The 57,671-nt window shown below is 62.1% G+C and carries 43 protein-coding genes (2 of these 43 running past the window's edge); 32 read left to right on the top strand and 11 right to left on the bottom strand.

Annotated features, from left to right (window positions below; genetic code table 11):
• The 7 genes from HS122_15905 to HS122_15935 all read left to right on the top strand — a co-directional run.
• Nucleotides 1–978: the 3' portion of a VCBS repeat-containing protein gene (locus tag HS122_15905; protein ID MBE7539880.1), read on the top strand. 1,011 nt of this gene lie to the left of the window's left edge; 978 of the gene's 1,989 nt are visible here — the last part of the coding sequence; the start codon falls outside the window, past its left edge; the stop codon is at nucleotides 976–978.
• Between the two features lie 70 nt (nucleotides 979–1,048).
• Nucleotides 1,049–1,963: a dihydrodipicolinate synthase family protein gene (locus HS122_15910; protein MBE7539881.1), complete on the top strand. Its 915-nt coding sequence runs from the start codon at nucleotides 1,049–1,051 to the stop codon at nucleotides 1,961–1,963.
• Between the two features lie 191 nt (nucleotides 1,964–2,154).
• Nucleotides 2,155–3,183 carry a zinc-binding dehydrogenase gene (locus tag HS122_15915; protein ID MBE7539882.1) on the top strand — a complete coding sequence of 343 codons (1,029 nt, stop codon included), beginning with the start codon at nucleotides 2,155–2,157 and terminating at the stop codon, nucleotides 3,181–3,183.
• A 14-nt stretch (nucleotides 3,184–3,197) separates the two neighbouring features.
• A complete protein-coding gene (locus HS122_15920; GenBank protein MBE7539883.1) occupies nucleotides 3,198–3,968 on the top strand; it encodes an SDR family oxidoreductase in 771 nt (256 codons plus the stop codon).
• A 17-nt stretch (nucleotides 3,969–3,985) separates the two neighbouring features.
• Nucleotides 3,986–4,876 (top strand): TIM barrel protein, encoded by an 891-nt coding sequence (locus tag HS122_15925; protein ID MBE7539884.1) that lies wholly within the window; start codon nucleotides 3,986–3,988, stop codon nucleotides 4,874–4,876.
• Between the two features lie 23 nt (nucleotides 4,877–4,899).
• Nucleotides 4,900–6,303 carry a hypothetical protein gene (locus HS122_15930; protein ID MBE7539885.1) on the top strand — a complete coding sequence of 468 codons (1,404 nt, stop codon included), beginning with the start codon at nucleotides 4,900–4,902 and terminating at the stop codon, nucleotides 6,301–6,303.
• A gap of 87 nt (nucleotides 6,304–6,390) precedes the next feature.
• Nucleotides 6,391–7,512 carry a tetratricopeptide repeat protein gene (locus HS122_15935; protein MBE7539886.1) on the top strand — a complete coding sequence of 374 codons (1,122 nt, stop codon included), beginning with the start codon at nucleotides 6,391–6,393 and terminating at the stop codon, nucleotides 7,510–7,512.
• Between the two features lie 46 nt (nucleotides 7,513–7,558).
• On the opposite strand, the gene HS122_15940 is transcribed toward HS122_15935, so the two are convergent.
• Nucleotides 7,559–9,037 (bottom strand): hypothetical protein, encoded by a 1,479-nt coding sequence (locus tag HS122_15940; protein MBE7539887.1) that lies wholly within the window; start codon nucleotides 9,035–9,037, stop codon nucleotides 7,559–7,561.
• A gap of 204 nt (nucleotides 9,038–9,241) precedes the next feature.
• Nucleotides 9,242–13,339, bottom strand: coding sequence for a DUF1800 family protein (locus HS122_15945; GenBank protein ID MBE7539888.1), 4,098 nt, complete (start codon nucleotides 13,337–13,339; stop codon nucleotides 9,242–9,244).
• A gap of 380 nt (nucleotides 13,340–13,719) precedes the next feature.
• Here HS122_15945 and HS122_15950 point away from each other — a divergent pair, with 380 nt between their 5' ends.
• Together HS122_15950 and rsgA are read left to right on the top strand one after the other, a co-directional pair.
• Nucleotides 13,720–15,057: an aminotransferase class III-fold pyridoxal phosphate-dependent enzyme gene (locus HS122_15950; protein MBE7539889.1), complete on the top strand. Its 1,338-nt coding sequence runs from the start codon at nucleotides 13,720–13,722 to the stop codon at nucleotides 15,055–15,057.
• A 13-nt stretch (nucleotides 15,058–15,070) separates the two neighbouring features.
• Nucleotides 15,071–16,174 (top strand): ribosome small subunit-dependent GTPase A, encoded by a 1,104-nt coding sequence (gene rsgA / locus HS122_15955; protein ID MBE7539890.1) that lies wholly within the window; start codon nucleotides 15,071–15,073, stop codon nucleotides 16,172–16,174.
• 53 nt (nucleotides 16,175–16,227) lie between these two features.
• Here rsgA and HS122_15960 read toward each other — a convergent pair whose 3' ends face one another.
• On the bottom strand, nucleotides 16,228–17,553 hold the full coding sequence (locus HS122_15960) for an amidohydrolase family protein (GenBank protein MBE7539891.1): 1,326 nt from the start codon (nucleotides 17,551–17,553) through the stop codon (nucleotides 16,228–16,230).
• A gap of 129 nt (nucleotides 17,554–17,682) precedes the next feature.
• On the opposite strand from HS122_15960, the gene HS122_15965 reads away from it, so the two are divergent.
• The 4 genes from HS122_15965 to HS122_15980 all read left to right on the top strand — a co-directional run bounded on the left by HS122_15965 (nucleotide 17,683) and on the right by HS122_15980 (nucleotide 22,790).
• Nucleotides 17,683–19,476, top strand: coding sequence for an SMP-30/gluconolactonase/LRE family protein (locus HS122_15965; GenBank protein MBE7539892.1), 1,794 nt, complete (start codon nucleotides 17,683–17,685; stop codon nucleotides 19,474–19,476).
• 126 nt (nucleotides 19,477–19,602) lie between these two features.
• Complete coding sequence (galK, locus tag HS122_15970) at nucleotides 19,603–20,751, top strand: galactokinase (GenBank protein ID MBE7539893.1); 1,149 nt, start codon at nucleotides 19,603–19,605, stop codon at nucleotides 20,749–20,751.
• 113 nt (nucleotides 20,752–20,864) lie between these two features.
• Nucleotides 20,865–21,725, top strand: a complete 861-nt coding sequence (locus HS122_15975) for an HDOD domain-containing protein (GenBank protein ID MBE7539894.1) — start codon at nucleotides 20,865–20,867, stop codon at nucleotides 21,723–21,725.
• A gap of 132 nt (nucleotides 21,726–21,857) precedes the next feature.
• The gene (locus HS122_15980) at nucleotides 21,858–22,790 is read left to right on the top strand and encodes a ThuA domain-containing protein (GenBank protein MBE7539895.1); all 933 of its coding nucleotides are present in this window, start codon (nucleotides 21,858–21,860) and stop codon (nucleotides 22,788–22,790) included.
• 63 nt (nucleotides 22,791–22,853) lie between these two features.
• On the opposite strand, the gene HS122_15985 is transcribed toward HS122_15980, so the two are convergent.
• Nucleotides 22,854–23,729: a DUF2911 domain-containing protein gene (locus tag HS122_15985; GenBank protein ID MBE7539896.1), complete on the bottom strand. Its 876-nt coding sequence runs from the start codon at nucleotides 23,727–23,729 to the stop codon at nucleotides 22,854–22,856.
• Nucleotides 23,730–23,826: 97 nt separating this feature from the next.
• A complete protein-coding gene (locus HS122_15990; GenBank protein ID MBE7539897.1) occupies nucleotides 23,827–25,371 on the bottom strand; it encodes a Gfo/Idh/MocA family oxidoreductase in 1,545 nt (514 codons plus the stop codon).
• A 294-nt stretch (nucleotides 25,372–25,665) separates the two neighbouring features.
• Between HS122_15990 and HS122_15995 the strand changes: the two genes are divergently transcribed.
• The 9 genes from HS122_15995 to HS122_16035 all read left to right on the top strand — a co-directional run bounded on the left by HS122_15995 (nucleotide 25,666) and on the right by HS122_16035 (nucleotide 37,951).
• The gene (locus HS122_15995) at nucleotides 25,666–26,859 is read left to right on the top strand and encodes a helix-turn-helix domain-containing protein (protein ID MBE7539898.1); all 1,194 of its coding nucleotides are present in this window, start codon (nucleotides 25,666–25,668) and stop codon (nucleotides 26,857–26,859) included.
• Between the two features lie 256 nt (nucleotides 26,860–27,115).
• Nucleotides 27,116–29,917, top strand: coding sequence for a TonB-dependent receptor (locus tag HS122_16000; GenBank protein MBE7539899.1), 2,802 nt, complete (start codon nucleotides 27,116–27,118; stop codon nucleotides 29,915–29,917).
• Nucleotides 29,918–29,931: 14 nt separating this feature from the next.
• Nucleotides 29,932–30,945 carry a metallophosphoesterase gene (locus HS122_16005; GenBank protein MBE7539900.1) on the top strand — a complete coding sequence of 338 codons (1,014 nt, stop codon included), beginning with the start codon at nucleotides 29,932–29,934 and terminating at the stop codon, nucleotides 30,943–30,945.
• A gap of 83 nt (nucleotides 30,946–31,028) precedes the next feature.
• Nucleotides 31,029–32,660, top strand: coding sequence for an L-lactate permease (locus HS122_16010; protein MBE7539901.1), 1,632 nt, complete (start codon nucleotides 31,029–31,031; stop codon nucleotides 32,658–32,660).
• 129 nt (nucleotides 32,661–32,789) lie between these two features.
• Nucleotides 32,790–34,187: a GntP family permease gene (locus HS122_16015; protein ID MBE7539902.1), complete on the top strand. Its 1,398-nt coding sequence runs from the start codon at nucleotides 32,790–32,792 to the stop codon at nucleotides 34,185–34,187.
• Nucleotides 34,188–34,190: 3 nt separating this feature from the next.
• Nucleotides 34,191–34,916, top strand: a complete 726-nt coding sequence (locus tag HS122_16020; protein MBE7539903.1) for a phosphatase PAP2 family protein — start codon at nucleotides 34,191–34,193, stop codon at nucleotides 34,914–34,916.
• A complete protein-coding gene (locus HS122_16025) occupies nucleotides 34,913–36,088 on the top strand; it encodes a glycerate kinase (protein MBE7539904.1) in 1,176 nt (391 codons plus the stop codon). The genes HS122_16020 and HS122_16025 overlap by 4 nt, the downstream gene beginning before the upstream one ends.
• A 109-nt stretch (nucleotides 36,089–36,197) precedes the next feature.
• Nucleotides 36,198–37,139, top strand: coding sequence for a D-2-hydroxyacid dehydrogenase (locus HS122_16030; protein ID MBE7539905.1), 942 nt, complete (start codon nucleotides 36,198–36,200; stop codon nucleotides 37,137–37,139).
• A gap of 404 nt (nucleotides 37,140–37,543) precedes the next feature.
• Nucleotides 37,544–37,951 (top strand): hypothetical protein, encoded by a 408-nt coding sequence (locus tag HS122_16035; GenBank protein MBE7539906.1) that lies wholly within the window; start codon nucleotides 37,544–37,546, stop codon nucleotides 37,949–37,951.
• A 246-nt stretch (nucleotides 37,952–38,197) separates the two neighbouring features.
• Here the strand turns inward: HS122_16035 and HS122_16040 are convergent, their stop codons facing one another.
• Nucleotides 38,198–38,524 (bottom strand): hypothetical protein, encoded by a 327-nt coding sequence (locus tag HS122_16040; protein MBE7539907.1) that lies wholly within the window; start codon nucleotides 38,522–38,524, stop codon nucleotides 38,198–38,200.
• A 101-nt stretch (nucleotides 38,525–38,625) separates the two neighbouring features.
• Here HS122_16040 and HS122_16045 point away from each other — a divergent pair, with 101 nt between their 5' ends.
• The 4 genes from HS122_16045 (at nucleotide 38,626) to HS122_16060 (ending at nucleotide 39,845) form a co-directional block, all read left to right on the top strand.
• Nucleotides 38,626–38,853 carry a helix-turn-helix domain-containing protein gene (locus tag HS122_16045; GenBank protein MBE7539908.1) on the top strand — a complete coding sequence of 76 codons (228 nt, stop codon included), beginning with the start codon at nucleotides 38,626–38,628 and terminating at the stop codon, nucleotides 38,851–38,853.
• Between the two features lie 165 nt (nucleotides 38,854–39,018).
• On the top strand, nucleotides 39,019–39,399 hold the full coding sequence (locus HS122_16050) for a hypothetical protein (GenBank protein ID MBE7539909.1): 381 nt from the start codon (nucleotides 39,019–39,021) through the stop codon (nucleotides 39,397–39,399).
• A gap of 109 nt (nucleotides 39,400–39,508) precedes the next feature.
• On the top strand, nucleotides 39,509–39,655 hold the full coding sequence (locus HS122_16055) for a hypothetical protein (GenBank protein MBE7539910.1): 147 nt from the start codon (nucleotides 39,509–39,511) through the stop codon (nucleotides 39,653–39,655).
• A gap of 19 nt (nucleotides 39,656–39,674) precedes the next feature.
• Nucleotides 39,675–39,845, top strand: coding sequence for a hypothetical protein (locus HS122_16060; GenBank protein ID MBE7539911.1), 171 nt, complete (start codon nucleotides 39,675–39,677; stop codon nucleotides 39,843–39,845).
• Between the two features lie 786 nt (nucleotides 39,846–40,631).
• Here the strand turns inward: HS122_16060 and HS122_16065 are convergent.
• The 5 genes from HS122_16065 to HS122_16085 all read right to left on the bottom strand — a co-directional run bounded on the left by HS122_16065 (nucleotide 40,632) and on the right by HS122_16085 (nucleotide 48,081).
• The gene (locus tag HS122_16065; protein MBE7539912.1) at nucleotides 40,632–41,003 is read right to left on the bottom strand and encodes a cytochrome c, class I; all 372 of its coding nucleotides are present in this window, start codon (nucleotides 41,001–41,003) and stop codon (nucleotides 40,632–40,634) included.
• Nucleotides 41,000–42,232 carry a molybdopterin-dependent oxidoreductase gene (locus HS122_16070; protein MBE7539913.1) on the bottom strand — a complete coding sequence of 411 codons (1,233 nt, stop codon included), beginning with the start codon at nucleotides 42,230–42,232 and terminating at the stop codon, nucleotides 41,000–41,002. Before HS122_16070 ends, HS122_16065 begins: the two co-directional genes overlap by 4 nt.
• A 69-nt stretch (nucleotides 42,233–42,301) precedes the next feature.
• Entirely contained in the window at nucleotides 42,302–42,850 is a 549-nt protein-coding gene (locus HS122_16075; GenBank protein MBE7539914.1) for a DUF5069 domain-containing protein, read from the bottom strand.
• 72 nt (nucleotides 42,851–42,922) lie between these two features.
• Nucleotides 42,923–45,214, bottom strand: a complete 2,292-nt coding sequence (locus HS122_16080; GenBank protein ID MBE7539915.1) for an RNB domain-containing ribonuclease — start codon at nucleotides 45,212–45,214, stop codon at nucleotides 42,923–42,925.
• Nucleotides 45,214–48,081, bottom strand: coding sequence for an insulinase family protein (locus HS122_16085; protein ID MBE7539916.1), 2,868 nt, complete (start codon nucleotides 48,079–48,081; stop codon nucleotides 45,214–45,216). The genes HS122_16080 and HS122_16085 overlap by 1 nt, the downstream gene beginning before the upstream one ends.
• Before the next feature lie 231 nt (nucleotides 48,082–48,312).
• Between HS122_16085 and HS122_16090 the strand changes: the two genes are divergently transcribed.
• From HS122_16090 to HS122_16115, 6 genes are all read left to right on the top strand, one after another.
• Nucleotides 48,313–48,903, top strand: a complete 591-nt coding sequence (locus HS122_16090) for an RNA polymerase sigma factor (GenBank protein ID MBE7539917.1) — start codon at nucleotides 48,313–48,315, stop codon at nucleotides 48,901–48,903.
• Entirely contained in the window at nucleotides 48,900–49,793 is an 894-nt protein-coding gene (locus HS122_16095; protein ID MBE7539918.1) for a FecR domain-containing protein, read from the top strand. Before HS122_16090 ends, HS122_16095 begins: the two co-directional genes overlap by 4 nt.
• A gap of 123 nt (nucleotides 49,794–49,916) precedes the next feature.
• A complete protein-coding gene (locus tag HS122_16100) occupies nucleotides 49,917–52,388 on the top strand; it encodes a TonB-dependent receptor (protein MBE7539919.1) in 2,472 nt (823 codons plus the stop codon).
• A gap of 17 nt (nucleotides 52,389–52,405) precedes the next feature.
• A complete protein-coding gene (locus HS122_16105; protein MBE7539920.1) occupies nucleotides 52,406–54,259 on the top strand; it encodes a glycoside hydrolase family 32 protein in 1,854 nt (617 codons plus the stop codon).
• Nucleotides 54,256–56,910 (top strand): hypothetical protein, encoded by a 2,655-nt coding sequence (locus tag HS122_16110; GenBank protein ID MBE7539921.1) that lies wholly within the window; start codon nucleotides 54,256–54,258, stop codon nucleotides 56,908–56,910. Before HS122_16105 ends, HS122_16110 begins: the two co-directional genes overlap by 4 nt.
• A gap of 112 nt (nucleotides 56,911–57,022) precedes the next feature.
• A protein-coding gene (locus tag HS122_16115) for a sugar porter family MFS transporter (GenBank protein ID MBE7539922.1) crosses the window boundary here: on the top strand, nucleotides 57,023–57,671 show its 5' portion. It continues 647 nt past the right edge of the window; only the first 649 of its 1,296 coding nucleotides appear in the window; its start codon is at nucleotides 57,023–57,025; its stop codon lies beyond the right edge, outside the window.

A 57,671-nucleotide genomic window follows, 5' to 3' on the forward strand; every position in this document is an offset into this window, starting at 1 on the left:
GACAATGTGAAGTTTGGTGCGCTTTCATCCCCGGTGAGCGTCGATTGGGATGGTGACGGGCTGGACGATCTCGTCTCGGGCGACAGCGCCGGTTACATTGGATTCATCAAGAATCTTGGCGGCAGCCCCCCGCGCTGGGCCGCGCCCGTCTATCTGGCGGCCGATGGCCGGACCATTCGCATCATGGCGGGACCAAATGGTTCCATACAGGGTCCGGCGGAGGCGAAATGGGGGTATTCCAATGTCAGTGTCGCAGACTGGGACGGCGACGGTTTGCCCGACATCCTGGATCTCGGGATCTGGGGGCGCATCACATTGTACCGTAACATCGGCACGCGCACAGAGCCCCGGCTCGCAAAGGGTGTCGCGCTTGAGGTCAATTGGGGTGGTCCCGTACCCAAGCCGGCTTGGAACTGGTGGAGCCCGCGAGGCGGTGAACTGGTGGTACCGTGGCGTTGCACGCCCTCAATGATAGACCTCAATGGCGACGGCCTCATGGATCTCGTCACGCTTGATACCGACGGCTACCTTGCATTCTACCAGCGCCGTCGCGTCGCGGATGGCAGCCTCGAGCTGCAGCCCCCGCGTCGCGCATTCTGGAGCGAGGGAGCTTCTGAATTCAACAGCGCTGGTGTTCCAACAGGTGCCGGCAAGGACAGGCCGGGACTGCTTCGCATGAATTCGGGGACGGCGGGCAAGAGCGGGCGCCGCACGTTCTGCTGGGTCGATTGGGATGGAGACGGCAGGCTGGACCTGATAGTCAATAGCCAGCCGAACGCGAACCTGTTCCTTGGTCGCGGAATCAACGACCGGGGAGAGTGGGCGTTTGATTACAAGGGGCCCATGCATCCGCAGGTCATTGCGGGTCATTCCACCACTCCAACCCCGGTGGACTGGGACAAGGATGGAGTGTCAGACTTGCTCATCGGTGCGGAGGATGGGTTTTTCTACAACCTGAAAAACCCGCGCTCAAGGTAGGCCCGCCAAACATCCGGGTAAGGTCCGATTGATGTCCCGCTATTGATCGGGACGCCGCTCCGACTCTTTCATGTCATCCACATACAGGCCCAAGGGCATATATTCAGCACAATGGATTCCAACGGATGCCGCGGGGCGGCTCGATCGGCGGGCGCTTGCCGCGTTGATTGAATTTACGCGCGGTCACGGCATCCACGGCATCCTCGCGCTGGGAAGCACGGGGGAGTTTCCGCAGTTCGGTGTGGAGGAGCGCAAGGTTGTGCTCAGGGCGGTCGTGGAACTCGCCGGAGGATTGCCGGTGATCGCAAACATCAGCGACGTTCGTCCGCGTGCAGCCGTTGAACTCGGGCGGTATGCGAAGGAGGTTGGCGCGTCCGCCGTGGCGCTGATGCCGCCGATGTTTTTTCCGGTTTCACCTGCAGATCAGCTTGCGTACTTCCTGCATGTCGCGGAATGCGTGGGCCTGCCGGTCATGCTCTACAATTTTCCAGAACTGACGGGAAAACGCATTGATTTGAATGTGGTGTCGGATTTCGCCGATCGGGCGCCGATGTGCGGAATCAAACAGAGTGGCGCCGAATTCGGCTATCACCGCGATTTGGTCGCACTCGGAAAAGAGAAACATTTCTCGGTCATGTCCGGTGCGGACACTCGTCTGCGCGAGGTGTTTTCGTTAGGCGCGTCAGGTGCGATCGGAGGGCTGGTGAACATCGTTCCCGAGTGGATGGTCACTTTGTATCGGATAGCGTTGGAGGGGTTGAAAGCCGACCCCACGGTGCCTGCCGCCGGCATGGTGGAGGTCGGAAGAATTGTGGATCAGCTCACTTTCCCCCTCAATGTTGCCGCGGGCATCGAGGCCCGCGGCCTGAATCCCGGCGTGCCCAAGATGATTGTGTCCGCCGAGTCCCAGGCACGCTATCGAAAGGTGGTTTCCGACCTGCGCGAACTTTTCTTAGGGACCGGGATTGGGCCGGGTTCAATTTGATCACGCGAAACTCCAGGCGCTGAATGTGCAGTCATTTTCCAATTTCCCTGCGATCCTGGCATGCATCATCAGACTGGCTGCGGATGTGGCACCGTGTATGGATTGAAGCCCTTGATCTGCGTGTGATGCAGCCCGACTTTTGTTCATTTCCGTCGTGACTGGATTTCAGGATGCGGGCATTTTGGGCGCGCATGAGCAAATCCCCGGCGGTCGTCAACTTTGCCCCTGAACCCCATAGTGTGGAGCTTCGTGAGTTTGCCCGTCCGACGCCAGGAGCGGACGATGTGATCCTCGCCGTTGAGGCAGTGGGAGTGTGCGGAAGCGATCTGCACCAGTGGACATCCTCCCATAGCTGGCCGGTCAACTACCCGGTTGTGCTCGGACACGAATTCGGCGGCGTGATCGCCGAGGTTGGATCCGCGGTGAGGAACTGGAGGGAGGGCGATCGCGTCGTTTCAGAAACCGCCGCCGTGATCAATCCCGACAGCCCGCTGTCGCGCGCAGGGCTTTACAACCTGGATCCCGGTCGCAAGGGCTTTGGCTACGGGGTCAATGGAGCCATGACCCGCTTCGTGCGCGTTCCTGCACGATGCCTGCACCGCGTGCCGGCCGGACTGTCCATGGAGTTTGCCGCGTTGACGGAACCCTGCTGTGTGGCGTTCAACGCTGTTGTTCAGAACTCCAGGATTACTCCGGGAGACCGCGTGATCGTTCTCGGACCGGGCCCCATTGGGATCCTCTGCGCAGCGATGGCGAGGCTTGCCGGTGCGGACGTGGCGCTGGTCGGGCTCGAGCGTGACCGGGCGCGGCTCGAAGTTGCACGGCACTACGGCTGTGAGGTGATTGTCGGCGATGCAACGGCGTGGGCGAAGGAGCGTGACGGGCTCGGGGCGGATGGCGTCATCGATGCCGCAGGTGTGTCCGCCGCGCTTAAGATTGCGCTCGAGCTCGCACGGCCGAATGGCTGGATCAGCAAGGTCGGCTGGGGCCCGCAGCCTCTGGGATTCTCGCTGGATCCGCTCGTGCAGAAGAATCTGACGCTGCAGGGAAGCTTCAGCCACAACTGGCCGATCTGGGAGCGCGTGCTGGCGCTGCTGGCCTCGGGTCGGCTGGATCTGAAACCGATTGTGGGCGGTGTCTGGAAGCTTGAGGAATGGCATGAGGCGTTCGAGAAGATGCATTCGGGTGCGATCGTGAAAGCGGTGCTTCGGCCCGCGTGAGGAGGGGCGCAACCATGAGACTGAAGGACAAGGTCATCATCGTCACCGGATCCTCGACCGGCATCGGCCGTGCGATCGCGGAGCGCTGCGTGAAGGAGGGGGCGGCCGTGCTTGTGCACGGTCTCGTCGCGGCGGAGGCGAGGGAGGTGGCGCAGGCGCTCGGCGCAAGGGCGGTGGCGCACGGGGACGATCTCGCCGACGCAGCGAGCCCCGGGCGCATTGTGGAGAGAGCGATGCGCGAATTTGGCCGCATCGATGCCCTGGTCAACAATGCGGCCGCGATCGTGCGTAGCAATCTGTCGACCACGAGTGTGGATTTTTTCGACCGTGTCATGGCGATCAATGTGCGCGCGCCGCTTCTGCTGATCCAGGCCGCGTTTGCCGAGTTGAAGCGGAACCGCGGCTGTGTGTTGAACATCGGCTCGATCAACGCCCTCAGCGGTGAAAGCGAGCTCCTTGACTACAGCATTTCAAAGGGGGCGCTGCAGACGCTTTCCAGGAATCTTGCAAACGCCCATGGCGAGGATGGTGTGCGCTTCAACCACTTCAACCTCGGCTGGGTGCTCACGCCGAATGAGTACGCTCTGCAGCGGCGACTCGGGCAGCCCGAGGACTGGCCGTCCCATGTGCCGAAAACCTACGCACCGTCCGGCCGGCTGCTTGCGCCTGAGGATATTGCCAGTGCGGCGGTCTACTGGCTCGGTGACGAATCCCGCCCCGTTTCCGGATCAGTGCTCGAACTCGAGCAGTACTCCATCTACGGACGCAATCCGCTCAAGGTCTGATCCGACGACAACCCGCCATGCCAAAACTGGCCGCCTTTCCCAAGGCTTTCGTTCGCGCCCTTTGCAAGGACGCCACCATGACCCTGCAGCAATGGGTCGATCTCGCTGCTCCGTTGAGGCTCGACGGGCTTGAGTATTACAGCGGGTTTCATGAGCTTCAGGATCCGGCGCGCTGGAGCGATGCCCGCCGGACGGTGGAACGGGCGGGCATGGTGATTCCGATGCTCTGCTGCTCCCCGGATTTCTCGCAGCCTGATCCGGAGTTGCGGCGCAGGGAGATCGAGCGTGAAAAGACGTGGATTCGCATGGCCGCGACCCTCGGCGCCGGATATTGCCGCGTGCTCTCGGGTCAGCGCCGCCCCGAGCTGTCGCTCTCCCGGGGACTCGACCTGGTGGTGAGTGCGATCGAGGAGTGCCTTCCCGAAGCGGAGGCCTGCGACGTAACGCTCATCCTTGAGAATCATTACAAGGACGACTTCTGGAGTTATCCCGAATTTGCGCAGAGGATGGATGTCTTTTGCTCGCTCGTGGATCGTATCCGACACCCGCATTTTGGCGTGAACTACGACCCCAGCAATGCGATCATCGCGGGGGATGACCCGCTCGAACTGCTGCGGCGGGTGAAGGACCGTGTCGTCACCATGCACGCCAGCGATCGTTTTCTGATCGAAGGAACGATTGAGGATCTGCGCTGTGAGGAAAACGGAAGCGAAGGCTATGTGAAGCGACTCCGCCATGGGGAGATAGGCCGCGGGCTGAATGACTACGATGCCATCTTTGGCGAATTGCGGGGCGTGGGATTCGACGGGTGGATCAGCATTGAGGATGGCGTCGACGGCATGGAACAACTCGAGGCAAGCGCCCGTTTTCTTCGCATGAAGATTGCCCGGCATTGGAATCCCCCCTGATATCGCACGCCGCCCCCAACCCCATGATTTGTCGTCGCTGTTCATTGAAGCCGCTGTCCGCAGGCGGCGTGTTTTTCCTTCTGTTGTTCTGCACGGCTATCCATGCGGAAACGCACCTTGTGGAGACGCTGGCGGATCTTCAGAGCCGGATTGAGGAGGCGGTGCCGGGCGACACGATCACTCTGAAGAATGGCGCCTATTCCACATCCGCCTCAATTTCGGTCACCTGCCGCGGGACGGAGGAGGATCCGGTGACGATTGCGGCGGAGACGGTCGGCGGAGTCGAGATTGGCGGCACGCATGGCTTCAATGTCGGCGCGCCGGCGAACTACGTGGTGATTTCTGGATTCAAGTTCACCCACGCGTCGGGCAGGACGACAGTCGGCGCGGGGACGCGCCACATCCGGTTCACGCGCAACACCTTTCGTTGCACGGGATCCGGTCCCTATCTGGCGGTGCTGGGACATGATGTTCAGATCGATCGCAATGACTTTGGCGACAAGCGGACGAGCGGGAGCCTGATTGCCGTGAGTGGTCCGACCGGCCAGGTCGCTCAGCGGCTGTGGATTCACCGCAATTACTTTCATGACTACGGCAGCGCCAGTGGAGAACCTGGCGAGATGCTGCGACTTGGCCTGAGTGCACTGGCGCTTTCCGTGGGGAGCGGTGTTGTGGAGTACAATCTTTTCTCTAGGTGTCGCGGCGAGAATGACATGATCTCCAACCGCTCCTCGGGAAATACGTTCCGTTACAACACCCTTGCGGACAGCCCAACGGCGCAGTTCAGCCTGCGGCACGGGAATGACTGTGCGGTGTATGGAAACATCCTTCGCAATACCGAAGGTCTGAGGATCTATGGGGACCGGCACCAGGTGTTCAGCAATGTTTTCGAGGGCAATTACATCGGGGTGAACATGGGCAACGGATCGGTTGAAGTGGCCGATGGCGGCTCAATGGGAGCACATGATCGGCCCGACAACTGCTTGATAGCCTTCAATACCTTTGTGGACAATCGAACCCACTACCAGATGAGCCGGCGCAGTTCCAACGCCCTCGGCGCCACCCATGCGGTGTTTGCCAACAACATTCTGCAGGGGGGAGGCATGGCGGCGAAGATAGACGGCCCTTATGCGGATCCCGTGTGGGAGGGGAATATCGTCTGGAATACCGGTGGTGCGGGTGATCTTCCAGCGGATGCCTACATTGCGGTCGACCCCCGGCTTGGGCGTGATGGTGCGGCGGATTTCCACCTGCAGCCGGGCAGCCCGGCCATTGATGGGGCCGTTGGCGTCTATCCGGGGGTGGGCTTCGACGTCGACGGCGAGGCTCGCGGAGACATGAAGGACGTGGGTGCCGACGAATTCACCGAGGCACCCGTTGTGGCACATGCCCTGACACCGCGGGACGTCGGACCTGCGTATGACTGACACCCGGGTTTGTTGAAATTATTACGTAGAGGTCCGGGGCACCTTGACATCACGCGGTGGAATTTCAGCCTGCGTCGATAGACGGACATGAATCAGTTCTTGAGGCCGGCCAGACTCATCAGCCACCTGCTCGCGCTGGGAATTTCTCTGTTGCCCGTCCAAAAGGCAGTGGCGCAAAGCCAGCAGGGAGCCGAGGCGCCGTCTGCCCAGTCAAAAGTGGCGGAGGAGCAGAATCAAACGGAGCTCCTGCGTTCGTATATTCAGCTTCGTGAACAATTGCATGCCACGCAGATGGCGGTTGCAAACAGCCGGGTGGAGGCTGAAACGGCGGCGCGCATACAGGCTGCCGCACTCAACGAGAAGCTGGATGCGATCAAGACATCGATGGACACCGAGCGAGAGCGCCAGCTCGTCGATGCGGCGCGCCTCTCCGCGGAGAGGGCAAGCCAGGAGGCCGTGATGAAGCAGTCGCAGAGGACCTTCATCTGGGTCGCTTCCATCTTTGGGGCCCTGGGGGTGCTGGCGCTGCTGCTTGTTCCATTTTTTCAATGGCGGGCTCTCAGTCGCGTGATCGACGGAGTCGCTGCCCGCACGTCAACACCCGTTCCATTGCCGGCTCCCAGCACACCGGCACTTGCGCTCGGCGCGCTGGATCAGGCGGTGGAGTTGTCGAATCAACGATTGATGTCAGTCATAGACCGCGTGGAGCAGCGGGTCATGGAGCTGGAACATACTGCGACCCAGCAGCCAGTGCCTTCGAGTTCTGATGCACTGGCAATTGGCGCGGCCTCGCACGCGAACGGCAGCGGGGGCGCGGCGTCCACAAGCCCCTCTGAATCACTTTCGACCAGACCTGGAGTGGGGGGGGCTTCGACAGTCGCGGATGTGGACCCAAGAATTTCACTTCTGCTGGGGAAGGGGCGCCAGATGCTGAGCGCCAATCGCGCGCGTGAAGCGCTTTCCTGTTACGAGGAGATCCTCAAGATCAATCCGGAACACGCGGAGGCGCTGGTCAGAAAAGGTTCCGCACTTGAACGCCTCAAGCGCGACGAGGAGGCGATCTGGTGCTATGACCGGGCGATTGAGGCTGATCGCAAACTGACCCTGGCCTTTCTTTACAAGGGAGGGGTTTACAATCGCCTGGGACGCTACGATGACGCGTTGCGGTGTTACGAGCAGGCGCTCCACACCGCGGAGGACTCCGCGTGAATTTTCAACGGGTCGTCGGAGTCCTGCTGCCGCGACTCGAGGCACCTCAATCGGGGTTGAACCGGCTTCGCTCGCGCTCGACGCTCAGGTGCTGGCGCGCCACGGCTATGCGGGCCCCGATGAGTTCACGGTTTGCCTCGCCTTTTTCGGCGAGTTGCCGTTCCAGTTCCTCGATTCGCTGTTCGTAGGCGCGGATGCGCTCCTGAAGCGGGGTGTGCAGGGATTCCAGCCGCTGTTCGAGTTCGCCCATCTCCACTTCAGCCTTCTGCTGGACGCTGAGCAGTTCGGATCGCTGGCGGAACAACGTCTGGAAGACTTTCTCGCGCATCCAGCCCAGGACACCGGATCGGATCGCCTGGTGGGCGCGATCGGCACGCCCCTCGGCGATCAAGGCGCGGTTTCGCCAGACATCCGAGTTGTTTCCGTCCGACAAGAGCCTTCCCTCCGCTCCCAGGAGCATTTCCGGAGTTGAACCCGGGAGGGCCGGCGGAGAAGGGCGGGAACGCAGCCGCCAGAGGACGAGCAGAAGCGAGAGGCACACGAAGGCGAGGCTTCCGACGATCCACTTGGTCTGGCTCTTGATCTGACCCGCAATGGTTTGCTCCTGATCGAGTCGTGATTGCAGTGTACCGATGAGGCTCTTTTCCCGCAGGGCAGCCAGCACGCTGACCGCCTTCTGATCGATGTTCTGTCCCTTTCGTATGACAACCTGCGCGGCCTCGTAAACAGTGTTGGCGGCAACGCCCTCTTGCTTCCTGGCTCTCAGGAGTTCGGTGAGAGCCGGGTCAGCCGCGGCATTTGCCTCCACAAAACCTGCCGCAAATCGCGCCAGATCCTCCTGTCCAGGTGCGTAGCTCGTCTCCACCAGCCGCCGCGCGCGCCACAGACTGAGGATCCTTCCCGAGGCAATACGAGTGGAGGACTTTTCGAGGTCCTTCAGCTCGGGGGATTCATTCAGGTTCGCCACCGTGACAAGCTGCATGCTCTGGTTGGAGGGGATCGTTGAGTCAGTCTTGGAGGCCACGATTGGCTGGAGCATGACCTCCTTCAGCGGTTGAAGGATGCCCGCAATCAGGAGGTGATCACTCCCGCCTTTGAGCCAGATGGGTGCAAAGCGCGGGAGTGGGAGGCTGGCGGGAGATTCCGCGGATACTATCCTGACTGCGGTGACGTATGCCGGGGAGGTTGCCGCAAGATCTGTGGCAGGCTGACCATTGAGCGCGTGTCGAAGCGTGGTGAGAAAGTTGCCCTTGGCCGTTTCGAGCTCCTGCCTCAACCGCTGCTCAAGCTCCTCCGCTTTTCCGGGGTTGAAGCGCAGGATTGGAAGGACTTCCTGCGCCAGTTTCTCCTTCAGTTTCCCTGTCGCCACAGGATCGACAACCGTGAGTGCGACGGGCGTGATGACATCCTGGTCGGCAACGTCACCGAGCTTGTACAGGGGGACGGTTGCACTGGCGGTAAAATACGCAAAAAGGAGGGCGCTGAGCAGGGCTGCGGGCCGGAAAGCGGCGCGAGGTTTAGCCATTGTGTGCGAGTTGACGACTGTCGGGCACGGTGTCGATGGTCTCCGTGGAGGAAGCAGTCATCCTGGGATTTTCTGCCCCGGTGGCATTTGTGCCGCAAGCGTTTTGTGGCTCATGCGGCAGGAATAAGGCGCGGTGAAACGCGTCAGCCGGTGAAAGGCTTGACACTCCGGCAGGCAGAAAGTCCCGAACCGAGGCGGATGCCGCTACTTCTGGACGGCCCCCATCGGAGCCACGAGCATGAGGTAGACCGCCGAACGGAAGCGTTCCAGGCGGTTTGAATCACTCGTCGCCGCAGGCATGCGCTCGATGGCGGCGGTGAGGAGGTTGACGTCGCGCAAACCCATGGAGCCGCCCGCAAGAAGGAGATTCAGGCGATCGACGAGGACGTGCGGTGTCGCTGTGAGCGCGAGAGTGGCCGCGTCTGGAAGCAGGCCAACCGTCTGGCTGGCGGCATTTGTGGCGGTCGGGCGGCTGGCGTAGATGTAGCTCCGCAGAAAGTTGGGTGTCGAGATCGCCGTGGTGTCGGTCAGGATCTGGAATTCAGGCGCGACCAGGCCCGACCGCGCAAGAGCTCCCGCCTGTATGTAGGAGGGAATGTAGAAGTTGAACACCGTGGGAGAATTCAGCGCGGTCTGTGCGAGACTGTTGTCCGTATTGCTGGCGCTGATCGGAATGCGACCGCTGTTGGAATCGCCTCCGAGGGAACGAAGCAGGGATGTCGCCCGCAGCAGCGGTTCGCGCAGCTTTCCGAAATCGACGGCGCCGGCCTTCGTTGAGGAACGGGCTTCGTGGTCGAGAAGGATTGCACGGACCACGGCGCCAAGATCACCTCGGACACCAGCGCCGTTGTTGGCGAACACTTGGGCGACGCGATAGATGTAGCCCGGGCTCGGGTTGCTGGTCACCAGGCGCTGGATCAACTGCCGGCAGATGAATGGCCCCGTGTTCGGATGGTTGAAGAGCGTGTCGAGCGTGTCCCTCAGATCCAGAACTCCACCCTGGTTCGCCGGGAGGATCCGCCCGCCGAGGATGGTCTTGGATGAGTTGTCGTGATAGTTTGGATACAACTGCATCGGCTGGGCGTAGTTCTTGGCGGCTCCAAAGAAGCTCGGGTTGGTGGCGCTTGAGGCGAAACCCCAGCCGGTGAAGACCTTGGCGGTCTCGGCGATGGTCTGCTGGTCGTAGACGGGTATGGGCGCTCCCGCCGAGTCGAGCACGAGCGAGCCGTCGGGATGGAGCTGGTTCAGGCCGACGCTGAAGAGCTGCATGACCTCGCGCGCGTAGTTCTCATCCGGGTAGGTGAGCGGCATTCCCTGGGCGTTGAAGGTGCCCTTGTTGTTGCGGAGGTGGCTCAGGTAGACACCCATGACCGGACTGAGTGAAACCTGCTCGAGGAGCGTGCGAAAGCTCCCGAACGCGTGCTGCGCCAGCATGTCGTAGTAGCCGGCCAGGTCGACCGGAACCGCGGGGATCGCGTCGTTGGCCTCCGAGACGACGAATATCTGGCTGAGGGCGAAGGCGACGCGCTGGCGCAACTGGTCCGGTCCCTTCACGACGATTTTCCACCAGGCGTAGTTGCGGCTGCTGGAGCCGACGGTTGTCTTCTCCGGCGTCCTGACAAAGGCGTCAAAGTCGGCCTGGGTCTCGGTGCGATGCGACGAGGCGGGCACCGCAAACTGGGCGCTGATCCATGCGTTGAGATCGGCCTGGGATTTTCCGGTGAGACTTTCGATTTCTCCGAGTGTGGGACCGAATGTGGCCTGGGTCAGAAAGCGCGAGGCATCGGTTGCGGACAGTGGTGAATTGGAAACGGCGGGCGGGGGTACGGGGGGGACGAAGGCCGCGGAACCCGTCGAGCGAACAAACGAGCCCACAAGTTCACCCGTCGGCAGAAGTTCGGTCTGCACGGATACGAAGATGCGTCCATCCTGCAGCGCGGCCAGAATATCGGCGACCGAGAGGTTGCCCGATGCCCGGAAGGTCCAGCGCAGCCCGGTCACCTGGCCGTTCGGAAGCCGGACCATTTCGACGCCGACCTGATTCTTGTCACCGAGACGAATGTAGGCCACGGTTTGCGGCGAAGAGAGTCCGAAGAAGTTCACGTTGACCGTGCCGTACGTTCCATCGGGGCTCATCTGGAGACTGGCGGAACCGGATGCTGTGGAACCGGTGGAAAAGAAGGGAACACGCAGGCTTGCGACATAAAGGCCGCCGGATTCGTACACCAGCGTGAGTGTCGCGGACGGTTGCGCCCCCAGATTGTAGGCATTGGAGGAATCGAGGGCCACCGTCAGAGTTCGTGTCGAGGCGCCGGCATCGGCTGGATTCGCCAGTGTGACGTTCAAGAGGACGCTCCCCTGGCCGGCGGCAAACGTCGCAGTCAAAGGAGGAGTGATGTAGTCAATGCCTGGCCGGGCGCTTCCTTGAAGTGTGAAGGATACGGTGAGAGGAGCCTGGACGGACCCGGTCCTGACCAATTGAAAGGAAGCGGGTGAGCCGCTTGCGGAGCTCACAGTGGCCGCTGTTGCGCTTATGCTGACGGTGGCAGGCGAGACGGTTGGAGTGGGTGAGGGAGAGGGAGTCGGAGACGGGGTGCCGGTGGGCGTGACGCCCGGAGTGGGAGTTGGGGACGGAGTAGGTGTCGGCGTCGGCTGCGGCGGCAGGGTTGGAATGGTCGTCGGGCGTGGGGTGGGTGAGGGCGTTGGAATCGAGGTGGGCGGAGGCGTCGGTGTCGCGGTCGGCACAGAGGTGGGCCGCAGCGTGGGAGACGGAGATGGTGTGGGAGTGGCAGTGGGTCGTAGCGTGGGAAGCGGGGAAGGTGTCGGTGTAGGTATCGGCGGGACAGTAGGTGTCGGCGACGGAATTGAGGACGGAGTAGGCGACGGTGTAGGCGATGGTGTAGGCGATGGTGTAGGCGACGGTGTGGGCGACGGTGTGGGCGTCGGTGTAGGTGAAGGCGTGGGAGTGGGGGTCGGCGTGGGAGTGGGGGTCGGCGTTGGAGTGGCGGTCGGTCGAGGCGAGGGTGTGGGCGACGGAGTTGGTGTGGGCGAAGGGGTCGGTGAAGGCGTCGGCGTGGGCGTCGGAGTCGGCGTGGGAATGGGCGGTGGTTTCCCGATCGTCATTTCCGCCGCCGGCTCGAAGCTGACTTTGTAGTGCTCGTTGGGAAGCAGGCGCAGCACCACGGTGCGCGGCTGTGCCCACGGCGGTGGTGTCGCCGCGTTTATTGCCTCGATTTCAACGCGCACGGAATGGGACCCTGCCGGGATGACGACATTGTAGGGGACTCCCACGTAGTCGATTCCCGCATTGGCGGTTCCTTCCATGGTGTAGTGCACCGTCATCGCCTCCCCCAGCGAACCGGTGCGCGTGATCGTGAAGGATCCAAGCAGATTCCTCCTGGTGCTGCTGGTGAGGGAATCGGTGGAGACACTGACGGTGGGTATTCCCGGGGCAGTCACGTCATAGACCTCGACGAGCGCGATCCCGGTGCTTCCGGCGGCTCCGTTGACGACCATCGTGTAGCTTCCCGGCGCAAGATCGACCACGAGTGCCGCGTCCTTCGAGGCGGAGCTCGCGAAGGCAAAGGCGCCGCTGGAAGCGAGCGCGCTGGAGACGGAGCTCAAGCCATTGTTGTCCGACCAGTTGTCATTCGCGGCGATCTCGATTCCGCGGGAATTCCTGATTGAAAGGATGGGATCGGCAAGTGCGTCGGGGACTCCGAACTCCGCCAAAGACGGGCCCATGGCTCGGACCAGAAGCCGGCGGCTGTCAGAGCCAGGGCTTATGACGAGGCCCGAGATGACGATTTCGGCACCGGCCCGGACCTCGGCCCGGGTTGACAGATTCATAAGGCGCGCGGGACCGGACACGTCATAGACCTCGACGAGCGCAACACCCTCGCGGCCATCGGCTCCGCTCACGACCGCTGTGTAGCTTCCGGGCGAAAGGGTCACCAGGACCGCCGCATCATCCCTGCCGGTGAAGGGGAATGCTCCGACGGCATTGAAGGCGGCGGCGATCGCAGCGGCTTCTCCACCCGGAACCGTCCAGCCCGCGTTCTCAAGAAACTTTGTCCCGCTGTTGTCGTAGAGTTCGAGCTTTGGCCTGGGAAGCGTGGCCTCCAGTCCGAACTGGGAGAGGCTGGGGCCGGCCGCGCGGATGAGCACCTGCTTTGCAGGGCCCTCCCCGACCACAAATCCGGCCACGATGGACCGCGGACCAGTGCCGGCGTGCGCGCGGGAGGAGAGATTTCCGAGACGGTCGGGGTGGGGCGCCGCCGATGCACTCCAGACGAATGCCATCAGCATGAGGGCCGGTAGGTGTGGAATGGATACGCGATTCCCTTTCATGCATCGATGACTGATTCACACCCGTGTCCAAGGGGAGCTCGAAACGGCCGGAGCCGGTCAAAAAAGGATTAAAGCGCGCGCATCCCCGCGCCGTTTTTGATAATTCGAAAACAATTCCGGCGATCGAAAACAGCGGTCGCGGAGCCTGCGGGATTTCGCCCGATCTCCTGGGGAGTTGCGCGGCGAAATCCGTGCCGTTGAGAGGTCGCGGCTGGAGGAAAGACCGGCAAATGCTGGATTGACTCACGCGTGCGGATCTGGCTCCGGCCGCCCGACACGCGCGAAACTTTTTCCTGTCGCGGACCGGTGGTCCCGGGTAGCGTTGCCTTCGCATGGTGCCCGTCATTCCGCCAAGTTCATACATTCCGAAGCCATACCGCGGCTCTTCCGCGGAGGAGGTGCTTGCCCTGCGGAAACAGTATCTGAACCCGGTGATCTTCCATTACTACCGGAAGCCGCTCATGATCGTTGAAGGACGCGCGCAGTGGCTGTTTGATGAAACCGGTCGGAGGTATCTGGATGGTTTTGGCGGGATTGTGACCGTGGGTCTGGGGCACTGCCATCCGGAGGTTGTGGCGGCGGCCAACCTGCAGAACGGGATGATTTCCCATACGACGTCCATCTATCTGAATCCGGAGCCGGCCCTGTATGCGAAGGAGCTGGCCGCGAAACTGCCGGGCGAGCTCAAGGTGGTCTACTTTGTCAACTCGGGCTCGGAGGCCAACGATCTGGCCATGCTTATGGCGAGAGCCTTCACCGGCAACTATGACATGATCGCCTTGAGGAACGGCTATCATGGCGGCACGACCGGCACCATGGGACTCACCTCCCACAGCACCTGGAAGTACAATGTGCCCCACAATTTCGGGGTGCAGCATGCGCAGGCGCCGGACACCTATCGCGGTCCCTTTGGCGGAGATGATCCCGAGGCAGGGAGAAAGTATGCGGCGGACGTGGAGTCGCTCATTCAATTTGGAACCTCGGGTCGCATCGCCGGCTTCATCGCCGAGTCCGTTCAGGGCGTTGCGGGTGCGGTGGTCTATCCGGACGGATACCTGCGGCATGCCTTTGCGCATGCGAGAGCCGCCGGAGGCGTCTGCATTTGTGACGAGGTGCAGACCGGGTTCGGCCGCACGGGATCGCATTACTGGGGTTTTGAAACCCAGGGCGTGCTGCCCGACATCGTGACGATGGCCAAGGGCATCGGCAACGGCCACCCTCTTGCCGCGGTCGTGACCACGCCGCGCATTTCCGAGGCGATGCTTTCGCGCACGCATTTCAACACCTTTGGAGGCAATCCGGTTTCCTGCGCGATAGGACGGGCCGTGCTTCGGGTGATCGACAGGGAGGAGCTGCAGAAGAACAGCCTTGAGGTGGGGGCTCACTTGAAGGCCGGGCTGGAGGGACTGGCTGCACGGCACTCCCTCATTGGAGAGGTTCGGGGACTCGGTCTTTTGCTCGGAGTGGAGCTGGTGAAGGATCGAAAGTCAAAGGAGCCGGCAAAGGAGGCGTGCGCGGCCGTCTTCGAGAGGGCGCGCGAGCTCGGGCTCCTGATCGGCAAGGGAGGCCTTTGGGGCAACACGCTTCGCATCACTCCGCCGCTGTGCATCACGCGCGCCGATGCGGATTTCATCGTGGCGGTTCTGGATGAGGCGCTGCGCGCCGCGTAGTCGGGCGGACGCGATGCCGGAGAAGGATGCCGCGATGAGCCTCTCGGACTTTGGATGGACAGACGCGCTCGCCGGTGTGTTCGCCCCGCACTCGCCTGCGGGGATGGAGCCGGCCCGCGTGGTCTGCGAGCTGAGGAGGAACTTCTATGCCGTGCAGCTCGATTCCGGCGAGATGCTGGGTGAATGCGGCGGCGGATTTTTCCATCTGGCGCGCACGCCCGGGCAGTTTCCCGCAATCGGCGACTGGGTTGGAGTGACGCGCCGCCCGGATGGCTCGAGGGTCGACATTCGCGTGGTGCTTCCGCGGCGCACAAAGTTGTCCCGCCGCGCGGCCGGAACGGAGGAGCAGGAGCAGATCGTGGCGGCGAATGTGGACACCGTGTTCGTGGTCTGCGGTCTCGACAACAACTTCAACCTGCGCCGGATCCAGCGTTTCGTCGTGGCGGTGCGGGAAGGCGGGGCGGAGCCGGTGGTGCTGCTCAACAAGAGTGACCTCGCCGACGATGCGGAAGCCCTGCGGGAAGCGGTGGCGGAGGCGGCTCCCGGAGTGACGATCCACCTGACGAGCGCGGAGACGCGCAGGGGACTGAAGGCATTGCAGGAGCGCCATGTCCTGCGCGGGCGCACTCTCGCGTTTGTCGGTTCGTCCGGGACCGGAAAGTCGAGCCTGGTGAATGCCCTGCTTCGGGAGGATGCGCTGCCGGTTGGTGAAGTGAGGGAGGGCGACAGCAAGGGGCGTCACACGACGACGCGGCGTGAACTTGTGCTGACGCGTTCGGGCGCCCTGCTGATCGACACCCCCGGACTGCGGGAACTGCAGTTTTGGGATGCCGATGCGGCGGTAGGGGAGTCGTTCGCCGACATTGTCGACCGGGCGCTCCACTGCCGCTTCACCAACTGCCGGCATGAGAACGAGAAAGGCTGTGCTGTGCGCGAGGCGATCGCTTCTGGGGAGCTGTCAGAGGATCGGTTGGTTGCCTACCGCAAACTCAAGGACGAGACGGAAGCGCGCGCTCGCGTCCATCGAAGGCCGTCCGCCCTGGCCAGCAAGCCGGGGTGGCGTCAGCGGGAGGATGGGGCGAAGCCATTCCGGTACCGTCACCAGGAAGAGGATTGAGCGGTTCGAATTGCGCAATCCCACACTGGATTTCACGCGGGGGCGTCGCCTGCCTAGAGCCTCGACTCCGCTGCGATTCTTGCGAGTCCTGCGTTGATCTCCGATTCCGGGATCCAGCGTCCGCGGACCATCACGCCGGCTGGATTGCGGAGGTGGGCGAGGTCGGCGAGAGGGTTCTCCTTCAGCAGCACGAGGTCGGCGCGGTGGCCGGCGGCGACAAGGCCGAAAGTGTCCGCTTTCTTCAGGAAATCGCCGACATTCGCGGTGGCGGTTTGCAGGACCTGAAATGGCGTGAGGCCGCAGGCCTCCATCGCCTTCATCTCACGGTGAATTGAAAAGCCGGGAACGCTGAACTGCTGCGGGGAGTCGGTTCCAAAAACGATGTGAACGCCGCCATTGTGCAGGGCGCGCAGCAGGATTTTCCGGTTGTCGGCGGTCCGGCGGGCTTTCTCCCTGTCGAACGTGAAGGCACCCTGCCGCCTTTCGTAGTTCGACGTCCAGCGGTGGACCTCGGCGGCCGGCATGTATTTAAGTTCTGGATACGCACTCATCGTCTCAAGGGAGGCCGATCCCAGGATTGTCTCCCAGAGGACCATGGTCGGGACAACCCAGGCGCCGGCCTCGCGGGTGAGCTTCACGATCTCCTGGAGCCGGGCGGGGTCAATCGGAGCCTTTTCGGCATGCAGGTGTTCGATGTAACCGTCCAGGTGGTCGATGGATTCCTGACCCATTTCCAGTGCGTGCTGCAGGCCGACGTCGACGGGGACGTGCCCGGCAAACCGGATCCCCAGCGAATCAGCCGTTGCGGCCATGGCGTCGTAGGCGGCGCGCGTCAGACCCGGGTGAACCTTGAGCAGGTCCCATCCCTCCGCCTTCTGTTCGCGCACCCGCTGCCCGGCCTGCGCGGGCGAGTGCACGGTTGTGCCGGAGAAACTGGGGCCCGCAAGGTGGAGCGTGGGTCCAAGGAGTCTGCCGGTCTTCACACGGTAGCGAAGCTCGAGTTGACCGGGCCATCCCAGCATGCCCCGCACGGTGGTCACGCCGTTGGCCAGAAAGAGAAAATAGGTGTTCTCAATGTAGGACTCGGAGGAACCTGCTGGCGGATTGTGGCCGTGCATCTCCCCGAGTCCGGGAATCAGATACTTGCCGGCGGCATTGATGATGCGCGCCCCGTCGGGGATCGCGGTTTCCGCCATGGGACCCACGGCGGTGATTCGATCTCCGACAACAACGACGCTTTGGTGCGGCAGAACCGTGTCACGGTCCATCGGGATCACGCTGGCATTGACGAACGCAATGGCCTCGTCCGCACTGGCCAAGTTCGGGAGGACGAGACACGGCAGGGAGAGCAGAACGAATCGAAGACAATGGAGTTTCATGGGGTGGCGCTGTCTCCATCGGGGAGACAGCCGCAGGGTCGCACGTCCGGCACCGCACGACAAGCATGGTGTGGAGCCGTCGGAAGCGGACGCGATTGCGTTTCTCGCTCGGGCTGGTACGAAGGCATGATGAATCCCCTCACCCTGACAAGGCCCTCCGCAAGGCGTCCCGCTTCAGTGTTTCTCGCCGTCTGTCTGACCGCGGCAGTTTCCCCGTGCGCCCGCCCCGCTGCGGATGAGTATCCCGCGCATCCCGACTCGCAAGTGCAGGCGGGGGTTCCGGTCGGGGATCTGATCAAGTTCACCCTCGAGCAATCGAGAATTTTTCCCGGCACGTCGCGCGAAGTGACCGTGTATGTGCCGAAGCAGTACAATCCGGACAAGCGGGCCTGCGTCTATGTCAACCAGGACGGCGTGCAGTGGGACGCGCCCGTGGTGTTCGACAATCTCATCGCGCGAGGCGAGCTGCCGGTGATCATCGGCGTCTTCGTGCGTCCGGGCGTGGTCAAGCCGCTTTCGAATGCGACCGTGCCTCGATTCAATCGCAGCTTTGAATATGACGGACTCGGAGATGCGTATGCCCGCCACCTGCTGGACGAGGTATTCCCCGCGGTGGAGGAGAGGTCCGCTCCAGATGGACGTCCCATACGCCTGTCGAAGTCTGGAAATGACCGCGCCATAGGGGGCAGCAGCAGTGGTGCGATAGCGGCGTTCACCGCCGCGTGGGAGCGACCCGATGCGTTCACGCGCGTCTTCAGCTCCGTGGGCACGTACGTCGGCCTGCGCGGGGGCGACCGCTATGCGACGCTTGTGCGGAAAACTGAACCAAAGCCGATTCGGATCTACATGGTGGATGGCTCGAATGATCTGAACATCTATGGGGGCGACTGGTGGATGGCGAACCAGACGCTTGAGCGGGCGCTCATGTTTTCCGGGTACGACGTTTCGCATGTCTGGGGTGAAGGCGGGCACAACAGGAAGTTCGGGACATACCTGTTTCCCGATGCGATACGCTGGCTGTGGCGGAACTGGCCGGAGCCCGTCCGACCTGCGGGACCGACGAAGAATGCCGTGCTCCAGGAAATCCTGATCCCAGGTGAGGACTGGCACCTTGTTGGGGAGGGCTTCAAGTGGGCGGAGGGCCCTGCGGTTGACGCGAAAGGGCGGGTGTTTTTCACGGACATCCCCTCGAGTCGGATCTACCGCATCACGACGGAGGGAAAACCGGAGGTTTTTGTCGAGAAGTCGCGGAGGGCGGCGGGCCAGCATTTTGGAAACGACGGGCGGCTCTATGTCGTGTGCAGGGACGACAAGCAGATAGTCGCCTACGATGCCGGCGGACGTTCCGAGGTGGTGGCGTCGGACATACTCGGCAATGATCTGGTGGTGGCGCACAATGGAAACATCTACGTTTCCGTGCCACCGGTGACGGACAAGGAATCCAGCCAGGTGATTCTCATCCGGCCGGACGGGAGCAAGCAGGTGGTCGACAAGGGCGTGCGGTCTGCCAATGGGATCACACTTTCGCCGGATCAGTCGTTTCTCTATGTGAATGACTTCCGTTCCCACTGGGTCTACAGTTTTCAGGTACAGCCCGATGGGACCCTCGCTTCAGGGCAGAGGTACTGCTGGCTGCATGTGCCGGACACCGAGGACCAGAGTTTTGCCGACGGCATTCGTTGTGATCGCGAGGGGCGGATCTACGTGGCGACGCGCATGGGCATTCAGATTTGCGATCAGGCGGGACGGGTGAACGCGATCCTTCCCACACCGAATGGCAGGCTTTCTCACCTGGTTTTTGGCGGCGAAGGGTTCAACATTCTCTACGCCACCTGCGGGGACAAAGTCTACCGTCGCAAGGTCAACACCCAGGGTGCGAACGCCTGGGCTGCTCCCGTCAAGCCTCCGCCTCCCCGCCTGTAGTCGCAGAGCGCCATCGCTCAGGGGAATCGATGCCGCCTGACTTGCTGGCGCCGGCCTGATGCCAGGTTTCGACGCGGAAACCCGTTGACGGGAATGGGTGAGCGCGGGCATTTCGGAGGATTCACGATGGAAACAAAGCTGCCGGCACTCTTTCAGGATACATTCGGACGCCGTCCCGACGTGGTCACGCGGGCGCCTGGTCGCATCGAGTTCATCGGGAATCACACCGACTACAACGGAGGCACGGTGCTTGGCGCGGCGATTGATCGCGGTGTCTGGGTTGCGGTCGCGAAACGATCGGATGCGACGCGAAGATTCTTCAGCGCGCTGGGTGGCGGAATCACCACGCTGCCAGCCACCGGACTACCCCGGCAGGGTGGCCAGTCGGGATGGGTCAATTATCCGCTGGGCGTGCTTGCCGCGATGCCGGAGTTTGGGTTGCGTGCACCCGAGGGGTTTGATCTTGCCGTGATCTCGGATCTGCCGACCGGCGCGGGCCTGTCGAGCAGTGCTGCCCTGGAACTGGCGTCCGCCCTGGCATTCCTCGCGGTCACGGGCCAGGAGGTTCCAACGGAGCAACTGGTGAGGATTGGGCGCCACGCGGAGAATCATTTTGTCGGCGTGCCCTGTGGAATCCTGGATCAGGGTGTTTCCGGATTTGGACGCGAGGACGCACTGGTTTTTATAGACTGCCGTGTCCCGCGTTTCGACACGGTGCCATTGCCGGGTTCCGCGCATTTCTGGGTGTTCAACACCCACACCAGGCACGCGCTGGTGGATGGGCTTTATGCGGAGCGCCACCGCGAATGCATGGCCGCGGCCAGGGCGCTGGGAGTCGGGCAACTTGCGGAGATTTCGCGTCGAGATCTCATCGCAAGGGAATCTTCGCTGGACCCCTTGATTTTCCGGCGCGCGCGCCATGTGGTTGAGGAAATTGAGCGCGTCGGAGAGACTGTCGCTGCTCTGCGCCGCGCGGATCTTGCCGGTGTTGGAAAACTCCTCAAGGCATCGCATGCGAGTTCACGGCTGCTTTTTGAAAACAGCACGCCGGAGCTGGACTTCCTTGTGGATGACTTGTCTCGTCGCGGATCAGTCCATGGAGCCCGCCTGACCGGTGGCGGTTTCGGCGGTGCGGTCATGGCTCTCGCCTCTGAGGAGTTCGGGGAAAATGATGCGAGGCAGGTTGTTGCGGACTATGCTGATGCGTTCGGCGCCAAACCGGACCACCTCCATCTGAAGACCGGTCCGGGCGCCCGGGTGGTAACGCGAGGTTGACGCGCTTTTAGCAATTTCCCCGTGGCTGCGTCCTGTTGCACCCCGCCGTCGCCCGTGCGCGTCTGAGGGAGAGGTTAATTCGCCGGGAGAGTGTGCCGATGTGTGGCCTATCCATGCCTTTGATCGACCAGCCGCCGGCGCCTGAGCTCCTTGTGAGGGAGCTCGATGACCTTCCGCCGACGCCGCGCGTGCTGCAGTCCCTTCAACGGATGATTGCGGATCCGGACGCCATGCTGGTGGACATGGGGGACATGGTGGCGCTCGAGCCCGGCCTGTCGGCCCGGGTCGTGCGCATTGCCAACAGCGCGGTCTTTCGCCGGGGCGCGAAGGTCGACAACATTCTGGAGGCCATTCAGCGCGTCGGCCTGTCCGGTATCCACGAACTGGTTACGTTTGCCGTGGGATCGCAGATGGTTGGCAGGCCGCTGGGCACCTACAAGCTCGATGCGCAGTCCCTCTGGGCGCGCGCCGTCACCTGTGCTCTTGCCGCGGCGGGAATCGGCGAGAAGAGTGATGTCGACCGGGTTTCAGCCTATTCGGCCGGTCTCATGCATGGTCTCGGCCTGGTGGTGATTGATCGCTATGCCGTGCGTCAGACACCCGCCCGCCACATCGAGACCGCGGGCTATCCGCTTGACACGGCTGCGGCGGAGAGAACCTGGCTCGGCTACTCTCATGCGGAGGCGGGAGCGGCGCTCCTTGAGATGTGGGGATTTTCCGCGGATGTCTGCAATGCCGTGCGCTTTCAGCTCGAACCTGAGAAGTGTCCCGAGGAGCACCGCGTGCTGTGCATGACGATCGCCATTGCGCGCTGGGCGCGTTCGTGTCTCTGCATGCATTCGGCGGATGTGCCGGATCAACCGTCAGGCGCCTGGCTGGCGGCGACCGGGATGAAGGCGACCGACCTCGAGGAGTGGCTGAAGGGGTTGCGCAAGCAGAGTCAGCTCGCCTGCAGCGAACTGAGATTGTACTAGCCGCTGGTCGGCGGCCCGGGTCGGCGCGGCGTTGCGCCGCAGACGACTCAGGAAAATTGCCGGCGCACTCGACATGCGGGCGAACTGCGCATTGACTGACTCACTCTCCGGGCCTTGGTGCCGCCTCTCCCCATGATACTCAAGAACTGCCTCGTTGTATTGACGCTTGTTTTGGGAACAACGCTCGCGGCTGCTGACCGCAAGCTTGTCATGATCGCCGGCCCGGCGAGTCATCCGCCGCTGATGCACGAGTTCAAGGCGGGATCAATGCTGCTGCAGAAGCGCCTGCAGGGGTTTCCCGGTCTCAAGACCGTGCTTGTGACGAACGGCTGGCCTGTGAAGGTTGTCGATGGACGGACGGTTGATGACAATGCGGTGTTTGAAGGAGCCGATGCCGTGTTCATCTACGCCGACGGCGGTCCCCGGCACATTGCGCTGCAGAATGACCGGCTCGACGTGCTGAAGAAACTGGTCTCAGCGGGTGTGAGCCTTGGATTTGCGCATTTTGCCGTGGAAGTTCCGGCGGACCGTGGCGGTCCGGAATGGAAGCAGTGGATTGGCGGCTATTATGAAACGGGTTTTTCCTGCAATCCGATCTGGGAGGCCGACTACACCTCGCTGCCCCGCCATCCCATCACGCGCGGGGTAAAACCGTTCAAGACGACAGATGAATGGTATTTCAACATACGATTTCGCGACGGGAAAGCGGGGGTGAAGGATATTCTTGTGGCCACGCCTTCCGATGCGACGCGGGATGGTCCCTATGTTTCGCCGAAGGGGCCGTATGCGCACATCCAGGCTGAGAAGGGTCGCCGGGAGACAATGATGTGGGCGGTGGAGCGCCCGGATGGCGGACGCGGGTTTGGCTTCACCGGCGGGCACTTCCACCTGAACTGGCAGAATGACGATCAGCGCCGTCTCATGCTCAACGCGCTTGTCTGGCTCGCGAAGCTTGAGGTTCCTGCGGGCGGCGTTAACTCGGCTCCGGTGTCGGATGAGGAGGCCCACCAGAATCTCGATGCGAAGCCGGTGCGCAGGAAAGCGGAGCCGGCCGCCGCCAAGTGAGAGGGGAACCGGTTAGGGTGGCTTCCGCGGAACGGCCGGATTGTGGGGAAGCCAGTTCGCCTGTTATCTGAGCGATTTGATTAGCTCCTCGTTGAGGCGGATGTATTCCCCGCGGATCGGTCCCTTGGCCTTGCGCGCGCCTTCCAGTGATTTTTCCGCCGCTGCAATCGCGCCGGCCTTGTCCCCCTTTTTCGCAAGGATGCGGGCCTTGTGATACGAGTAGTAGAAAATTTCAGGCTTGGCGGCGATCGCTGCATCGATCCAGGTGACCGCCTTGTCCAGGTCCAGATTGTTGTCCAGATTGAAGAGGGCCGCTTGAGCGTAGGGCTTCTTGTCTGAGTTCGACGCCATGACCGCCTCAATTCGCGGCAGGAGCATGCCCTTCACGTCCACTTCGACGCTCACCGGCACGCGAACCCGTTCCCACGTGAAGAAGAGGGTGGCGGCGCCGTCACGATTTTCAGATATTCCAATGGCGAAGGTTTCGACGGGTGCCGCTGTTTTTTCGGGCCGGGCCTGGATGCGGACGACATCATTCTTTGCGTCGTAGGTGTAGGCGCCCCAGGCGGAGGAGTCCTTGTGGATGATGACGGTCCAGGATGCCTCGCCGGGAATCGTGTAAAGCTCGTAGGCGCCGGCCTCGACCGGAGTCCCGTTGAGTTTCAGGGGAGTGCTGAACTTTATCTTCGTCGCCTGGTTGGCGCCGGTGCGCCAGACCTCGTTGTAGGGAACGAGACCGCCGAAGATGGTGCGTCCCCGCATGCTGGGGCGGGAGTAGATCACCTCGATGTCGGTGATGCCCACGGTCTGCTTGAACGAGGCGGCCGGGCTTGCGGCGGGGAATTCGATCCTCGCGGGAGCCTGTGCGGAAACGGCTGCGGCAAGGAGCGCCGTTCCGATGAGGGTGGTGGTCAGGAAACGTGTTGTGCGGAGGATCATGGTGGGAGGCTTGGGAGCCGGGATTGGATTGGAATTGGGCGGTCAGTGCAAAAAAAAGTCCCGCGGGTGCGGGACTTCGACGGCGGGTGGAGTCCGCTCAGGTTGCGGCCACGCTGTGCGACTGGTATTCCGGGATGGTGAAGCCCTTTCGGCCGGTGCGCTTCATGAGGAGCGAGGAGTTCGCCTTGTCGGACAGGACTTTGTTTGCGCCGGCAAAGCGCTCCGTCGCATTGTCGATTTCCAGAAGGGGGCCGCTGACGATCTTTGCGGTGTCGATCTTGACCCCGTTTGCAATCAGGTGCTCGACCACGCGGCCGTGGACTTCCATGAGGCTGGGGCTCGCCTTGATTGCGGCGACGAGTTCGGCGTCCGACTTCTCGGCGCCAACCAGATACGAGATGTTCGCGAGATGGCAGAGATTGGTCGACGTGTGGGAGTTCTCGATGCGACCGTGCAGGTCGGACTGCTTTCGAGAGCGCATTGCTTCGACGAAATTCAGCCGGTGCTCCTTCAGACCGCCGTCCTGGTACTGCTCGATCCTCTTGTTGTCGTTGTCGTAAATCCCGCAGGTGCCGCTGTCTGAAATCTGGACATGGCCGCCCTCGCAGTGGATGACGACGCCCACGCGGGTTCCGCGGTAGGCATCCATGGCCTTCATTCCCGACTTCATGGGCAGACCCCGAACCTCGAAAACGAGCGGCGCCTTCCTGTAGTTGAAAATGGATACTTCCGTATTCGGGGTTTCGGCATCGTCCACGTAGCCGAAGCGGCCGCCGAAGGTCATCACGGACGGGGGGAGCCCTTCCTCGCCGAGGAACCAGCGCGCGACGTCCATCTGGTGGATGCCCTGGTTGGAAATGTCGCCGCCGCCGTAATTCCAGAACCAGTGCCAGTCGTAGTGAACGGTGCCGTTCTTGGGGCTGTTGCGGTGGGGGGGGATGAGAGCGGCGGGTCCGGTCCAGAGATTGTAGTCGATGCTTTCGGGAACGGGCTGGGGTCCGGAATGCAGGCCGATGCTCTCGCGGGCCTTGTAGCAGAGACCCCGCGCGAGCTGGATTCTGCCGAGTTTTCCCGAGCGCACGTATTCGATCGCGCGGGGAATATCAAGTGACGATCTGTTCTGGGTGCCCGCCTGTACGATCCGATTGCCGAACTTGTGCGCGGCCTCGACCGCCTGCCGGCCCTCCCAGATGTTGTGGGACATGGGCTTCTCGACGTACACGTCCTTGCCGGCTTCGAGCGCCCAGATCGTCATGAGCGAGTGCCAGTGGTTGGGCGTGGCGATGACAACCGCGTCAATGTCCCTGCTCTCAAGCAGCTTCCTGTAATCGCGATAGGCCTTGACCTTCAATTTGGCGGCTTTCTCGGTTTCCTCGACACGTTTCGCGAGCACGTCGCCATCAGCGTCGCACAGTGCGACGATGCGCGTGCCCGGCATCGAGCCCGGATAGTAGGTCTTGATGTGGCCGTTGCCCTGGCTGCGGATGCCGACGATCGCCATGCGGATGTCGCCATTGGCACTGCCGGGGCTGGCAATTGCGGCGCTGCCCTCGCCGTAGAGGCGGGATGATTTCCCCAGCAGGGCGGCACCGCTGCCGAGAAGGGAGGCTTTGAGAAAGTCTTTGCGTGACCAGGATTTCATGGGTGGGATGTGCGGATTGTGAAGGGAGGCCGGCGGCAGGGAGCGGAATGAACCGCGGATACGGGCCGGGGATCTTGGGGAAAAGGATATGCTGCCTCAATTTCTATCCAGAATTACCGTTGCCGCAATGAAATTGGCGGAGTTGTGTGTGATCGTTCACCAAGCTGCCGGCTATCCGCGTTTGAACAGGAGTTTGGCGCAGGATTTCCGCCGCCAGACGCACCATCTGGTCCCCGCAGGGGCGCTTGCAGGATTCTGGAGTTGAAATTTCCGTGTGATTGCACGACAGATGCCATGACCATGTGGCGTGAGTTCGTGGAATTCGCCGAGAAACGGCATGAGCCATTCAGTGCAATCTGCGCTCGTTTCGGCATCAGCCGGAAGACGGGCTACAAGTGGCTGAATCGATTTCGGGTCAAGGGCGAGGCGGGTCTGGTGGAACAGAGCCGGCGTCCAAAAAATCTGCCGCGCAAGACACCGGAGGCGGTCGAGGAACTGGCGATTGCGCTGCGCGCGGAAAATCCGGACTGGAGTGCGGTTCGCATCTGCTCGGAGATGGAGGCGCGAGGCATCGCTCCCGTGCCTGCGCCCAGCACTGTCGACCTCATACTCCGGCGACGCAGGGAGGTTGTCGCGCAGCAGATCGCCGAGTCAGGCGCGCATTCCGACGCCGTTCGGTATGAACCGAACTTTCGGTGGCGGCTACAGTTGCATGCTGAAATCCGCATTGCTGGTTCGGGATCCATGGTGCCCGCGTGGGTTGAGGATGAGGTGAGTCGTTTTGTCGTTGGCGCCTTTCTGATTCCGCCTGTTCGCAAGGAGGAGAATCTGCGCGCCGGAGTGGAGTCGCTCATGCGCCGCCATGGCATGCCGTGGCGGATGGCGCTGGCGTCCCCGCGTGAGCACACACCGTTCACCGTCTGGTTGATGCGCCTCGGCATAGGGGTGGATTTTTGCGATGTGCAGCCGGCGAACCTGAGCCGGGAACAAAGCCAGCTCATGGCGCGGCTCGCCGACATGCCTGCCTACCAGAGGCCGGCGGTCGAGCGGCAGATGCGCCTGGATCCAATGAGCGGGCTGAGCGGGAAGCGGTATGCGAACGAGAAGGCGGTGCTCAATGCCCTCGAACAGGCGCGCACCCGGCACAATTTTGGCCAAACTCAGGAGTCCCTGCAGTTGAGGGCGCCCATCTCCCTTTATCGTCCCAGCCTGCGGGAAGTGCCGGATGAATTTGCGGAATTTGCCTACTCCGCGGATGCCGAGACCAGGGTGGTTTCGGAGAAGGGAATCTTCACGTTCCAGCGGAAGCTCGTCCACGTGGGCCGGGTTTTTTCCGGGCTGGAGGTGGAGATAAAACCGCTGTGCGGTGAAAATCGGTTCGTCGTGGTCCTTGGCACGCAAGCTTTGGGACAGGTAGATCTCTCTGCGGTTGAGATGGATGACACGACATCGGTTCCGCTTGCAAACTTCGCATTGCCGGATCGCTGACGCCCCTTGGATCCCGGTTAGGCGGTGAATGCAGGGGCATGTTTTGGTTAACCCAAGTGTAACCCATCTATTTATTGAATCGTTTCCATAACACTACTTTTTCAACGAATTAGAATTCGTTAATAAGCTGTGTTGTAGTATTTTATATCAAGTTCCAGGGTGGCACGTCAAATTTGAAGCTTGGGTTGACATGGGAAGAATTTCCGGTCTTAAGGGAATCTGCTCAGTCACACAGAACCTCAACCCCGTATTCTCCATGACCGCTGTCGGACGCTGTCGGATATTCGTTTCCCTGCTTGGCTTTTTTTCACTGGCTGCGGTGTTGTCCGCGGCCTCGATCGCCGGACGCGTTCGCGATTCCGGAACCAATTCCTACATTCTCGGTGCGTCCGTTACGCTTCGCGAACTGGCTCGCACGACAACAACAACGGCATCCGGCGAGTTCAGTTTCAGCAATGTTCCGGCTGGAACCTACACCCTGGAGGTATCTTCGCTCGGGTTCGACACGTTGACCAAGGCGATCGATGTGACTGAAGCCGCGATGGCGCCGGTGGAGGTTGCCATCAAGTCCGATGTTCTGGAACTCGGGCGTTTCGTGGTTGAAGGCACCCGGGAGGGGCAGGCCCGCGCGCTTCAGCAGAAGCGAAGCGCCAACAACATCCTCGATGCGATCTCGGCTGACGCTGTCGGCAAGTTTCCCGATGGCAATGCAGCCGAGGCGCTGCGGCGCGTGCCCGGCGTTTCCGTGGAGATCGACCAGGATGAGGGGCGCTACATCGTGCTGCGTGGCATCGATTCCGCGTTGAACACGGTGACGCTCAACAATCAGCTGATCGGCACGCCGTCGGAGCAGGGAAATCGCGGCATCGCCCTCGACTCCGTGCCCGCAGATTTGATATCGCGCCTGGAGGTTGTGAAGGCGGTTACGCCCGACATGGATGGGAGCGCCATTGGCGGCTCCGTTAATATTGTCACACAGAGCGCATTCGATCGACCCGAGGGCTTCTTCTTCGGAAGCGTCGGTGGCTTTTACGACACCTTCAGCGGGAAAACCACGCCGAATGGGAGCTTCAGTTATGGTCGCACCCTGGGCGCGGATCGGAAATGGGGTGTGGTGCTCGCGGCCAGCTATTCATTGAAGCAGTTCAAGTCGCAGACCGTGAATACTGGGGGGTGGGCTACAACGACCGGAGGCCTTTTCGTCCCGAGCCAGCAGCAGAGTTACGACTACGATGTGGAACGTGAGCGAATCGGCACGAATGTCGCGTTGCAGTTCCGGCCGAAGGCCGGCCACGAACTCGCGCTCAGGATCAATCACAATGAGTTCACTGACAACGAGGGCCGGCAGAGCGTGCTTTATGAATTCCGTCGTGGAACGACGACCAATGAGACTGCGGCGGGTGGAGCCAACTCCCAGGGACGTGCAAGCCGCCAGTTCCGCGATTATCATCAGACGGGAACCATCGACGCCGTCTCCCTCGAGGGAAAACATTCGGTTGGCACCGATGGACAGCTCAGTTGGCAGGTCGGGACGAGCAAGGGTGAGCGCGATGTCCCCACACGGGTTGACTGGGAATATCGCTCCGGCAGCACGACCGCACTTGCCAACACGATCGATCGCACGGGCGAGATCCTGGTGATCAAACCCAATACCGACGCCTACTACAACCCGGCGACCTTTCCCTTCCGGCGCGTTCGTTTCCGCTCGGACGATGAATCGGAGAAAGTCTCCACCGGTCAGATTGACTACAAGCGTGATGCGCAGTTCGCCGGACGCCCGGGATTCTGGAAGGTGGGAGTCAAGGCGACCACACGGGACAAGAGCGACGATCGAACCAATCGTAACTTCAATGCGGCCTCGCCTGCCTTCACACTCGCGGACTCGGGCCTGTCGCTGCCGGAGGTGTCAGACTATTTTGATGGACTGTTCCGGTTTGGTCCCCGGTTGAACCTTGAAGGCAACCAAGCCTACTATGCCGCCAATCCAACCCGCTTCGTGGCGGATTCGGCGTCCAGCCTCGCGGATTCATCCGCAAGTGATTTTGACGGATCGGAGGATGTGTGGGCGGGCTATGCAATGGCCAGCATCGATCTCAATCCGAAGACAACGGTCCTGGGTGGCATACGCTACGAAGGAACGGACAGCAGCTACGGTGCGAATGAACGTAGGCCGGACGGGACCTATCGTTGGGTGACGGGCGGGCGTTCGTATGGAAATTTCATGCCGGGTCTGCACTTCAACTGGCGTCCGTCCAACAAGTGGGTGTTGCGCGCCGCATGGACGAACACGATCAGCCGCCCCAGGTACACCGACCTTGCACCGCGTCGCGTCATCGACGCCATTGCCGATGCAACCGGGGGGACGTTCACCGGTTCAATCAGCAGTGGAAACCCTGAACTGAAACCGTATGAAGCGATGAACTTCGATGTATCGCTTGAGTACTACCTCAGCAACTCGGGCATCGCCTCCGTGGGTGTTTTTCACAAGACAATCGACAACCCGGTCTTCACGCGCCAGGTCTTCCAGTCGAATGTCACCCTGGAGGGAATCAACTTCAGCAGCGTGACGACCACGGAGCCGCAGAATGCGGACAGCGGAAAAATCACGGGGCTCGAGCTCAATTACCAGCAGTTCTTCAAGTTTCTCCCTTCGCCTTTTGACGGGTTCGGCATCAACTTCAATTTTACGCTGACCGACTCGTCGGCGAAACTGTTCACCCGCACTCAGGAGCTGCCGTTCTTCAAGCAGTCCGACCGGATTGCCAACATCGCCTTGTTCTACGAGAAGTATGGCTGGGAGGCGCGAGTAGCCTTGTCCTACAGTTCGGACTTTCTCGACGAAGTTGGCGGAGATGCGGCGAGCGATCTCTACATCCGCGGCCGCCAGCCCTTGGACGCAAAGATCAGCTATCGCATCAATTCGAAGTTCAAGGTATTTGGGGAGTTCCTCAATCTGAACGAAGAGCCGCTGGTCACCTACATCGGCAAACGCAGCCAGGATTTTGACCATGAAATCTACCAGTGGAAGGCTCGCTTTGGCGTGAACTTCAACTTCTGATGCGGCATATGAAGATGCATCGCTGGTTTCGTGGTTGGTTGGGATGCCTGAGCCTGCTTGCGCATGCAGGCGCACTCTGGGCGGTGCCGCCCGAACCGGTCGATGGAGGCGTCACCTTTGTGGTCGTCCCCGACAGCCAGAAGTATGTCTGGAAACGGCCCGAGCTGTACACGCTGCAGACGGGTTGGGTCGCCGCGAATGTCGCCAAGTACAACCTCGTGCGCCTCCTTCATGTGGGGGATGTAACCCAGCACAACAACCGCGAGGAATGGCTGGCCGCCCGTCGCGCCCATCGTGTCTATGACGGACTCCTTCCGGCGATCTACGCATCGGGCAACCATGATATCGGGCTGAATGGCAAGTCGACGGATCGCGAATCACTCTTTTCCGAGATGATTCCGATCTCCGTGTACCGTGCGCAGGGTGGATTTGGCGGAGTCTATGACAAGGAGCCAGGCCGCAGCGAGAACAGCTGGCACCTCTTCGAGGCGGCGGGAAGAAAGTGGCTCGTGCTCGCGCTGGAATTTGGTCCGCGAGACGACGTGCTGCGCTGGGCCAATGAGGTGGTGCAGAGTCACCCGAAGCACTCCGCAGTGCTGATCACTCACGCCTACCTGCGAGCGGATGGCACGCGGTTCGACCGACAGGTTTCGACCCCTGGCCAAAAGCGGCCGAACAAGGGATTCGATCACTACCTGCAACTGAGCAAGTCCGCGGCGGGCTTCAACGACGGCGCAGACATGTGGGACAAACTGGTTTCCCGCCATGCCAACTTTGTTCTCGTGCTGAGCGGCCACGTTTGTACGAGCGCGCATCTCGTCAGCACGGGCATAAAGGGCAACATCGTTCACCAGGTGCTCGTTGACTACCAGGATGCGGAGCAGGGCGGCAATGGATGGCTGCGCCTGCTTCAGATGCTGCCCGATGGGCGCACGGTGCGCGTCCGCGACTACACGCCGCTGCTGGATCAGACATCGACCGATCCCGCCTGCACGTTTGAATTTCAGCTCGCTCCGCCAATGCCGTAGAGCGGAGGCATCATGACTCATGGCCGGGGAGATGATGAGCCCTGGCGAAGGCGGCGCATCGGACCGCGCTGCATCAATCTCCAATGACCTGGATACAGAACTACACTCCGCTGCTTGACAGCCTGGTGGCATCGACGCTGGTGGCGCTTGCACCAGTGGTTATCCTGCTGGGACTGCTGGCATTCTGCCATGTGCGCGCGCACTGGGCGGCGCTTTCGGGACTCCTTGCCGTGCTGATCGCCGCCCTGTTCATTTATCACATGCCGGTCGAGATGGCGGTCGCCGCATCGATCTATGGGGCGCTCTATGGCATTCTCCCAATCGGCTGGATCGTGCTCAATGTTGTTTTTCTCTACGACATCACGGTCAAGACGGGGCAGTTCGAGATTCTCAAGGAGTCCATCACGCACCTGTCCGCGGATCGCCGCATCCAGGCACTGCTCATCGCCTTCAGCTTCGGTGCCTTCATCGAGGGAGCCGCGGGTTTCGGTGCGCCGGTGGCGATCTCCGCGGCGATGCTGATCGGCATTGGATTTCATCCGCTGCTTGCGGCATCGCTCGCCCTCATGGGCAACACCGCGCCGGTCGCCTTCGGCTCGCTCGGCACGCCGATCATCGCCCTCGCCGAAGTCACGGGACTTCCCCTCCAGCAGCTCAGTGCCATGACGGGACGCCAGCTCCCGCTTTTCAGCTTCCTTGTGCCGTTCTGGCTTGTGGCGGCGATGGCGGGATGGCGCTCCATGCTCCAGATCTGGCCGGCCTGCTTCGTTGGCGGCGCGACGTTCGGCCTGCTCCAATACTTCGTCAGCAACCACCACGGTCCCTGGCTCGTGGACACCGCGAGTGCGCTGGCGTCGATGGGGTCCATTCTTCTGCTCCTTCGGTTCTGGAAACCGAAGACAATCTGGCGGTTTGCCGGCGAATCGGATGCCGTCTCAACAGGGACCGCGCGACCGTCGTCGGGAGCCCTGTTTCGCGCGTGGTCGCCCTGGATCATTCTGACAGTGGTTGTATTCGTGTGGGCACTACCGGTGACCAAGGCGTTTCTCAACCACCTTTGGATGGTCAAGATCGATGTGCCGTATCTGCACAATGCCGTGCTGAAGGCCCCGCCGCTGACCCTCGAGCCCAAGCCTGAGAGCGCTGTCTACACGTTCAACCTACTTTCCGCAACCGGCACCGCCCCCTTCCTCGCGGCGATCCTTTCGGGGCTCTGTCTCGGTGTCGGTCTGACAAGGCTGTTCGGCATCTATGTCAGGACCATCTGGCGCGTGCGCTGGTCGCTCCTGACGATTTCGGGAATGCTTTCGCTGGCCTTCACGTCCCGCTACGCGGGACTGGACTCCACGCTTGGACTCGCGTTTGCGAGCACCGGAGTGCTGTTTCCATTCTTTTCGCCCCTGCTTGGATGGATGGGGGTCGCGCTGACGGGAAGCGACACCGCGTCAAACGTGCTTTTTGGCAACCTGCAGCAGATCACGGCGGGGCAGGTCGGCATCTCGCCGGTCCTTGCCGCAGCGGCCAACAGCACGGGTGGTGTCATGGGAAAGATGATTGACGCGCAAAGCATCGTCGTCGCAGGCGTCGCCACGGGACAGCAGGGCGGGGAGGGGGTTATTCTTCGCAAGGTATTCTGGCACAGCCTTGCGCTCGCGGTTCTCGTGGGAGTCTATGTCCTCGTCCAGGCCTACGTCTTTCCCGGCATGGTCCCCTGATTTATCCGTTGCCACGCGCGGGGTTCGTCAGGATTTTCAAGCGGATACAACGGACGGCGCGCCAGACATCGGTCGAGGCTGCCCTCGGTCGCGCAGCAATGCAGCGCCTCAAAGCCATCCCAACACGCCGTGACAGCGTCCCTGCCTTCCGCCACTTCGCCCAATGGCCTATTCCTGTTTGCCGCGCTGCTGGGCGGGGTTGCCTTCATCGTGTTTTCCACAACGAAGCTGAAGCTGCATCCCTTTCTCGCTTTGATCGTGGCCGCCTATGGGATGGGACTCTGTGGCGGGTTGAATTCCATTCAGACTGCAGCTGTGTTGACCGAGGGTGTCGGGCAGACTGTCGGGCACATTGGCATTGTCATTGCCTGCGGCAGCATCATCGGCGTTGTGCTCGAGAAGAGCGGTGGCGCCATGGTCCTTGCGAGCACGCTCGTGCGCTGGATCGGTGAGGCCCGCTCCGTGCTGGCGATGTCCGTGACGGGCGCGCTGGTCTCGATTCCGGTTTTTTGCGACTCGGGTTTCGTCATCCTGTCGCCGCTGGCCCGTTCGCTAGCGCGCAAAACGGGCCAGTCGCTCGCAGCCTTCGCGGTGGCCTTGAGCATGGGCCTCTACGCGACCCACTGCCTGGTCCCGCCGACGCCCGGCCCCCTTGCGACCGCGGGGCAGTTGCGCGCGGACATCGGCGCGGTCATGCTGCTGGGATTGCTCGTGTCCATCCCTGTGGTCGTGGTCACCTATGCCTATGCGCAGTTCGTGGGCCGCCGGATTGTGATCGACCCGGTTCCCAGTGGACTGGCTAGCGTCGATGCACCTGAAAGCATCGATGAGCCGCCACGGGAGAATCGAATGGGATCGATGAGCGCGTTTGCTCCGATTCTGCTTCCGATCGTGCTGATCGCCTGTGAATCAATTGCCGCGCTGCCTTCACACCCGCTGGGAGAGGGATGGCTTCGAACCGGGATTGGGTTTCTGGGCAATGCAGAAACGGCGCTTGTCCTGGGTGTGTTTCTGGCCGCCTGGATCGTGAGAGGCCAGGGGCGCTCCGCATTTGGCAACTGGTGCGGCGAGGGACTTCGCGACGCCGGAACGATCGTCTTGATTGTGGCCGCGGGGGGCGCACTTGGTTTGGTTCTCAGGCGAACGGCAATGACCGAGGTGGTCGGAGAGGGTCTGGCCGCGCTGGACCTCGGGCACTTCAACATACTCCTGCCCTTTCTTGTCGCCGCGGGTTTGAAGATTTCAATCGGCTCGTCGACCATGTCGATGATCACAACCGCCTCGCTTGTCTCCCATCTGCTGCCGGCGCTGGGACTCGCATCCGGATTTGGCCCCGTGCTCGCCACCCTGTCCATCGCCTGCGGCGCGATGGTGGTGTCGCATGTGAACGACGCCTATTTCTGGGTCATCACCCAGATGACCGGCATGTCTCTTCCTCAAGGCTATCGATTGATTTCAGCTCCGTCGATCATCGCCGGACTCACCGGGATTGTGGCCGTGGTGCTGCTCAGCCTGTTCCTCCTTTAATCCATGATTACACGCCCCCTCCTCACGCTACTATGCTTCACGGCTGGACTTGCCTCCGCGGTTCAGGCGTATCCCGAACCGGGAAAATTCATCCGCACGGATGAACTGGATGTCACGACGGTGATTCCCGCGGCGCCGGCTGACAATTCGCTGGCGACCGCGGCCGACATCGAGACGGTGTACCAGGTTCAGAAGCGGCGGACGCCGGAGATGATCGCCCTCGCGGAGTATTTTGCAGAGGACACCGTGTTTCAGTACGATGCGGTGATCGGCCCATGGTTCACCGCGGCCAACCTTCTGCGCACTGCGGAGTTTTTTCTCCAGATCGATTCCGATCGCTACGCAATCAGCAGCAAGGGCAAGCAGGTCTGGCAGCGTCCCAGGCCTCCGCTGCTCGATGCGCGCATCAAGGCCTGCGTGCATCTGCCGAAATCCGGATCCTATCCGAGCGGGCACTCGACGCAGGCGTTCCTGTGGGCCGGACTGCTGGCGGAAATATTTCCCGAGCACCGCGCCGCTCTGCGCGAGCGTGCGGAGCTTGTGGCGTGGTCGCGCGTGATTGGAGGCGTGCACTATCCGACCGACATTACAGCCGGAAGAATTCTCGGAGACCGCCTGGCCGCGGAGTTCCTGAAGCGACCGGCCGTGAGGGAGGCTCTGGTTGTTGTCGAGGCCGAGGTGAGAGGTGCAGCCGCAAAGGCGAACGAATCGGCCCTGGCGACACCATGACCCGCGTTCTGCTGGCGTTCGACAAGTTCAAGGACTCGATCTCGGCCCAGGAGGCGTGCGAGGCCGCAGCAGCCGCGCTGCACGCAGTGCGTCCCGAGTGGACAGTGACGCATGCGCCGCTGGCGGATGGCGGCGAGGGCTTCGCGGAAATTCTGACGCGGTCGGCTGGCGGGCGCTTGATATCCGAGCAGGTGACAGACCCGCGGGGGAATTCGCTGCGCACTGAGTTTGGCTTGGTTGCGGTTGGCGCGATTCCTGAAGCTGCGCGGAATCTGTTGCGGATTCCAACAGGTGCTGCGCGGCCTGGAGAAATTGCGATCGTTGAAATGGCCCGAGCCAGTGGACTGGCGCTGCTGCCGGATTCGCAGCGCGATCCCTGGCTGACGACATCGCGAGGCACCGGGGAATTGATGCTCGCGGCGGCGCGTCGGGGCGCGGTGGGCATTCTTCTCGGCGTTGGTGGAAGTGCCACCAATGATCTCGGGCTCGGCGCGCTGGCGCGACTTGGATTCGAGTGCCGCGCCGGGGATGGCAGCGCCATTGACCCGCCGGTTCCGGCGCGATGGAAGGACCTTGCCACCATCACGGGCACGGTGATGCGGGACCTGCCTCCGGTGTTCATTGCCTGCGATGTCACGAATCCGCTGCTTGGCGAACGAGGTGCGGCGGCGGTCTATGGTTTTCAGAAGGGGCTGCGGAAGGAGGATCTGCCTGCGATGGAGAAGGAAAGTGAACGCATCGCACGCCTGCTTTGCGCGCATGTGGGCAGGACTCCAGACCTGATGTCTGCTCCCGGAGCCGGCGCGGCGGGAGGAATCGCCTTCGGACTCATGGCCGGGGTGGGGGCGAGGCTGCTGCCGGGATTTGATCTTGTTTCAGCCTGGCTCGATCTGGAGGCGAAGGTGAAGGCTGCTGATATTGTCATCACCGGTGAAGGTCGATTTGACGAGAGTTCGCTCGAAGGCAAGGGCCCGGGTGCGGTTGCCGCGCGCGCCCTGCAGTTTGGGAAAACCGTGCACGTGTTTGCGGGCCAGATCGCTGCGGCGGAGCGCGCCCGGCTGAATCTTCACGCCATTACGCCGCTGGGTGTGCCCTTGCCGGATGCACTGCGGGATGGCGGGCGGAATCTGGGATCATCTGTTCGCGGGATTTTTTCGCGTGCCGGCGGTTGATGAATGCCCAGGTTTCGGGAGCGGCCAGTCAGGACTGGCGTGGTGGGACGGAATGTTTCTGCGGCTGGCGATGCATTGACCCCGGAGGAGGAAGCGGCATTTTCGGGACATGACCCGTTTGCCTCACCTGGTGGTTCTCGATGGCCATACGCTGAATCCCGGCGACCTTTCCTGGTCGGATCTGGAGGCAGCGGCCCATTGTGTCATTCATCCGCGCACGCCTTCGTCCGAGATCATTGCGAGAAGCCGCGAGGCGGAGATTCTCCTGACCAACAAGACGCCGCTCAGCGCCGAAACGATCGCGGCGTGTCAGCGGCTGCGCTATATTGGAGTGATGGCGACCGGCTTCAACATTGTGGACACGGTCGCGGCGCGCGCGCGGGGAATTCCGGTGACCAATGTGCCTGCGTACAGCACCGGGTCCGTCGCCGAGCACACCTTCGCCCTCCTGCTGGAGCTCGCCCGGGGTGTCGGACGCCATGCCGCGGGTGTGCGCGACGGGCGCTGGGCTTCGGCGCAGGATTTCTGCTACTGGGAGACGCCGCAGATCGAACTGGAGGGCCTCGTGCTCGGCCTTGTCGGAGGCGGACGCATCGGCCAGGCCGTTGCGCGCGTGGGTCGCGGCTTCGGCATGGACGTGCGCATCGCCTCGAGTCGCGGAGGACGTGCGGAGCTTGAAGCGGTGTTGCGCGCGTCCGATGTCGTCAGCCTGCACTGTCCGCTGACTCCTGCCACGAAGCATCTCATCGACGCCACCACGCTGGGCTGGATGAAGCCGAACGCTTTTCTTGTGAATACAAGCCGAGGTCCGCTGATCGACGAGACGGCGCTTGCCGAAGCCCTAAATGCCGGGCGCATTGCCGGCGCCGCGCTGGATGTCCTTTCCGCAGAGCCCCCGCCCGCCGGCCACCCCCTGTTTTCAGCGCGCAATTGTTTGATTACGCCCCACATCGCCTGGACCACAACCGCGGCGCGCAGGCGACTGCTGCGCACGGTGGCTGAGAACGTCAGGGCGTTTCTCTCCGGCCGTCCGCAGAACATTGTGAATTGAGTGTGTGAGGCCGGTAACCTTCCCGTATTAGAAACAGCAAGGTCCCTGATGCATTGGGCTTCCCGCTCGTGGTGTCCATCCTGCTGCAGCAGCTCCGATCTGTCAGGTGTTCGTTTTCTTGATTTGGTCTTGCCGTAAGGACTGACCCCTTATGGGCTCCCTTGCCGTAAGGACTGACCCCTTATGGGCTCCCCTGGACTAGATGCTGCGACGGGAGGTCGCGTGATTTACAACGGCACCACAGGTGAACACGAGCGACAGCACACATACCAAGGGCAACTACTCGGGCCCCTTTATTTGCCGTCGAACATGTTGGGCATGGCAGCCGGTATGATCTTTAACGGCGATCATCATGGCCCCGCGAATTGGAACGAAAGAGGGCCTCAATCAACCACGCCCACTCCATGGAATTTTGGCCCCTACCCGTGATGTTCAAACGAGCCATCATTATTTTGTGCCTGTTTGCTGCGAGCTGCTCAAAACAGGTTGTGGTGGTGATCCACAATCAAACTGCGCGGACGATTCACCTTCGCGCTGACAAGGAGTATTTGATTCGCCCGGGCGAATCGGCGAATACGAAGCCACCACTCGATCAAATAATCACAATAAGAAGCGACGGCGGAGAGGCCGTCCGCTATCGGGTGATTTTTCCAAGCCCTCACGCTACCTATGTCAGGAAGGAGAGTGTGAGGATTATCTTGGAGCTAGCATTGCTGGATGACAATCGGCTGTATGCGTTGCCGGCCAACCAAGTGACCGCGAAAAGTTCCGATGAACAGCCGGTTGGTTTCCCGCTATCACCGGTTCAGTGATCCTGCGGCACACGTCGCGCCAGCAAGCTGTCACGCCGTCTGCTGTCCTCCTCCGCGATGAGCTGTCGCTGCGCTTGGCTCACCCTCCGCAAGCTCCGGGCTTCGTCGCTGCGTGCGGTAAGAGTCATTCCCACGGGGGTAGAGTGGGCAGAAGCTGACCGAAAAGAGTCGGCCAGCTTCCGCCCCTCATCAAACCGGACGTGCGGATTTGCCGCATCCGGCTTTCCGGGAACATACGTCGCAAAGCTATCGGCGCCATGCACAGGTGAGCGGCAGTGACCAGAGTTGATATTGTCCGACCAGCCGCGCGTCGGTGAAGAAACTGAACAGGCCATGCTTGCAGTCATACTTCCGCCAGAGCCACCGTCGCACGCGATTTCGCAGCCAGAGTTGCTGGCTGCCAAACACATGGGTGGAGTGTCCGTAATGGTAGTAGTTGGACCAACCTTGGGTGATCTGATTCACCCGTCTGATCACCTCGGCGCAGCTACGATGTTTCGTCCAGTGATTGAGTTCATCACGGACGGCATCGCGCAGATGCTGCCTGGCTTTCGGGCTGGGTTCCACATGCACGAAGTAGTTGCCCGTGCGCGGACTGCGTCGCCATGCGAAATGGTATGATCCGGGGACATAGGTAACAAACTGTCCGGGGACATGGGTTACACTTTCAGGCTATGGCCTGGAACGAAGAAACCCTCATGGAACAGAAGCATCGGTTTGTCAGTCTCGCGGCCACGGGCCGCTTCACGTTTACCGAATTGTGCGCGGACTTTCACGTCAGTCGGAAGACCGGCCACAAGTGGTGGAAGCGTTACCGTCGGGAAGGCACCGCGGGATTGCGCGAGCGCAGCCGCCGTCCGCAAGGATGCTCGCACCAGACCGCTGGGCAGATCCAGGGCTGATCGTGCGGTTGCGCCGCAGGCACCGGACGTCAGGGGCCGAAGAAGCTGCGCAAACTGTTGCGCCGCGACCGGGCATCCGGCGGCCGCCGGCATGCAGCACCATAGCAGCGATCCTGCGGCGTCACGGCTTGAGTCAGCGTCCGCGACGCAAGCCGGGCCTCTACGGTGCCGCGCCGTGCACTGACGACACCGACGCATCCGAACCATGTCTGGACGGTGGACTTCAAAGGTTGGTTCACTCTGGGCAGCGGGCAGCGCTGCGATCCCCTGACGGTGTGTGATCTGTTCAGCCGCTACTATCTGGCCTGCCGAGCCCAACCCAATCAGCAGTTTGCCGGAACACTGCGGACCTTCCGCAAGATCATGCGCTTGCGCGGGTTGCCCGAGATCATCCGGTGGACAACGGCACGCCCTTCGCCTCTCTTGCCTTGGGCCCGGCTCTCCGCCCTGAGCGTGTGGTGGATCAACCGAGCATCGTCGTCGAGTTCATCCAACCGGCTTCACCGCAACAAAACGGTTCTCACGAACGCGCTCACCGCGATCTGAAGGCCGAGGCCACGCAAACCGCCGTCCCCAACCCTGGTCCGCCCAGCAGCGGCGATTTGATCGCTGGCAGCACCTGCGAAACCATGTCCGGCCACATGAAGCGCTGGGCATGCTCTGCCCGGCTCAAATCTACCGTCGCAGTCCCCGCCGCCTGCGCGAGAACGACACCGCGGTGCGCTACCCGAAGGACTGGCTGGTGCGGCGCGTTTCCGCAACAGGCAAGCTGTATGGCATGACACCACGACGCTCTTGGTGAAATCTTCGCTCATTGCCGGGTGGCGTTGCGCAAGGATTCCACCGGCCGCACCGAGCTGCACTTTGCCGCGTACATCTCGGTTACCTCGTCTTTGATCCGGCAGCGCGATTCCGGCCTGCGGCCTGCCATCGCGCTGCCGGATCAAAAACCTCTCGCCAAATCACACACAAAAACTAAACAAAAAGTGTAACCTATGTCCCCGGACAAAGTGTAACCCATGTCCGAATCAAACCAATGCTCCAAGAGGAGCTCAGCCAAAGGGGTCAAACCTCACTTTTCGCACTATTCAATCCCAAGTAGGCATTCCGATGGGGTCACCGTTAACAATTGTTGTATTTGAGATAGCCATGAATGCTCCAAGAGGGCTCCGGTCACGCGCACTTTGGTGAAGCCACAAACCGCCAAATTGCCTTCAATGGACGTGGAAAATTGACCGCCGGCATCGGCTACCTCGGCTCGAATGTGACGAGCCAGGCCGCGCCCTTACCGGGTCGCCGCCATGCATACGCCTACGATTCCATCGGCAACCGGCAGTGGTCCAATAGCACCGGTGTCAGCGGGCTGAGTGACGAAGCAAATTCGAGAGAATTAGGCCGCCCCTTCAGGGCTCTCTGTTCTTGGTTCAACCGTGAAGCCATGGCGTTGCCATGGGCTGGGGATATGGCGCCACTTTGGGACTCCCGATTCCGACTCAGTCACTCACTTCGAACCCATCGCTTCCCCATCGGCAGGGGTTGTATCGCCCCGTTGGGGCTGAGGCATGCTTGTACAGCTTGAGATCATATCGTGCGATGCTGAGGTGGGTTCAACCGCCGGGCCAACAGTCTGTTCATCCACTGGCGCCGAAGATCACATCACACCACCACCGATTTCATCGCCGCCATGGCTGAGAACCATGACCAACGCGCCGTTTCCGCCGCCACCTGCCGCCACTTCTCTTCGCGATTACGCGCTGCTCGGAGCTCGTGAAATGGTCCTACTTGCTTGCATCACGTGCGGCTTGGGGGCTTGTCTGACTCGCCTCTGGCGGACGTTCGTTGCCATAGGTGCGCGTGAGGTAGTCCACAAGGGGCTCGATCATCGGGTCGGGGATGGGAGCACCGAAGACCTTCTGCATCTTCACGACCGTCGCCTGCCAGTAGGCGCGGGGCGACGTCGTGGGCTGGTACTTGACGTACTCCATCGAGTGGCAGGTCAGGCACATCGCATTGACCAGGGCGTAGCCGGGAAGGTCCGATGTCCGGTAAACTTCAGTTTCCGGCGGCAGCGTGATTTCGCGTGGCTTATCCGCAGCGGCCAGGTCGCCGATCGTCGCAATGACTGCAAGGAGCGCGACGCTGAGTTTCATGTGGCGAGAATGTTGACGGTTTCGACGACGTTGCGCATGTAGCCCGCAGGGTTCCAGCCGGCGACGAGCGGCTGGATTTCGCCGGCACTGTTGCTCGCGCGCGACATCAGAACGTGCCTTCCCCGCCCGGGGGCGAATGTAGCTTTCCATTCACGAAAGGCGAATCGCCCCAGGCTGGCTCCCAGGTGCGCTTCGCTCCAGGAACGACCGCCATCGGAGGAAAACTCCACGGCGCGAATGCCGCGGCCGCTGTCGAAAGCGATGCCTCGGACGGTGGTTTCATGTCCAGCCGGGACCGTGGCGTTGTCGGCGAGACTGGTTATGAACGAGCGTATGGTGAACCGGCTGATCGGGATCGTGGACTGCGGCGCCGAACCGGGTTCGATGTTCGCACCGGGTGTATCTGGGATGCGATAGGCCGACTTCATCCAGAAGCCCTCGTATACGGATTTCAGCACCTCTATGCGATTAACATGCTTCACCCAGTACGTGCCATAGTATCCGGGCACGATGAGCCGAAGGGGATAGCCGTTCAGCATGGGGAGCTCCTCACCGTTCATGCCCCAGGCCAGCATCACTTCTCCATCGCGGGCATGGTCGATGTCGAGCGCCTTGACAAAGTCGGGGGTAGTGTCGATCGGGCCGCGATCGAGTCCGTCAAAGGAAACCTGGCGCGCGCCCGCCTGCACGCCCGCGGCATCCAGCACGGCGCGCAGGGGAACGCCCGTCCATCGGGCGCAGCCCATGGCGCCGTTTCCGAGCTGCCCACCGTTGACGCGCGGGGTGAAGAACCCGCGGCTGTTGCCGGAGCACTGGTTCACGGCCACCAGATCGACGGACTTCGCGATCCGCTTCAACTCGTCGAGCCGAAGTTCAAGGGGCGTGCTGACTGCGCCGGCAACACTCAGGCGAAAACTCGCGGGATCGACCCGCGTCGGAATGTCGCTCAGATGATAGCGGACGAAAAACGCATCATTCGGTGTGAGCAGGCTCTCGTTGAAGATGGAGAACGGAGTCTCCAGCTGCGGTGGTCGGGTCGAGAGAACGAGCAGTGGTCGTTTCCCCGGGAACTTCACCAACTCGCGCACGCCATTGGCAAACGGAAGCTCCGCGGTCTCCGCCCCGCTCAGGCGGCTGAGTCCGCCCGCCAGACCACTGCCTGCTGCAAGGAGTCCGAGTCCTTTGAGGAATTCGCGGCGATTGGATGAATTGGGCTTAAACGGATTCATCGGAATGAGGGTGGGGCGACTGCGCGCCGCTCCGTATACCTTGAGAGAAAGCCCGGCTTCGTTCCAGTCCTATTTTGCCTTCGACCGGGCGCGAGTTGCCGCCGAACGCGCCACGACCCAGTCGATGACCTGCCGGTCATTGTCGCCCGCGCGCCAGATGAGGCTCAGGAATTCCTGCGGATGAATGTCATGGGACGTGAAGAAACCACGGTCTCCGCCGCAACTGTACATCAGCGATGCCGGCAGTTCGCCGCGCAGCTTGGCGCGCGCCTTGGGAATGATGCGCGGCAGCCATTCGATCCCCTGCGCCGCCGCTGACTTTGGCGGCAGGCTCGCGGCGTCCAGCACATGCCTGCTCGGGATGCCCTCCTGCACGTTGAGGAAATAGTCGCGGCGGATGAGCTCGATTCCCAGCGCGATGTCGTAGCCGGGTTCTCCATCCCCGACATCGTCCTCCGCGTAGTCGTACAGGTGTTGTGCGGTCAGGCCATTGGACTTCAACCATGCCTCCTCATCGGGCAGGAAATAGGATCCTGATCCCCGGCGGCCGTCGCGATAAAGTGAAACGGCCTTGTCGTAGAGTTCGCGAAAGCGTCTGGCGAAGGTGTAGTGAATCATGGATGGGCAAATGGATTCACTCTTCGCAGAATGGCCAGCAGGGAGGCGAGAATTGTTCCTGCGCCCCGGACATCAGACGGGCTTGAAATCGATCTGGCGCTTGAATCTATCGACTGCCGATACAACGACCTCGAGTTTGCCGCCGATGGTCAGCCTGCGTTTGTGGCGCCGGCCGATCAGCGCGCCGCCGTCGGGGGTGACGCCATAGACGTCGTCGCTGAAGGCGTTGAGCGAAACAAAACCGAAGGTCATGGACTCGGTCAGCTCCACAAAGAGCCCCTGCCCGCGGACGTCGGTGATGACCGCCTTGAAGATGGTCTTGTCCTTCTTGAGCAGTTCGCGCTCGAAGAACTCCGCCAGCTTGATCTTCTGCGACTCGCGCTCCGCCTCCTGGGAGTTCGTTTCGGTGAGACTGAGGTGTTCGCCCAGGCTCTCCATCTGAGCCGCGGAATAGGCCGCTTTCGAACGCCCGGCCGCGCCGCCACTGTGGCGGGGCAGCAGGTTTTCGAACACGCGGTGCACGACGAGATCGGAGTAGCGGCGGATCGGAGAGGTGAAGTGCGTGTAGTCCGGCTTGTTCAGCCCGTAGTGCCCGTCCGGAGAGGCGCGGTACACGGCCTTCTTGAGGCTGCGCAGGACCTGGGTGCGCAGCGTGTAGCCTTGGGGATGAGAACGAAGTGTCTCCAGCAGCTTCACGAGTTCGCTGCGTCTTGTCAGATCGCCGGTCTTGATCTGGAAGATGGCGAGCTGGTCCCGCAGTTCCGAAAGCTTGTCGTCATCGGGCTTGTCATGGACGCGGTAGAGCGAGGCCAGGTGACGCCCCCGGGTGGCATGCGCCACGGCCTCGTTGGCGGCGAGCATGAACTCCTCGATGAGCTGGTGGCTCTCGTCGTGCTCGATCCGCTCGATGCGGTCCGCGTAGCCGGCCTCGTCGACGAAGATCTTGGTCTCGGGCATGTCGAGATCGAGCGAGCCCGCGGCCATGCGCGCCTCGCGCAGGCGTTTCGCGATGCCCCAGAGCGTGCGGATCCACGACTGCAATTCGGAAAGCTCGCGGTCCTTCAGGGAGTTGAGCGCGCGTCCCGTCGATCCGGTCTGATGGCGCGCGGGCAGGGGAAGGCCGCGAATCCGGTCGAGGTCGTCGGTGAACAGAAAGGCGTAGGCCTGCCTGTACGTCAGGCGCTTGCGGCTGCGAATGACGGTGTTGGCGAAACGCGTTTCCTTGATTCTTCCCTGGCGGTCAAATGTCAGGAAAACCGCCTTGCAGAGGCGGTCCTGCGCCTCGACGAGCGAGCAGAGGCCGTTCGAGAGTTTCTCGGGCAGCATTGGCACGACCGTGCCGACCAGGTAGGTGGAGTTGCCGCGGCGCTGCGCCTCGCGGTCGAGCGCCGTGCCGCTGCGCACGTAGGCGGAGACGTCCGCAATGTGAATGCCCACGCGGGTCTCTCCGTGTGCGCGCGGCTCGATGCTGAGGGCGTCGTCGAAGTCCTTTGCGTCATCGGGATCGATGGTGAACACCGGTTTCTGGCGGTAGTCCTCGCGGCCTTCGATTTCGGCCGGGGCGACCGCGTCCGGCAGGGCGGCGACCTCCTTCAGAACGGCCTCAGGAAAATTCGGATCGAGTTCGAACTTGCGATAGACGCCGAGAAGCTCGGCGCGCGGCTCGAAGGTTTTGCCCAGACGCTCAACCACCTCGCCCTCCGGGGCCTTGTGCCGCACGGTCCAGGGCTTGAGCCGGACCACCACCTTGTCCCCCACCGCCGGCACCGGCCTTGTCCGGCCCTGGGCCGGATCGGGCACGGAGATTTCATGAACGAACCGGGGGTCGTCGGGCGCGACGTAATAGGCGGTGCGAATCTTGCGCAGTTCGCCGACGATGGTGTCGCGCGCCCGCTCGACGACGGAAAGCACGCGACCCCGCTGTTCGCGTTCGCCGCCGAAGACGCCCTTGCCTCGGATCTTTCCGCCGCCGGAGCGGGCCAGGACCTGGACTTCCACCCGGTCGCCGTGCATGGCGACGCCGGTGTCTTCGGCCGGTATGAAAATTAGGTCGGGGGCTGGTCCGCCCTGGTTGATTTTCCGATCAGGCGTGACGAGTGCGTGTCCGCCCTGGCGGAAACTGATGCGACCCACGAGAGCGCCCCGCGAGGCGGCGCGCGAGGTTGCGCGCGGAGCCGCGAGGGCGATGCGGTCGCCCTTGACGCGGTCGATCCTGCCCGCGGACGAGAGCAGGCGGATCTCGTGCGCCAGCGCCCCGCGCATTTTCCTGTCGACGCCGAGTGCGCGGGCGATGCCGGCGTCGTCGAGCGGTTTGTAGTCTTCCCTGTGGAGGAGTTCGATCAGCCGTTCATTCAGCTTCTTCATCAGTTCTGTTTTTCTGCCGCCGGGGCCGGAGCCTTGGCGGCAGGCAGAATCAGCGCGTGAGAGATCCGCTCTGGCGAGAAATATCGTTGGGCCAGGGCATTTATCTCAGCGACGGTGATGGAAGCGTAGTCGGCCTCCCGGCTCCGCGCCCAATCCAGAACCTCGGGCCGCTCCTGGGCGCGGGACAGCACGCTGTTGAGCCAGTAGTTGTTCGTCCGGGCGCTTTCGCGAATGCTCGTCAGCGTGGGCAGCTTGGATCGCTCGAGTTCATCCGCTGTCGCCCCGTCCTCTTGGAGGGAGGCGGAAATGGCGCGGATTGCACCGGCTATCCTGTCTGCCATCGCGGGGTCTATGTCGACCGAGGAGGCGATGTATCCGTAGCCGGGAAGGATGTCGCTCGAGAAGCTCCGCGTCGAAGGACTGTAGGTTCCCCCCATGTCCTCGCGCAGCTTCAGCCGCAGGCGGTCCTCCAGGACGTTGGAGAGCATGCCGAGCCTGCGACCGACATGCACGTCGAGGCTGTCCGTCGTCGGCCAGTAGAACATCGCGAGCCCCTTTGGGATCTGCGAATCGATCATGAAGGTCCGGTCAAAGGGAGTGGCGGGGAACTTGACGTGCGTGAGGGAGGAGATGTCGGGCCTTGGTTCGCGCTCGGGCAGTGCGCCGAGTGTCTGGCTGATTGCCGTCAGCGTGGCGTCGATGTCGATGTCGCCGACAATGGAAAACTCGATCGCGCCACGGGTGAGCTGCGGCGTCATCCAGGCCTTCACCTCGTCAAGCGTGCGCGACATCAGGACGTCGCGCGGAGGCAGGCCGAACCGCGGATCGCCGCCGGCGAGAAGACTGGCGATGTCAGTCGACAGCGGGCCGTTGGAGGTGTGTTTGAACCCGAGGTACATCTGGTCGAAATTCTTGCGCGCGAGGCGGAGCGATTCCGGGCGGTAGCCGGGATCTGTCAGCTTTGCGGTGAGCAACTGCAGCGTGAGCAGGAGATCGCGCGGGGTCGTCGAGCCGCCGAATCCGATGTGATCCTGGCCCATGCGCAGGCCTACGCTGACGTTCCTGCCGGAAAGGATGCGCTGGAGGTCGTCGGTGCTGTGGCGCCCGAGGCCGCCCGCGTCGAAGGTGGCGTTCGCCAGGGCGACGAGGCCGCGCTCGCCGACGGGTTCCGAAAGCGCGCCGATGCCGACGCGCGCGAAGAGGTGGATGCGTCCGGCCTCGTAGGGTGTCTTCTTGAGATTGACCCGAACGCCGTTCGCAAACGTCGCCTGTGTGATGTCAAGGTCGTCGATGTGCGTGCGTGACTCGATTTTTCCGGCCGGGCCGAAATCGGTGTAGCTCCATGCGACGGTGGACTCGCCAGCGGGTGCGGCGACCTCGGTGGCCACGGATTTCCGGTAGGTGCTGGTGATGGCGGCCTCGGAGTCGGGGATTGTGGCGTTGCCGCTGACAAAGACGAAGCGGTGATCACTCTTCCATGCATCGCGCAACGCCTGCAGGCATTGTTCGGGTGTGATCTTCTCCAGTGCGGGCTTGGTGATTTCGAGATCGGTCTTTGGGTGGGAGGAAACATTCTTGTACAGGATGTTGTTGGCGATTTCCCCGGCGATGGACGGGGAGCGGCGGGTGGAGGCGGACTTTACGGCCTGTTCCAGGTTGTTGATGAAACTGGCGCGGACCTCGTCGAGTTCGCCTTGATTGAATCCGTACTGGAGCGCGCGGCGGAGCTCCTGTTCGCCGACAGCGAGCGCGGCCTGCCACTGGTCGGCCTTGGCGGTGAGGTCGAGCGTCGCCTCGCGCAGGAAGTCGAACTGCTCAAAGACGCCGGTGCTGGCGCTCAGGAACGCGGCATTCTCCTTTTTCGAAAGAATGTTGAAGCGGCGGTTGATCATGGCGCTCGCCAGTGAGCGCGGCAGGTTCTTTGTGCGGTTGAAAACCGTGTCGGGTTCGTGGGAGTAGGGAAAGAGGCTGCTGATGCTGATCGACGTGCTCGGCGCCTCGGGCTCGGCATGGAAATGGGCGTGAATGCCGGGTGTCGTGACGATCCTGCCCAGGTCCGGTTTCGGCTCCGCCGGTGCTCGTGCGGACATGGGGGAGAAGGTGGAGATGATCTGCTTTTCGACGGCGGCGACATCGAAATCGCCGACGGCGACGACCGAGATGAGTTCAGGCCGGTACCACGCGTTGTAGAACTCAACGAACTCGCTGCGAGGCGCCTTCTCAATGACCTCGACCAGGCCGATGGGAAGCCGCTTGGGGAAGAGCGTTGAGCCGAGCATCTGTTCGAATTGGGCGACGAAGGTGCGGAAGCCCACGCTGTCTCGGGCGCGTTTTTCGCTGAGAATGATGCCGCGCTCGCGGTCGATTTCCGCGGTCTGCAGGAGAAGGCCGCTGGCGTAGTCGGAGAAGACGCGGAGACCCTCGGCGATGGTGGTGTCGTGGGTGTCGGCAAGCTCGAGCAGGTAGAGTGTGCGGTCGAACGAGGTCGAGGCGTTGGTGTCGCCGCCGAAGTTCATGCCCATGCGCTGGAAGAACTCGATGAGTGTTCCCGGGGGGTAGTGGGTGCTGCCGTTGAAGGCCATGTGCTCGAGGAAGTGGGCGACGCCGCGTTGCGGTTCGGTTTCATTGAGCGAGCCGGCTTCAACCAGAAGACGCAGGGATGCGCGTCCCTTGGGCTCGGCGTTTGCGGCGATCGCGTAGCGAAGACCGTTGGGGAGCTTGCCGAAACGGATCGCAGGGTCGGGTTTGATGTCGCTGCTTTCGAAGGCGAACGCAGTCGTTTCAGAGCGGCTGTAGGGCGCAAGGAGCGCGAGCGCCGAGAGCAGTACAAGGGGTGCTCGTTTCAGAAAGGACAAACGAAGTGTCATGTCCAATGAAGCAGAGGAAGCGGACGAGCGGTCAACGGGATAGGGTTCGCCGGTGGCGATTGGTCCGAAAGGACCAAGGGCAATGCATGTGCACCATGGGACTTGGCGCGCGGGGTCGGCGGGTTCTCCCTTAGACGAACAAGCCGCGGAATGCACCTACATGCCTGTAATTTTTATACAGGGGGCTTGCATGTGAACGGCTTGGAACCAAGGTGGGGCTGAAGTTGAACCATGAGCACCGACTCATCTTCGAACCCCGTCGAAATTGAGGTCCCGGCCGGCGCAGGCTTCCTAGGAGAAGACCAGCGGTGGTTTGCTCAGAAAATTCTCCCTCACGCGGGCCAGCTGCGAGCGTACCTCCGGAACACGTTTCCCGGGGTTCGCGACGTCGATGACATCATGCAGGAGTCGTACCTGCGCGTCTGGCGGACGCGCGGCGACCAGTCGATACAATCACCAAAGGCATTCCTTTTCCGGGTCGCGCGCAACCTTGCGCTCGACATCCTGCGGCGCGGGCGGCGGTCGCCGGTGGAGACCAAGGAAACCCTTGCCGATCTGCCCGTGCTCGACCGCGCCCGCAATGGCGTGGAGCAACTGGGTGACAGCGAGCAACTGGGTCACCTGGCGGAGGCCGTTGCGAGCCTTTCACCGCGGAGCCGTGAACTGATCGTGCTCTGCCAGATTCAGGGCCTGACCCACCGGGAGGCCGCGCTTCGACTGGGACTCTCACTCAAGACGGTGGATGAGCACATCCTCCGCGGACTTCGACGCCTGGGCCAGGAACTGCGCAGGCGCGGCTTCAACGGTTTGAACGGATCATGAAAACACCGCATCGCAACGACACCCATTCCGATTCCGAGGCCGCCCGCGAGGCGCTCGCCTGGGCGGTCAGGCGGGGTGATGGCGAGTCATTGGTGGGCATGATCGACCGCAGCACGCGCCGGAGGCGCCGCCGCCGCACGGCGATTCTCGGCGCTGCGCTGTTGTTGCTCGTGGCGGCGGGAGCATTCACATGGCGCACGACACCGACCGGGCCTGCCTCTGCGCCGGCGGCCGCTTCGCCAGCTTCGATTGTTTCTCGCGGGCCAGGCGTCCGCGTGCTGGAGGACGGCACGCGCGTGGAATTCGCGGATGGCGCGCAGTTCCGCACGGAGTTCACGGGTGCTTTCAGGAAAGTAACGCTCGAGAAAGGGCTGGCTTTCTTCCAAGTCGTCCACGACACGTCGCGGCCGTTTGTCGTGAAGGCCGACGGCATCGACGTGCGCGCGGTGGGAACGGCGTTCGCCGTGGATGTGCGCTCGATCCGCGTCGACGTGATTGTCTCGGAAGGGCGCGTTGCGGTCGGGAACTCCAGGCTTCCGGATCGCTCCGGCGCTTCCGACATCATGGTTGGCGCCCGCGAGCGCGTGAGCATCGATCGCGCATCCGCGCAGGCTGGGTCCGTTCAGGAGCTTTCGAATGAATCGCTCGCATCCGAACTCGCCTGGCGCGTGCCGCTCCTTGAGTTCAGCGGCACACCGCTCGCGGATGCGATTCCGATGTTCAACGCCCATTCGCGCGTGCGATTGATCCTGTCTCCCGAACTGGGGGAACTGCAGATGAGCGGAGTGCTGCGGGCCGACAACACCGGCGCGCTGCTGCGGCTGCTTCACGATGAATTTGGCGTGGAGGCGATTCAACGCGCCGGGGACGAGCTGCTGCTTCGCCGCTAGCCCGGCGATGTTTGTGGCAGGGATGGTGGCGCGGGATCGCCTGCCGGAGCAGAATTGGAGTCGATCGAAAAATTCCAATGCGTGTGTAGGTGCGATGACGTGCGTCGTCGTCTGACTCTCTGTATGAAATCGCCCCAACTTCCGTTTCTTCGCACTTTGCGCGCCGTCCTGGTTTCCATAGCGGCGGCCGCCGTGTGCATCGCGCAGACCGGTGAGAAGAGCCGTTCTGAAAAATCATTCGACATTCCCGCCCAGCCCGCGGCGCGTGCGCTCAGGATCTTCGCCACGCAGGCGGGCGTCGAGGTCGTCTTCGGCACCTCTGCGACGAACTCCGTCCGATCGCGCGAGCTCAAGGGCTCCTATCAACCCAGTGAGGCGATCCGCCGCCTGCTGGATGGCACGGGGCTGAGCGCGGTTCAGGATGAAAAAACCGGAGCCTTCACGGTTTCACGGGACCCGGAGCCGCCGAAATCGGCACCGCGCGGCGCGGACCGGCCTGACCGCGTCGTTCCGGCGACGAGCCCCGCAAACGCCAGCAGCGCCAATGAGCGCGGCGAGGAAACGATCACGCTCACGGCCTTCGAGGTGACCTCGACGATGGGGAGGGGATACACGTCCAGCAATGCGGCGACGGGGTTCAAGACCAATGAGGTGCTCCTGAAGATTCCCCAGGCGGTGTCCGTGGTGACGCGCGATTTCATGGACGACATCGGATCGGTCCAGACGACGGACATCATGGCCTTCATAGGAGTCGGAAATTTTTTTCGCGGTGACTCCTTCTCGATACGCGGCACCCGGATCGCGTACGCCCTCGTCGACGAGATGCCGGAGAACGGCTATGTCGACAATGTCTTTGTCGATTCCATCACCGTCATTCGCGGTCCCGCGGCCACCCTTTACATGAACGCCTCGCTGGGTGGCCTCATCCTGAAGACCTCGAAGGCTCCGCTGCCCGTTGCCCGCCAATCGGCGCGATTCAAGGTTGACGACACCGGATTCTACCGGGGCGAGATCGACAGCACCGGCCCGATCGGCAGCCTCGGCGACGTCAAGTTCTATTACCGCCTGGTCGGCGCCTATCAGGGGGGCGACAGCTACTTCAAGAATTCGATCGACCACCGGAAGGCCATTCACCCGACACTGGATCTCGTCTGGAACAAGACCAAGGTGCGTTTTGCGCTTGAATACCAGGATGTCCTCCTGACTCCCAACGCCAACAATATCGTGACGCCAACCGGGGAACTCTACACGGGAGCGGGCCGCGACGAGGCGTACTTCGCCCCCGGCACGATGCAGACCACTCTCCGGCGCAACATCAAGATGTTCGTTTTTCAGAAGCTAGCCGACGAATGGGACTTGAAGCTTTCAGCGAATCGTCTGGCTGTGCGAACACTCGCGGGCATCGCCTTCCCCTCGGGTGGTGTGAACTGGCCGGCGCAGACAATGACGTTCACCGCCCGCCGCAACAACTCCATTGCGGATTACGACAGCATCCTTCTCGACGTCAACGGCCGGTACAAGCTCGGCTCCTTTTCACAGCAGAGCACACTTGGCTTGAGCTACGACAGGGAGATAAGTGAAGGTCGTTTCTGGGGCTCGGCGGCATTCGGCAGGGTTACCGTTCCGATCAACAACCCCCAGATGGATCTGATGCATGTGCCGCGCGCGGAGGACTATGTCGCGCCAGCCAATCCTGGGGGCATAGGCACAACCTATCGCGGCAACGCCTACTTTCAACAGGTGATGGACCTCATCCCTGAGCGTCTGTCCCTCGTGGGAGGAGTGACCTATAGCAAGGTCAAGTCGAACAACGTTGCCAACAGCGTCACGCGGCCGCCGGCAACCACGACAGAGGGATCAGACATCATCCATCGGTACGGCATAACGTACAACATCACCAAGGATCTGATCGCGTATGCGATGGAATCGACGACCTTCGCTCCGCAGAGCAACCGCGACATCAATCTCAATGTGCTTCCCGTGGTTGTGGGGACGGGTCGCGAGGTGGGTTTGAAGACCGCATTCTTCGAGGGGCGCCTGTCCTCGACGCTGGCGGTGTTTGACATGAAGCTCACCAACCAGTCCTTTTTCGCAGGTGTGCGGCCGGACGGCATCAGCTACTTCGCGCCAATTGGCACGACCTCTCAGAAGGGCTTCGATATGGATGTCACCTACTCGACCGGGAAAGGCACCCAGCTTATCGCCACGGCGTTCCGTGGAAAGGTGCGCGATCAGGCGAACAACCCCGTTCCAAATTCCACGCGGCAGACGATCAGCTTCTTCGGCAGGCACGCGTTTCAGGATGGACCGCTCCGCGGTTTCACCATCGGCGGCGGATATTCGCGCATCAGCGGGCGGACGGTCAGCACGTCGAACTACGTCACCGGCCTGACTCCCCAGCCGCCGCTCATCTATCTGAAGCCCGGCAACAATGTCAGCGCATTCGTTGCGTATCAGTTCAACCGCAATCTTTCCGCCCGCGCCAACGTGGAGAACGTGCTCGACGAGGCGTATGCTTCGGGAGCCCAGACCGCCTATTTCGTCGACCCAAGCCCGCCACGCACCGTGTCGCTGACCGTTGACTACAGGTTCTGACGTCACATTCTGTGCGCATGGATTCGCCGAAATTTGCCGCGACAGGGCGGTGTGCCGGCTCACGCTGGATCCATGTTGCGGCGATTCTTTCGGTTCTGGTCGGTTTTGGAGGGATCGCCTGCGTTGCACAGGAGTCGGGTGCGCCCGCGGATGCAAGGCCCTTGGAGCGCGGGACTGTCCTGCAGCACCGTTACCTCAACATTCCCGTAAGAACAGATGCTCCCCGGCGGACAATCTCGCTGCTGGTTGACGGCGAGATCGTTCGGGCGTTTGAGGTGGAATTGGCGGACGGGCCGCCGGATTTCTGGGCCTTTCTGGAGATCGGCGAATGGAAAGGCCGCAGCGCCATCCTGCGCCTGGATCCCGCTGGCGTGCTTTCCTCACCGGAGGCACAGTCAGCATCCCGAAGCTGGCCGCTCACTTCGGACGCCCTCAACCAGGTGCGATTCTCGGACGAAATCGAGGAGAGCGCCTCGCTCTACCGAGAGCCGTGGCGCCCGCAGTTTCACTTCACCACCAAACGAGGCTGGCTGAACGATCCGAACGGACCGATTTACGCGTACGGCGAGTATCATCTCTTCTACCAGCTGCAGCCGTACAGCCTGAAATCGTTCAACGGCGACAAAGCCTGGGGCCACGCGGTCAGCCGCGACTTCGTGCACTGGACTGAGCTGCCCGTCGCCCTTCATCCCGATCGAACGGGCGGCGTCTGGTCGGGTTCGTCGGTGATCGACACGAAGAACCTGCTGGGACTGCAGACGGGCCCGGAGCCGCCGATGCTGCTTTTCTACACGGCCACGGGACGGTCCGCCATGAATCCCAAGGCGCCCGCACCGACGGATTTTGTGCAGGCAATTGCCTTCAGCAACGATCGCGGGCTCACCTGGACGCGCTATGCGCACAATCCGATTCTGGCCAACGTCTCGCCGCAGAACCGGGATCCGCAGGTGTTCTGGCACGAGCCGTCCCGAAGGTGGGTCATGCTGTTGTATGTTGGCACTCCCTATTCCAACCCCGGCAACCACTACCAGGCGCGCATCTTCACGTCGGACAATCTCCGCGACTGGACCTATCGGAGCGCCATCGACGGGCTTTTCGACTGTCCGGCATTGTTTGAGGTGCCGATCGAGGGCAGTCCGTCCGAAACGCGCTGGATCGCCCACAGCGCCAGCATGAAATATCGCGTGGGCCGTTTTGACGGGGAGACGTTCGTCCCGGAGACCGACTTCATCGCCTCGCATCAAGGCCGGGTGGGAGAATCGGCGTATGCGCCTCTGATTTTTCGAAACACGAACCAGAGCCGCCCGGTTCAGATCGGATGGCTGGCCGATCTGAGGTTCAGCGGCAGCCGCCAGGCCATGACATTTCCGTGCGAGCTTGTGCTGCGCCGAACATCCGAGGGTCTGCGCCTCCGATGGAGTCCCGTTGCCGCTCTCGAGAATCTTCACGGCGCAAGGTCGGGCTGGCGTGGCGTGCGTCTGGACCCGGCGCGCGTATCGCCGATCCGGACGCGGGGGCGCTACCTCGACCTGCAGGCGCAGCTTCGGCTGGATTCCGATGCGGAATGCGAAATTTCGGTGCGCGGGCGATCGCTCACCGTGCATGCGGCGTCGCAACAAATCACGTTCGGCGACTATTCGCTGCCGATCGCGATGAAAGATGGACGCGTGCAATTGAGACTGCTGGTGGACGAGACTTCGTGGGAGATATTCGCTGAAGATGGACTCGTCTACCTGCCGTTGGTAGTAGCGATGGCTCCTCTGGACCAGAACGTGTCGGTGACTGCGCGAGGCGGCGCAGTTCAGGTGGATTCGTTGGACGTTTTCGAGGTCAAGTCGATCTGGCCGACTGCAAAAGGCGCAGCTCGATGAAATCGTGGTTCATGTTCGAGTCGATCTCGACAGCGGCAATTCGCGGTGCCGGCTTTCGACGGTTCCATGCCGCCATACTGGCAGTGTGCCTCGCCGGCATTTGCCGGGCATCGAGCCCCGACCCGGAGGTGCTGGTGGATGATCCTCGTGTGCGAGTGACATTCAGCCCGCCGAGCGAGATCATCCATGATGGGCTCCAACCTTTTCTCACGATCACAAGGACGGGGGCGCTCATCGTGCAGTCGCAGCTGTCCGCAAAATCCTTCCCGAGCTCGCGCATGGCCTATCACAGCCTGCTGGCTACATCAATTTCCCGGGATGGAGGCGCCACCTGGCAGAGCATCCCGTTGAAACCGGGTGACAACGGCCTGAACATGGAGGGAGGCGCCGTGCAACTGCGCGACGGTACAATCCTGGCGCTGGACACGTTTGTGACGCCTGGACCGCGGGCGGGCACCGGCGTCGGCCAGCTCTATGTTTCCCATGATGACTGGCGGACGCTCGAAGGACCCATTGAAGTTTCTTTCGATCTGCCGGGAATAGATTACAGCAGGTCATCCGATGACAGCGGAAAAGTTCACGCTGCGGCGCGCTTGCACCGCCGCATCCTGGAGCTTCCCAACGGGGACCTCCTCACCACACTTTACGGCTGGTTCGATGGCGATGACGAACCTGCCGCTTACATGCCGACCATGAAGCGGTCGAGAGTCGTGCTGCTGAGGTCGAGGGATCGCGGGCGACATTGGACACTGGCGTCCACCATCGCCTCGGGCCGGAAGGTCGGCACCGAAGGCTACAATGAGCCTGTTATCGCAAGGATCAGCAGCGGTCCGAACAGCGGCCGCCTGATCTGTCAGATGCGAACCGGGCGTGAGCAGCGGGAGGCGGTGTCGGACGATGACGGTCGCAGTTGGAGCGAGCCGCGCACGCGGGTCTATGCGGATCTTGATGTCTATCGCACCGAAAAATGGAGGGACATGTTTTTGGGGGTCAAGGACAGGAGCGGTCGCGAAATCGTGGGCAATCCGGTGGAGATGATTGGCGCGGTGGTGGATCCTGACTTGATCGAATTGCGCAGCGGGCTGCTGGTGGCGTCGTTTGGAGTTCGCGTGCCACCGCGCGCGTGCTGGCCGAGGGCGGAGCATCCCTGGAACGGAAACTATCTGGCCGTCAGCCTGGATCACGGGGAGACCTGGAGCCACGTCGTTCGGATGACCAGCGGAATTCTGACGACACAATACACGGCGATCGGCGAAATGCCCGGAGAGAACCAGATTTATTTTGCGTACGATCTTGGTGACTGGAACAGCGGTCGCGGGCGATCCACATTTGGACGACGGCTCACCATCCACATCCACGGATCGGTGGCCGGGCCGCCCCCCGGCACGCCGCTCGCGGTCAAGGCGGCGGCGGGAAATGCCTTTGATACGCTGATGCATCAGCTCGTTGCGTCGAGCGATCTAGGGACCAACTATGTACTGGATTCACTCAAGGGACGCGCGCGCCGGGAAGTGCCGCTTCAAATCCAGACGGTCCTTTCAGATCCGTCCCATTGCGGGCCGCGCGAACACGGGTGGGCTGTCGACGGCGGAAATGTCGATGCCTATACGCACGCGACGGCGCGCCGGATTCCGGTGCCGGGTAATCGCTCGGTTCTGGCCAAGCTGAGTTTTCGAAGCACACAGGAAGGGGTTTTGGCGGGAGAACACGGGCTTGTGGAATTGCGTCTGTGTCGGGGGACAACCTCTGAAAACCTGCCCCTCCGCATTCGCATTGAGAACGGCGCATTCTACATCCTGGGACTGAATGGCGAGGAGGTTCTGGCCGGCAGCCGGCTGATGCCGGTGTTCACCATGCAGAAAGGCGCCGCCTACACCGTGAAGGTGCTCCTTTTCGAAAAGGGAATATACGCGCGTTTGAGCGGCGGGGACATTCCAGGACTCGGTCTGGATCTCGTCATCCCGGATCGCTACCGTTTCATTCCCGGCTTGCCGGGATTCGGGCTGGCGGCGAATCCCCGCGCTGAGGGCGGGGATCTGGCGGTTTTTGACTGGTCCGTTTCGCCGGTCGGTCCTTCAGGCCCGTGCCTCCTCGCGGCGATCGGTGATTCGATCACGGCAGGCTTGGATCGCGATCCCGAGGCGGAGAGCTACGTCTACCTCGTCACCCGTGCGCTGGGTCAGACACGGGTGCTGAACGTGGGCAGCGGGGGATCGACGACGACGCTGGATGCGGCGCGTTTTCCGTACGAGGTGGCTCCGTTCAAGCCGTCTCTCGTGTGGATTGAAGGGGGCACCAACGACATCGCCGCAGGTCTGTCGGCCGAAAGGATATTCTCCAATCTTGAGCGGGAGGCGGCCCTGATTGACTGGGGAGGGCAGGCTGTGTTCTCGACCGTGCCCCCACGCACGCTTCCGAACGAGGCGCAATACGTCGAACTTGAACGTCTCAACGAGCTGATCCGCTCGAGCGGCAGACCCTTCGTCGATCGGCACCGCATTGTCTGCGATCCCTCGAACCCCAGGCAGATTGCCCCCGCATACCGCATGCCTGATGGCATTCATCTGACGCCGGCCGCCGCCGTACTCATCGCCGATTCGGCGACTCGCATCATGCGCGCAGCCCTCGAATCCGGACCCGCTGCGCGATAAGGAATTTCTCACGCCGAACGATCCCATGTTTCATCAAACTAATCCCAAGGACAATCCAGCGGCATACGCCGATTCGTCCGAAAAGTTGACCGCACCTCTGGTTGTGGCGGTAATGGCTGGCGCCCTCGGAGGACTCCTCTTCGGGTTCGACACAGCTGTCATATCCGGAGCCCAGACTGACCTCGTTGCACTCTTCAAGCTCACCGCTTTTGAGCAGGGCTTCATGACAGCGTCGGCCTTGATTGGTGCAGTCATCGGATCGCTGGCTGCTGCGAAGCCCGGCGATCTGTGGGGGCGCCGCGAGTCGCTCAAGGTTGCCGCCGCATTCTATCTTATCTGCGCCATCGGCTGTGCCATGGCTGAGTCGCTGTGGATGCTGGTTTTGTGCCGGACACTCGGAGGTATCGCAGTCGGTGCATCGTCCGTTCTCACTCCCTTGTATCTGGCGGAGATTTCACCAACGCGCTGGCGCGGGCGGCTCGTCGCCTGCTTTCAGGTTAACATCGTTGTGGGAGTCCTTGTCGCGTACCTTTCGAATTTCGCAATCGGCCGCATGGGCCTTGAGGCCGCTGAATGGCGCTGGAAGCTCGGCGCACAGGCATTCCCCTCGCTGCTCTTCTTTGTCATGCTTTTCGTCATCCCCGAAAGCCCCCGCTGGCTGGTTCTGAGGAGGAGGACGCAGGAGGCGGCTGCCGCGCTGAAGCGCCTGGGAATCTCGCAGATTCAGGCGAGGATCGAATCGTTCGCCAATTCGATTGGCA

It is taken from the genome of Opitutaceae bacterium (genome assembly GCA_015075305.1).
In the GTDB taxonomy this organism is placed as follows: Bacteria; Verrucomicrobiota; Verrucomicrobiia; order Opitutales; family Opitutaceae; genus UBA6669.

Excerpts from the sequence above, each read along its gene's own strand:
- HS122_15910 (MBE7539881.1), top strand. The coding sequence starts at position 1,049 with ATGTCATCCACATACAGGCCCAAGGGCATATATTCAGCACAATGGATT.
- HS122_15915 (MBE7539882.1), top strand. The coding sequence starts at position 2,155 with ATGAGCAAATCCCCGGCGGTCGTCAACTTTGCCCCTGAACCCCATAGT.
- HS122_15920 (MBE7539883.1), top strand. The coding sequence starts at position 3,198 with ATGAGACTGAAGGACAAGGTCATCATCGTCACCGGATCCTCGACCGGC.
- HS122_15925 (MBE7539884.1), top strand. The coding sequence starts at position 3,986 with ATGCCAAAACTGGCCGCCTTTCCCAAGGCTTTCGTTCGCGCCCTTTGC.
- HS122_15930 (MBE7539885.1), top strand. The coding sequence starts at position 4,900 with ATGATTTGTCGTCGCTGTTCATTGAAGCCGCTGTCCGCAGGCGGCGTG.
- HS122_15935 (MBE7539886.1), top strand. The coding sequence starts at position 6,391 with ATGAATCAGTTCTTGAGGCCGGCCAGACTCATCAGCCACCTGCTCGCG.
- HS122_15940 (MBE7539887.1), bottom strand. The coding sequence starts at position 9,037 with ATGGCTAAACCTCGCGCCGCTTTCCGGCCCGCAGCCCTGCTCAGCGCC.
- HS122_15945 (MBE7539888.1), bottom strand. The coding sequence starts at position 13,339 with ATGGCATTCGTCTGGAGTGCATCGGCGGCGCCCCACCCCGACCGTCTC.
- HS122_15950 (MBE7539889.1), top strand. The coding sequence starts at position 13,720 with ATGGTGCCCGTCATTCCGCCAAGTTCATACATTCCGAAGCCATACCGC.
- rsgA (MBE7539890.1), top strand. The coding sequence starts at position 15,071 with ATGCCGGAGAAGGATGCCGCGATGAGCCTCTCGGACTTTGGATGGACA.
- HS122_15960 (MBE7539891.1), bottom strand. The coding sequence starts at position 17,553 with ATGAAACTCCATTGTCTTCGATTCGTTCTGCTCTCCCTGCCGTGTCTC.
- HS122_15965 (MBE7539892.1), top strand. The coding sequence starts at position 17,683 with ATGAATCCCCTCACCCTGACAAGGCCCTCCGCAAGGCGTCCCGCTTCA.
- galK (MBE7539893.1), top strand. The coding sequence starts at position 19,603 with ATGGAAACAAAGCTGCCGGCACTCTTTCAGGATACATTCGGACGCCGT.
- HS122_15975 (MBE7539894.1), top strand. The coding sequence starts at position 20,865 with ATGCCTTTGATCGACCAGCCGCCGGCGCCTGAGCTCCTTGTGAGGGAG.
- HS122_15980 (MBE7539895.1), top strand. The coding sequence starts at position 21,858 with ATGATACTCAAGAACTGCCTCGTTGTATTGACGCTTGTTTTGGGAACA.
- HS122_15985 (MBE7539896.1), bottom strand. The coding sequence starts at position 23,729 with ATGATCCTCCGCACAACACGTTTCCTGACCACCACCCTCATCGGAACG.
- HS122_15990 (MBE7539897.1), bottom strand. The coding sequence starts at position 25,371 with ATGAAATCCTGGTCACGCAAAGACTTTCTCAAAGCCTCCCTTCTCGGC.
- HS122_15995 (MBE7539898.1), top strand. The coding sequence starts at position 25,666 with ATGACCATGTGGCGTGAGTTCGTGGAATTCGCCGAGAAACGGCATGAG.
- HS122_16000 (MBE7539899.1), top strand. The coding sequence starts at position 27,116 with ATGACCGCTGTCGGACGCTGTCGGATATTCGTTTCCCTGCTTGGCTTT.
- HS122_16005 (MBE7539900.1), top strand. The coding sequence starts at position 29,932 with ATGCATCGCTGGTTTCGTGGTTGGTTGGGATGCCTGAGCCTGCTTGCG.
- HS122_16010 (MBE7539901.1), top strand. The coding sequence starts at position 31,029 with ATGACCTGGATACAGAACTACACTCCGCTGCTTGACAGCCTGGTGGCA.
- HS122_16020 (MBE7539903.1), top strand. The coding sequence starts at position 34,191 with ATGATTACACGCCCCCTCCTCACGCTACTATGCTTCACGGCTGGACTT.
- HS122_16025 (MBE7539904.1), top strand. The coding sequence starts at position 34,913 with ATGACCCGCGTTCTGCTGGCGTTCGACAAGTTCAAGGACTCGATCTCG.
- HS122_16030 (MBE7539905.1), top strand. The coding sequence starts at position 36,198 with ATGACCCGTTTGCCTCACCTGGTGGTTCTCGATGGCCATACGCTGAAT.
- HS122_16035 (MBE7539906.1), top strand. The coding sequence starts at position 37,544 with ATGGAATTTTGGCCCCTACCCGTGATGTTCAAACGAGCCATCATTATT.
- HS122_16045 (MBE7539908.1), top strand. The coding sequence starts at position 38,626 with ATGGCCTGGAACGAAGAAACCCTCATGGAACAGAAGCATCGGTTTGTC.
- HS122_16055 (MBE7539910.1), top strand. The coding sequence starts at position 39,509 with ATGCTCTGCCCGGCTCAAATCTACCGTCGCAGTCCCCGCCGCCTGCGC.
- HS122_16065 (MBE7539912.1), bottom strand. The coding sequence starts at position 41,003 with ATGAAACTCAGCGTCGCGCTCCTTGCAGTCATTGCGACGATCGGCGAC.
- HS122_16070 (MBE7539913.1), bottom strand. The coding sequence starts at position 42,232 with ATGAATCCGTTTAAGCCCAATTCATCCAATCGCCGCGAATTCCTCAAA.
- HS122_16075 (MBE7539914.1), bottom strand. The coding sequence starts at position 42,850 with ATGATTCACTACACCTTCGCCAGACGCTTTCGCGAACTCTACGACAAG.
- HS122_16080 (MBE7539915.1), bottom strand. The coding sequence starts at position 45,214 with ATGAAGAAGCTGAATGAACGGCTGATCGAACTCCTCCACAGGGAAGAC.
- HS122_16085 (MBE7539916.1), bottom strand. The coding sequence starts at position 48,081 with ATGACACTTCGTTTGTCCTTTCTGAAACGAGCACCCCTTGTACTGCTC.
- HS122_16090 (MBE7539917.1), top strand. The coding sequence starts at position 48,313 with ATGAGCACCGACTCATCTTCGAACCCCGTCGAAATTGAGGTCCCGGCC.
- HS122_16095 (MBE7539918.1), top strand. The coding sequence starts at position 48,900 with ATGAAAACACCGCATCGCAACGACACCCATTCCGATTCCGAGGCCGCC.
- HS122_16100 (MBE7539919.1), top strand. The coding sequence starts at position 49,917 with ATGAAATCGCCCCAACTTCCGTTTCTTCGCACTTTGCGCGCCGTCCTG.
- HS122_16105 (MBE7539920.1), top strand. The coding sequence starts at position 52,406 with ATGGATTCGCCGAAATTTGCCGCGACAGGGCGGTGTGCCGGCTCACGC.
- HS122_16110 (MBE7539921.1), top strand. The coding sequence starts at position 54,256 with ATGAAATCGTGGTTCATGTTCGAGTCGATCTCGACAGCGGCAATTCGC.